Source organism: Falsigemmobacter faecalis (assembly GCF_003863335.1).
Lineage (GTDB): Bacteria > Pseudomonadota > Alphaproteobacteria > Rhodobacterales > Rhodobacteraceae > Wagnerdoeblera > Wagnerdoeblera faecalis.
The window spans coordinates 1-53541 of sequence record NZ_RRAZ01000017.1; the positions used below are offsets into that span (position 1 = coordinate 1).

Sequence of the window (53541 nt, forward strand, 5' to 3'; positions counted from 1 at the left end):
GGACGCAGGACGCAGGACGCAGGACGCAGGACGCAGGACGCAGGATTTTGCACCCTGTCCGGCACGGGTCAAACAGCAAAAAACCCTCAGGCGAACCTGAGGGTTTTTGAAAGTGGCGCGGTTGACGGGGCTCGAACCCGCGACCCCCGGCGTGACAGGCCGGTACTCTAACCAACTGAGCTACAACCGCGCTATGCGGGGATATCTACGGGGAACTGACGGGGGCGTCAATGGCCCTGCCCGCATTTTTTCGAAGTTTTTTCCGACCCCTTAGCGGAAAAGCACCAGAGCATTGGGCGACCATGCCACCCGGGTGCGCACACCGCGATCAAGCACCTGACGGCCCGGCACGTTGCGCATCGACAGCCGCACCGGCTTGGCCACGCCGTCGAGTTTCACGTCATAATAGGTCATATCGCCGTAATAGACGACTTCCTCGATCACGCCAGGCGCTTCACGGTCATTCGAGGTCTGACCTTCATACATCAGGGTCAGGGTCTCGGGGCGAAAGCCCACCGAGATCTCTCCCGTCGGCCTGCCGGGGGCCTGACGCGCGGGCACCTGCACACGGCCAAGACCTGCGACGTCGAGATCAAAGCCCGCATCATCCTGGGACAGGATTGTGGCGGGCAAAAAATTCATCGTGCCGATGAAATCCGCCACACGCCGGGTTTTCGGCAGACGGTAGAGGGTTTCGGGATCATCAAGCTGCTCGATCTGGCCCTCAAACATCACGGCGATGCGGTCTGACATCACCAGCGCCTCTTCCTGGTCGTGGGTGACCAGGATGAAGGTGATGCCAACCTGACGCTGCAGCTTGATCAACTCAACCTGCATCTGCTCGCGCATCTTTTTGTCGAGCGCCGACATCGGCTCATCGAGAAGCAGCACCCGCGGCTTCAGGATCAGCGCCCGCGCCAGCGCCACCCGCTGGCGCTGACCGCCCGAGAGCGCATGGGCGGCACGTTTGCCAAAACCCTTCAGCCCCACCATTTCCAGGGCTTCCTGAACGGCGAAGTCCTTCTCTTTGGAAGAGCGCGGATCTTTGCGCAGACCAAAGCCCACGTTCTGCTCCACGCTCAGATGCGGGAAGATGGCATAGGACTGAAAGACCATATTGGTCGGCCGCGCATTGGCCGGAACCCCGTCCATATCCTGGCCGTCGATCATCAAGACGCCCGAGTTCAGCTCTTCAAACCCGGCGATGGTGCGCAAAAGCGTGGTCTTGCCACAGCCCGAAGGCCCGAGCAGCGAGAAGAACTCTCCCTCGCCGATCCGGGCAGTGATCCCGCGCAGCGCGTGGTAATCGCCATAATGCTTTTGCAGATCCTCCATCTCGATCAGCGGCTTGCGGATCAGACCCGGAGCGGGTTTGGTCAGGATGGATTGCGTCACAGGAAGCCTCCGGTGTCCTTGCCGCCGGATTTGGCAATGCCACGGCGACGGAAATATTCAGCGATGGCCAGCAGAGTGACCGAGAGCAGCACAAGGATGGTCCCCAGTGCCATGATCTCCGGCACTTTGGCCGGGAAACGGAATTGCGAGAAGATATAGACCGGCAGCGTCGGCTCGGTCCCCGCAAGGAAGAAGGCGATGATGAATTCATCAAGGCTGATGGTGAAAGAGATCAGCAGCGAGGAGATGATCCCCGGCGCCACCAGCGGCAGGATGATCAGCCGGAAAGTGGACCACTGCGTCTCACCCAGATCGATCGCGGCCTCTTCCAGCGATTGATCGAGCGACTGAAACGAGGAATTCAGGATCGCAATCGTATAAGGCGTGCAGATCAGCACATGACCAAGGATCACCGTCCAGATGGTCAGCGGAATACCCAATCCCAGCAGCACGCCAAAAAGCGAGACCGCGACAATGATCTCAGGCAGCACCAGGGGCAGCATGACCAGCCCCATGATTGCCCCCTTGGCCGGGAACTTATAGCGCGTTGCCGCCCGCGCCGCGAAGATCCCCAGACAGGTCGCCAGCACCGCCGAAGAGCAGGAGATGATCAGCGAGTTCTTCACCGCCTTCAGCAGGGTGACATTGTTCCACATCGCCTCAAACCACTTGGTGGTGAAGCCCTGCAGCGGAAACGCGATGATGGTGCCGTCGTTAAAGGCAAACAGCGGCAGCAGGATGATCGGGGCGTAGAGAAAGACCAGATAGGCCAGCGCGTAGCCCTTGAAGAGACGGGCGGCCTTCATCCTTTCGATCCTTTCAGGAAGCGGCGGTTGAGGAAGAGGAACAGCAGCGAAACCGAGGTCACCAGCACCATGGCCGAAACCGCAATGGCCGAGCCTGCCGGATAGTTATCCAGCCGCAGATATTGCAGATAGATCATATTGGCGACCATCCGACCCTCGGGTCCGCCCACCTGCTGCGGCGTGACGTAATCGCCGATCACCGGGATAAAGACGATCAGCACGGCCGCCACCACGCCCGGCATGGCCAGCGGCAGGGTCACCCGCCAGAAGGTCATCAGACGGCTTTCGCCCAGATCCTGCCCGGCCTCCAGCAGCGAGCGGTCAATCTTCTCCAGCGCTACAAAGATCGGCAGGATCGCGAAGGGCGCATAGGCATGCGCGAGCGTGATCACCACCGCATTGGCGTTGTAAAGAATGAAGGTCAGCGGCTCCTCAATGAGGCCAAGCCCCAGCAGCCCTGAGTTCAGCACGCCATTGTAGCCAAGGATCACTTTCCACAGGAAGACCCGGATCAGATAAGAGGTCCAGAACGGAATGGTGATCAGGAAAAGCCACATGCTTTTGCGCCCAGGCTTCACGTAGAAGCTGACGAAATAGGCCACCGGAAAGGCCAGAACCACGGTCGCCACCGTCACCGCCACGGCAATCCCCAGCGAGCGCAGCATGACGGCGCGCACCACCGGGTCTGACCAGGCGCCCAGATAGGGCGTGGTCGGCGTCAGCGTGCCATCGGCATTCTGCTGCATGGAGGCGCATTCGCCGACATAGTTACACAGCGTGAATTCCCAGATGATCGACAGATAACCATCGGTCAGGAAGGAATACAGCAGCAGCAGCACCAGAGGTGCCGCCAGCAGAATAACTGCATAAATGGCAGGCGGGCTGACCAGCATCAGCCCGCTCGACGCGTCAGACCGGGCGCGCCGGCGTTTCAGACCCTGTAAGCTCATCCGTGCTCCCCGGCAAAGTCAGTCTCGGACTGGGTGGATCCATGCATCTCGCACAGGGCGCGGAGGTTTAAAAGAGCCTGCGACTCAGTGGCTCACAACCTCCAGAGTGATCGCCCGCGTGCTGAGTTCAGCAAATAAAGCCGCAACCACCCGCGGACACGACACCGCCCGCTCCATCGCGTCGCGCAGCGAAGATTCGTCGCAGCCTGCAGAGGTCACTCTCCAGACCATGCGACGCGCTGCGCCGTCGTCATAAACAATTTCTGCCTCGCCCGAGCGACCCCGCCGCAGGCCAAGAAAATCTGATGCACCCGTCTTACTGTGAAATGAAAACATCCTGGTTGTCCCGGATTTTGGCTCGATGAGCGGAAAGTCGCAAAGACGAGAGCGGAAGGTCAAGGAAACTGCCCAAATAGTGACACTTTAGCCCCGTGCCGGAGCATTCCTGCAACAGAAACACCGCAGGCTGGCGGTGGCTCCCGCCGAGGCAATAAATATTGAGGAAATTCTCGACAAACGCCCTGGCGCATCTGATCCTGAACCCCTGAGACAGGGGAGGGTCACAGATGAGCGCCGAAGCCGATCATGTCGTGCTGTGCTGGCTGGCGACGGCCGATGCCACGGGCCAGCCGAATGTCTCTCCCAAAGAGATCTTTCTGCGCACCACCCCCGATGAGGTGCTGATCGCGGACATCGCCTCGCCGCGCAGCGTGGCCAATATCCGGCAGAACCCCAAAGTCTGCGTCAGCATGATCGATATTTTCCGCCAGCGCGGCGAAAAGCTGGAAGGCACTGCCAGTCTGATCGCACCGAATGAGCCGGAGTTCGCCGCCCTGAACGCGCGGCTCGAACGTCTGACCCAGGGGCTCTTCATCATCCACCATGTGATCCGGGTGCGGGTGGGGCCGGTCTCGCCGATCCGCGCGCCTGGCTGGCATCTCTTTCCCGACAAAACCGAAGCCGACATGCGCCGCGAGGCCCTTGCGACCTACCGCGTCACCGCCCTGCCCTGAAACGACAAAAAGGCCCGCCTCCGGCGGGCCTTTCCAAATCCCCGAAGGGATAAAATCAACGCTTCGAGAACTGGAACGAACGGCGGGCTTTTGCTTTACCGTATTTCTTACGCTCAACGACGCGGCTGTCGCGGGTCAGGAAGCCAGCGGCTTTCAGAGCGCCACGCAGCGACGGTTCAAACAGTTGCAGAGCTTTCGAGATGCCGTGCTTTACAGCGCCGGCCTGACCCGAAAGACCGCCACCTTTCACGGTTGCATAGACGTCGAACTGGCCGACGACGTTTGCAACTTCGAAGGGCTGCTTCAGGATCATCTGCAGAACCGGACGGGCGAAGTAAGCCGACTGGTCTTTGCCGTTGACGATGACTTTACCCGAACCCGGTTTCACCCAGACGCGAGCGACAGCGTCTTTACGCTTGCCGGTTGCATAGGAGCGGTTCAGCGAGTCACGGACGGGCTCACGGGGAGCTTCTTCCACAACAGCAGCCGAGGTGCCGGCGACGGCGGCTTTCAGGTCGTCAAGCGATTTGATATCCGACATGATTACGCGCTCCGGGTGTTTTTCGGGTTCAGGACTTTAACGTCCAGGACTTCCGGGTTTTGTGCGACGTGCGGATGCTCAGCGCCTGCGTAAACGCGCAGGTTGGTCATCTGCTGACGGCCCAGCGTGTTGCGCGAGATCATACGCTCAACAGCTTTGGTCACGACGCGCTCGGGATGTGCGCCTTCCAGAATCTGGCGAGCGGTGCGGAACTTGATGCCGCCCGGGTGGCCGGTGTGCCAGTAGTAGCGCTTGTCGTCGCGCTTGTTACCGGTCATCTGGATCTTGTCAGCATTGATGATGATGACGTTGTCACCCATGTCCATATGGGGGGTGAACGTCGGCTTGTTCTTGCCGCGCAGAATCTGAGCGACGATCGTGGCGAGGCGGCCCAGAACAACGCCTTCGGCGTCGATCAGGATCCACTTCTTCTCGATATCCGCGGGGGTAGCGGAGAAGGTTTTCATGGTGTGACCTGTGCTTGCAACGAAAGCCAAAGCCTTCGTGTTTAAGGATGCTGTTTAATGCCCCAGCCCCCCGCCTGCGTCAAGCGCGCAAAACATAATAGTTTTGTTGTAAATCAATGACTTAACGATTGTGGTATTTTAATACCACAATCTTCATGCAGAATCCTCACCGCCGCGCCGCCTCTGCCATCAGATCCGAGGCCGCGAGTTGCTGCGCGATCCCCTCCGGCACGCCGCGGGTGATCATCCGGCGGTAAATCCGCGGCCCCTGCAGCCCCAGCCCCCGCACCACCGCCGGCACCTGCGCCGCATTGGCCCGCCGCAGCGCCGCCGTCTGGGCCTTCAAAGGCATCTCATCGCGCGCGCTCTCATGGCCCGGACAGCCCGTCAGAATATCCCCCGGCGCACGCCCGCTCGCCGCCACCATACGCCGCTGCGCTTCCTCCAGCAGACGGCATTCCGCCGCCACCGCCTGAACGCGGCTCACCGCGCCCGGGGGCGCAGCGCCCGGCCCCGCCACCTGCGCTCCGCAACCGGCCAGCAATACGATCATCGCCGGATAAACAGAATATCTCACCATGGCCGCCCCCGTCTGATCCTCGCTCCAGCCTGCCACGAAGCTGACGCGCTGTCTTTCCCCTTTGCGCATCCGGGGCTATGAAGGCCCCAGGCAAAGGAGCCCCATATGCTGAAGACGCGCATCATTCCCTGTCTCGATGTGGCCGATGGCCGGGTCGTCAAGGGCGTCAATTTCGTCGATCTTGTCGATGCCGGTGATCCGGTCGAAGCCGCCCGCGCCTATGACGCGGCCGGCGCGGATGAGCTGTGCTTTCTCGACATTCACGCCACCCATGAAAACCGCGGCACCATGTTCGATCTGGTCACCCGCACCGCCGAGCAGTGCTTTATGCCGCTGACGGTCGGGGGCGGCGTGCGCAGCCATCATGATGTGCGCAACCTGCTGCTGGCGGGGGCCGATAAGGTCAGCTTCAATTCGGCCGCCGTCGCCAATCCCGATGTCGTCTCCGAGGCCGCCGACCGCTTTGGCAGCCAGTGCATCGTGGTCGCCATCGACGCCAAAACCGTGGCCCCGGGCCGCTGGGAGATTTTCACCCACGGCGGGCGCAAAGAGACCGGCATCGATGCGGTGGAATTCGCCGTCAGGATGACCGCCAAAGGCGCGGGCGAGATCCTTCTCACCTCTATGGACCGCGACGGCACCCGCGGCGGCTATAACCTGCCGCTGACCCGCGCGATTGCCGATGCCGTCTCCATCCCGGTGATCGCCTCCGGCGGCGTCGGCACGCTGGATCACCTCGTCGAAGGCGTAACCGAAGGCCACGCCAGCGCCGTGCTTGCGGCCTCCATCTTCCACTTCGGCACCTATACCATCGCCGAAGCCAAGGCCCATATGGCCGCCGCCGGGATCAATGTGAGGCTCTGATGTCTGATCTGCTCGCAAGGCTCGAAGCCACCATCCAATCGCGCAAGGGCGCCGACCCCACCTCCAGCTGGACCGCCAAGCTCCTCGCCAAAGGCCCGGAGAAATGCGCCGAGAAATTCGGCGAAGAAGCCGTTGAGGCGATCATCGAGGCGGTGAAAAACGACCGCGCGAAACTCGCCTCCGAGGCGGCGGATGTGCTCTATCACCTCCTGGTCATGCTCGCCGCCCGCGATGTGACCCTGGCCGATGTCTATGCGGTGCTCGAAAAGCGCGAAGGCACCTCCGGCATCAGTGAAAAAGCCGCCCGCCCGGAGGCATAAGAAAAGCCCCGCCGCAGCGGGGCTTTTTGCAATCTTCAGCCCGGACGTTAAGAACGCCCCTCAGGCCCCTGACCGCTCAGCCAAAAAGATCAGACTGCGGCGGCTGCCGAGGCGGCGCGATCCCGATATGACGCCAGGCCTTTGAGGCGAGCATCCGCCCGCGCGGCGTGCGCTGGATCAGCCCCTGCTGCAGCAAAAACGGCTCAATCACTTCCTCAATCGCATCCCGGCTTTCCGAAAGCGCCGCCGCAATGGTCTCCACCCCGACCGGCCCGCCGCCATAATTCTCGGCCAGCAAAAGAATGTAACGCCGGTCCGCCCCATCAAGCCCCAGATCATCGACCCCAAGCCGCGTCAGCGCATTGTCCGCAAGCTCCCGGGTGATCGTGCCATCCCCCTCCACCAGGGCGAAATCGACCACCCGGCGCAACAGCCGCCCCGCAATCCGCGGCGTGCCCCGCGCCCGCCGCGCGATCTCCAGCGTGCCCTCCGGCTCGGCCGGCACCCCCAAAAGCCGCGCGCCGCGCCCGACAATCAGGTTCAGCTCTTCAATGGTATAAAACTGCAGCCGCGTCGGAATCCCAAAGCGGTCGCGCAAAGGCGTGGTCAAAAGCCCCAGCCGCGTGGTCGCCCCCACCAGAGTAAAGGGCTGCAGATCAATCCGCACCGTCCGCGCCGCAGGCCCCTCCCCGATCACCAGATCCAGCGCAAAATCCTCCATCGCCGGATAAAGCACTTCTTCCACCACCGGGCTCAACCGGTGGATCTCATCGATGAACAACACATCGCGCGGCTCCAGATTGGTCAGAATGGCCGCCAGATCCCCCGCCTTCGCCAGCACCGGACCAGAGGTCATCCGAAAGCCGACGCCCAGTTCCCGCGCCATGATCTGCGCCAGAGTGGTCTTGCCCAGACCGGGAGGCCCGTGAAACAGCGTGTGATCCATCGCCGCGCCGCGCATCCGGGCCGATTCGATAAACACCCGCAGGTTCGCCCGCGCTTCGGCCTGCCCGGTGAAATCCTCCAGCCGCTCCGGACGCAGCGCGCGGTCATTATCGTCAGAAAGGCGCTCGGGGCGCAGGGCGGGATCAGGCTGGGTCATAGCGGAACAATCCCTGAACGCAGCCCCTTTCGCAAGCCCTCACTTGGCTTTGGCTTTTTCAAAATACTCCGGGGTCCGGGGCAGAGCCCCGGCGCCCGCCCCTCAGCGCCGCCGCCGCCCGGCCCGCGGAACCGACGAGGTCCCGCCACCCTGCCCGCCGCGCCCCTGCTGCCCCCCTGACGCAAAGGGACCCGTCGCAGCCGGCCGCGGCGCGGGCACGGAGAGCCCGCCCGCAGGCCCGGCCATGGCTTCAAGCGCCGCCACCCGATTGGCGGTTGAGGGATGCGTGGAGAACAGCTTATCGCGCGCATGGGCATGCAGCGGGTTGATGATGAACATATGCGCCAGAGCCGGATTGCGCTCGGCCGCAGGATTGTCGATCCGCGCCGACAGCCCCTCCAGCCGCCGCAGCGCCGAGGCCAGCCACAAAGGATTGCCGCAGATCTCTGCGCCGATCCGGTCCGCCTCATATTCGCGTGACCGCGAGATCGCCATCTGCACCACCGCCGCCGCCATCGGGGCCACGATCATCATCACAATCGTCCCTACCGCGCCCAGTGGCCGGTCGCGGTTGCTGCCGCCAAAGAGAAAGGCAAAATTGGCCAGCATGGAAATCGCCCCTGCCATGGTGGCGGTGACCGACATAATCAGCGTGTCGCGGCTTTTGATATGCGCAAGCTCATGCGCCATAACCGCCGCGATCTCCTCCTGCGACATGCTGCGCAAAAGCCCCGTGGTCGCCGCCACAGCCGCATTGTCGGGATTGCGCCCCGTGGCAAAGGCATTGGGCTGGTCGGCCTCAATCACATAGACCTTCGGCGGCGGCATCCCGGCCCGGTCGGCCATCTGATGCACCATCTGCACCAGATAGGGCGAGGAGCGGCTGTCCACCTCCCGCGCGCCGGTCATCGACAGCACCGCCTTGTCCGAGTTCCACCAGGCCAGCAGATTGGTCACCGCCGCAAAGCCCAGCGCAATCACCGCGCCGCCGCCGCCGCCGATCATCGCGCCGATCCCCATGAACAGCGCCGTCATCCCTGCCATCAGGACGGCTGTCTTTGCATATCCCTGCATTTGCTGAACCCCGCTGAGATTTCAGAGAGATATGGTCAGCGCGGCGGCCCGCGACAAGCCCTCAGCGCTGCGGCTGCAACAGCTTCAGCGCCGCGCGGATCAGCCCTGAGGTCTCAAGGCCCTCCGTCTCCCCCGCCGCCTGCGCCACCGCCGCCGCCGCATCCCCCTGGGCATAGCCAAGGTTCAAAAGCGCCGACAGCGCATCGGCACTCGCCGCCGCAGAAGGCGCCACCACCGCAGCCGCCGCCGCCCGGCGCCTGGCAGAGGGTTTGGGCGCAGAGGCCGCCTCGGCCTCAATGACCTCGGCGTCGAAATCCGCCTCAGCCCCCATGGCCCCGCCCCTGGCCATCAGCATCGGGGCTTTGCTCTTCAGCTCCAGCACCACGCGCTGCGCGATCTTCGCACCAATCCCCGGGGCCGCCGTCAGCGCCTTGGTATCGCCCAGCGCAATCGCCCGCGCCGTGCCCTCCGGCCCGAGGGTGCCGAGGATCGCCAGCGCCGCCTTCGCTCCCACACCCTGCACGGTGGTCAAAAGCCGGTGCCACTCACGGTCAATCAGCGTCGGAAAACCGATCAGCTGCAGCAGATCTTCCCGCACGATCATCTCGGTATAAAGCGCCGCCGCCTGCCCCACGGGCGGCAGCTGCGCCAGCGTGCGGTCCGACACCATCACCTCATAGCCCACGCCGCGCACATCGAGGATGACATGGCCATCCCCCTTCCAGTCAATGAGACCCGAAAGCTTCCCGATCATCCCGCAGCCCTTTGCCCTTCCGCACGTTTCACCGCCGCCAGCAGGCGGTCAGAGGATTGCAGATGATGCGCATGACAGATCGCAATCGCAAGCGCATCCGCCGCATCCGGCCCCGCGATCACAGCGCCTGGAAACTGAAAACGCACCATGTGATCGACCTGCTGCTTGGCCGCATGCCCCACACCCACCACGCATTTCTTAATGGCGTTCGGGGCATATTCGCCGACCGTCAACCCGGCCTGGGCCGGAACCAGCAGCGCAATGCCGCGCGCCTGCCCGAGCTTCAGGGTCGAAACCGCGTCTTTGTTCACAAAGGTCTGCTCCACCGCCGCCGCATCGGGCTGATAAAGCCGCAGCACCTCGGTCAGCTGGCTGTGCAGCGACAAAAGCCGCGGCGCCAGATCCCCCGGCTCTGAATGGCAGACGCCATTGGCGACATGGGTCAGACGGCTGCCCGCCACATCAATCACCCCCCAGCCGAGGTTCCGCAATCCGGGGTCGATACCTAAAACACGCATGCCTGCCTGATCCTTGTTTTGGCCAGTCTGGCACGAAACATGAACATTCTCCAGCCCTTAGCCGCCCTGCCCAAAATTTCTGCAACGCAGCGAAATTCCCTGCTGTTTTCCGCGCCGCCTGCGATCTTTTCAATCACCTTAATTTTAAGGACGTGGCGTCACTCACAGCCATGCAGAAAACGCAAGCCGGTCATGTGAAATCGGGGAGTTGTTTTGCACATGCAGCATGAATATCTGGCAGTCATCGAATGAGAAGCCTGTGGATCAGGCAGTTTATGAAAAGGATGTTCAACCATGGCCGCTTTCGAAACCACCCGCCCGATGCAGGGATCCATCGGGGGCGGGCTGAGTTCTTTCTTCCGCTCCGTGACCGAGCGTCTCCTTCAGTGGAACGATCTGCGCGTGACCCGCAAAGCGCTGGCACGCCTGTCGGATCGTGAACTGGATGATATCGGTCTGTGCCGGGGCGATCTGGAAAATATCTCCGCCCACCTGCGCTGATCTTTGCGGCGGCCCTGCCGCCCGCAGCGTCTGAGAGGGACAGGCCGCGCCGGGACTCCGGTGCGGCCTTTACCTTTTCCGGGTCCTGCGCAGCCTGCGACAGGTCCGGATATGAAAAAACCGCCGGTCTCCCGGCGGTTTTTTGTCTTCTTTGGCTATGCCTCAGCCGCGCAGCAGCACCAGGGTGCTCCATTCGCCGATCTGCGTATGCTCTTTCAGGCTGAAGCCCTGGGCCACATAGGCATCCAGAATAGACTCGGACTGCACGGTCAGAAGCCCTGAAAGAATCAGGTGACCCCCGGTGGCCGCATGTTTCGCCATATCCGGTGCCAGCTGCACCAGCGGGCCTTTGAGGATATTTGCAAAGATCAGATCATAGGGCGCGCGCGCCTTCAGATCGCGGTGATCAAAGCCCGCCGCCTCAACACAGGGCACGCGGTCCGCAAGCCCATTGATCTCCGCATTGGCGATGGCGACATCAACCGCCACCTGATCGATATCCGAGGCGATGATCTGCGCTTCCGGCCAGAGCCGCGCCGCCGCCAGCGCCAGAACCCCGGTGCCCGAGCCGATATCGGCCACGTTTTTCACCTCAAGCCCTGCAGCGCCCAGACGGTCCACCGCCTTCAGGCAGCCCAGCGTGGTGCCGTGATGGCCGGTGCCAAAGGCCACCGTCGCCTCAATCTGCAGCGGGATCACGCCGCTTGCGGGCACTTTATCAATGTCATGGCTGCCAAAAAGGAAGAAGCGGCCCGCTTCGACCGGGGCCAGATCGCGGCGCACTTTGGCGACCCAGTCGATCTCCGGGATCTCCGAGACGATCATGCCCTTCGCGCCAAAGGCGGTGGCGATGATGTCGAGGACCAGCTCATTCGGGGCTTCGGTGAAATAGGCACCGACCTCCCACAACTCGGAGCCGTCCTCGATCTCAAAGACGCCGACGCCATAGGGCTCGGGCGTCAGTTTCTCCAGAGCGGCGGCGAGGGCATCGGCCGCCTCTTTGCCGTCAAGCGAGGTGATCGCGGAATAGCTGGGCATCGGTCAGATCCTGAACTGAAACATGGCCGGCCTGTCAGAAAGCCGCCCCTTTGGCTGCGGGTTTGCCCCGGGCCGCCCCGGTGGTCAAGGCCGGGGCGGCTGTTCGGGCGTCAGGCCGCAGGGGCTGCGGGCGGCGCGATCGGGCAGCTGACACCGGTGCCTTTGAGCCCGCAATAGCCATCGGGGTTCTTCGCCAGATACTGCTGGTGATAGTCTTCGGCGTAGTAGAACTCCGGCGCCATGGCGATCTCGGTGGTCACAAAGCCCTGGCCGGCCCGCATCAGGCGATGCTGATAAAGCGCGCGGCTGGCCTCAGCCGCCTCCAGTTGCCCGGGCGTGGTGACATAGAGCGCCGAGCGGTACTGGGTGCCGGTGTCATTGCCCTGGCGGAACCCCTGGGTCGGATTGTGGCTTTCCCAGAAGATCTTCAGCAGCGCCGCAAAGCTGATCTGCGCCGGGTCCCAGACCACCCGCACAGATTCGGTGTGATTGGTCAGCCCCGAGCAGACCTCTTCATAGGTCGGGTTCAGCGTCACACCGCCCTGATAGCCCGCCGCCGTCAGCCAGACGCCGGGCTGCTGCCAGAACAGCCGCTCCACCCCCCAGAAACAGCCCATGGCGAAGAAAGCCTCTTCCATGCCCCCGGGCGCTTCGGCCTTTTGATCCACACCGAACAGCAGATGCTGCGCAGAGGTGCGCAGCGGCGCAGAGCGCCCCGGCAGCGTCTCCGAAGGCGACAGCAGTTCAGCGGGTTTGCGGATGAACCAGGACATAGAAGCACTCCGTCAGGGCGGCAGGGGGCCGCCGGTTTCCCCCAATATGGGCAGTCCCCGGCCCGCTGCCAAGACGTCAGGACAGCGCGGCGCGCACGCGGCCTGCCACATCGGCCGTCCCGCCCGCGCCTTCAATCCGGCGGAATCGGTCGGGCGCGGCTGCGGCCAGATCCAGAAACGCGTCCCGCATCCGGGCCTGCATCGCAAGGCCCATATCCTCAAACCGCTGCTCGCCTCCGGCACGGGCCCGGGCGCGGGCCAGACCCTCAGCAGGGTCAATGTCGATCAGCAGCGTCAGATCCGGGTCCTGGCCGATCATCAGCGCGTGAAGCGCATCCACGGCCGCGCGCAGATCACCGCGGGTGACGCCCTGATAGACGCGGGTCGAATCAACATAGCGGTCGCAGATCACCAAAGCCCCCCGCGCCAGCGCCGGGCGGATCGTGCGCTCCAGATGATCGCGGCGCGCGGCGGTGAAAAGGAGAAGCTCTGTCTCTGGCGACCAGCGATCGGCATCGCCCTCCAGAACCAGACGGCGGATCTCTTCGGCACCGGGGCTTCCACCCGGCTCGCGGGTCAGCACGACCTCATGGCCCTCGCCCCGCAGGGTCTCGGCCAGCAGACGTGCCTGTGTGGATTTCCCTGATCCGTCAATGCCTTCAAAGCTGATGAACAGCCCCTTACCCGGTGTCAGCACGCTCAGAACACCAGTTTAGAGGCGGCCCGGCCGCCCAGCACGGAGACCGCGGTGGTCAGACGGTTCAGGAAACCGGCTTTCGGCACGTCATTCTCGACCAGCACCGGGCTGCGCAGATCGGGCATATCCGGCACCGAGACGATCAGCTCCCCGACCTGGTCCCCCGCCTTCAGCGGTGCATGAAGCGGGCCCTGCCATTCCACACGGGCGGTGACGCCCTTGCCGGGGGTGGCCGGGACCAGAACCTGAACATTCTCAGCCGCGATCAGACCCACGCTGGAGGCTTCACCCAGGAAGACCGGGGCCTCGGCCACACGGGTCTTTTCATTGGCGATGGTGCGCAGGCTGAACTGACGGAAGGCCCAGTTGGTGATCCGCTCGCTTTCCTCCGCGCGGGCCACCTCGGTATCAAGGCCCGAGATCACGAAGATCAGACGGCGGTCGCCCTGTTTGACCGAACCCACAAGGCTGTAACCCGCTTCCGCAGTATGGCCGGTTTTCAGGCCATCCGCGCCAACCCCAAGGCTGAGAAGCGGATTGCGGTTGCGCGCATTCGCCGGGGCGCGGTCTTTATAATTGAAGTGGGTCTCTGAGAAGATCGGGTAATATTCCGGGAAATCCTCAATCAGATGCTGCGCGAGGATCCCCAGATCGCTCATCGACATCCGATGCTCAGGATGCGGCCAGCCGGAGGCATTCGCCAGGGTCGTATCCCCCATGCCCAGCGCCCGCGCCCGCTCGGTCGCCAGTCTGGAGAACGCCTCTTCGCTGCCCGCCAGACCTTCGGCCACCACCACACAGGCGTCATTGCCGGAGTTCACGATGATCCCGCGGATCAGATCTTCAACCGTGGGGCGGTCCTGCTCATTGAGGAACATGGTCGAGCCGCCCATGGCGCGGGCCTTGCTGGAGACCGAGAACTCGGTGTCCATCGAGATGCGGCCATCGCGCACGGCCTCAAAGAGGATATAAAGCGTCATCAGTTTCGACATCGAGGCCGGGGGCAGCGCGCGATGCGCGTCTTTCTCCAGCAGGACCGAGCCGGTGGTCATATCATAGACCCAGGCCGCTTTGGCGCGGGTCTCAAAGCCAAAAGCGGTGCTGGCAAGAAGCGCTGCCGCGACCGCAGGCACCAGAGCGGGGATCAGGCGGAGGGGTTTCATGGCAGGCTCCTTGGGTACTTGGACCGAAACTTGAAACGTCCCGCGCTCAGCGCGAGACGAAATAGGCGTCTTTAAAGCCGGCGGCTTTCACCTTGCCGAGCAGCGCATCGCGGCCCGCGGCATCCGCCGGACCCGCCGTCACGCGCCAGAAGGTTTTGCCCTGGCTGCTTTCCTGGCGAACTTCGGCTTTCACGCCGGCTTTGCCAAGCTGCGAGACCGCACTGCGGGCATTTGCCTCAACGCTGAAGATGCCGATCTGCACAAGGTGGCGACCCTGAGCAGCAGCAGCCACCGGACGCGCGGGGGCTGCCGGGGCCGAAGCGGCCGCCGCAGCAGGACGCGCTTTCGGCGTCACAGGGGCAATTGCTGCAACGGGTGCCGCAGCGGCGGGCAGCGTTTCAGTGGCGATGGTCTCCGCCTGATCGAGGACCGGGGCTGCGGGGGCCACCTCCACCGGGGCATCTTCGCGGCGCAAAGCGGTAACGTCGAGTTTCACCGGCGCACCTGCCAGCATCTCAAGCGCGGCGGCGGCATCCGATGAGACCTGCAGCTTCGGCCCCGGCATCTCGCGTTCGCGCCGGAACAGCGCGCCGATCACGAATTTGCCATTGACCGGATTGCGGATGATCACCCGCTCAGGATCTTTCACGCCCGGATAGGCGACCCAGACCCCGCCCAGCGAGGGGCGGCCATCCCAAAGGCCCATATCGGACTTCTGAAAGACATCCGGAGCCTCGGTGTCGCGTTCAACCACACGGGTGGTGCCACCGGATGAGACCGGGGCGCCATCCGTCGAAGACGCGCCATCCAGACAGCCGCTGAGCACGACCAGAGCGCTGGCCGCAAGAATCCACGCACGCGCATTGCGCCCTGCCATCGTCTGCCCCCTCAGCCGGTTTGCCCGACCTTTCCGCGACACACCCTGAAGTGGCCGGATTGAAATTTGTCCGTAGCATAGCGATGCACCGCCGGGGTGGAAAGTGCGCAGCAAATCCCGATCGCGAAAAGCCGCGCTGTCTCGCCGGAAATTGAACGGCCCCCAATTGAAAAGACCTGGCCCCTGCCGTCCACACCTTCCCCAACCCCGGCAGAGGTCAGCGATCCGTCGATGTAATTATTGACGCTCTTTTTAGCGGCGCGGGTATTGGCCACACCGCTCCCCATCGCGAAGCGGCCCCAACCTGCGCGGCTCTCAAAGCCACCAAAGGTCTGACCACCGCTGCCTGCGACCCCAACAGTCGGACGCCCGCTGCCGGTCGCCAGAGTATCATCAAGACCAAGGCTCACCGAAGTTTGGTCGTCGTGGCGCGACGACAGCAGTTTAAGACCACTGGCCGGCCCCTGCGCATTGGCACCAAAGAACCAGGTGAAACCGATGCCGACGGCAGCGCCCCGGGGCTGCTCAATCCGGACTGGTTGATGGCAGGGTTCTGCGGCGGCCCGGGTTGCAAGGCTCACGGCGGCGGCACAAAGCGCGATACCGCAGGCTTTACGCAAAAATTCAAAGAGATCGTATAGTGCCCTGCCGGTTCTTGAAGAGAATGCAGACCCCATCGCTTCCTGGCAGAAAAAAAGCCAGGCGCGGCCTGCCGGAGGAGCAACCCGCTCCCCACGGCAGCCCCTGACGCGCCCTCAGGCAGATGTCAGGAGAGCACCCGAGTGCAGGACGGCCCTTACACCACCTGCCCCGCAGCCCAGCCCGAAGACCAGGCCCACTGGAAGTTATAGCCACCAAGCCAGCCGGTCACATCCACCACCTCGCCGATGAAATAAAGTCCCGGCTGGCCGCGCGCCTCCATGGTCTTCGCGTCCAGATCGCGGGTATCCACCCCGCCGAGCGTCACTTCCGCGGTGCGGTAGCCCTCAGTGCCCATGGGGCTGATCTCAAAACCGCCAAGCGTCTGGGCCAGCCGCTGCAGATCGGTGCCCTTCAGATCGGCGATGCGCCCCGTGGTGCCCGCCCAGGCCGCAAGCTGGCTCGCCAGCCGCGCCGGAAACAGCTTTGCCAGCGCATTGCCGGTGATCTGCCCGCCGGCGCTGCGTTTGACTTCGGCAATCTTCGCGGCCGCGTCCTGGCCGGGCATGAAATCCACCCGGATGCTCTCTCCCTCCCGCCAGTAGCTGGAGATCTGCAGGATCGACGGCCCCGAAAGCCCGCGGTGCGTAAAGAGAAGCCCCTCCCGGAAGGCGGCTTTGCCACTGCTGACCACCGCCTCAACAGAAAGCCCCGCCAGCGAGGCCATCTCTTCGCGCAAAGCATCCGAGAAGGTCAGCGGCACCAGCCCCGCCCGCGTCGCCACCATGCGCAGCCCGAACTGCCGCGCCAGATCATAGCCGATGCCCGTGGCCCCCATCTTCGGGATCGAGCGCCCGCCGGTCGCCACCACCAGGCTCTCTGCCGAGACCACGCCGCGCGAGGTCGCTATAATATAGCGCCCGTTATGCGAGACATCCGTGACCGAGACCCCGCAGGCCAGCTCCCCCCCGGCGGCACTCAGATCGCGCAGCAGCGCGTCAATCACCTGATCCGCCTTGCCGTCACAAAAGAGCTGTCCCAGCGTCTTTTCGTGGTACGCAATGCCCCAGCCCTGCATCCGCGCAATAAAGTCGTGCTGGGTGTAGCGGCTCAGCGCCGAGCGGGCAAAGCGCGGGTTATCAGAGAGATAGCGGTCGGGCGCGATCCCGAGATTGGTGAAGTTACACCGCCCGCCCCCGGAGATGCGGATCTTGCCCGCCGCTTTCGCCGCATGGTCGATCACCAGCACCGAACGGCCCCGCCGCGCCGCCTCAATCCCCGCAAAGAGGCCCGCCGCGCCCGCACCCAAAATCACCACATCGCGCTTATCCATGTCACAGGCCTTATTTTGCTGAAGGCTTCGCAGATGTCAGAAAGAATTTCCGCAAGCAACGCGAAGTTATGGGAATTTCCCTCTTGCGGCCAGTCTGAGCCTTGGCTAAACACCCCTCACACCGACGGAGCGACGGTTTAAACGCTTCACGGTTGGGGTATCGCCAAGTGGTAAGGCATCGGTTTTTGGTACCGACATTCCTAGGTTCGAATCCTAGTACCCCAGCCAACTTTCTTCTCTGCACCCGTTGCAGAGTGGAAATATGGCCTCTATAAAAGGCCTCCCGGTTGGGGTATCGCCAAGTGGTAAGGCATCGGTTTTTGGTACCGACATTCCTAGGTTCGAATCCTAGTACCCCAGCCAATTCTTTCTCAGATCCGTCCGAACCCGCCCCTCAGGCGGGTTTTTTCGTATTCCCCCCACCCTTCTCAAGCCACTGACAAGCCTTTGGAAAAATTTCACATTTCGTGATTTTTCCTCTTGCGGGGGACCGGCGTTCTCCGTAGAAACCGCCTCACAGAGCAGCTGGCCCGTTCGTCTATCGGTTAGGACGTCAGGTTTTCAACCTGAAAAGAGGGGTTCGACTCCCCTACGGGCTGCCAGTTCTGAGCGCGGATGAGATGCCGCACCATAGCTTCAGAGTGATCTGAAGACGCAAAAGTGGCCCGTTCGTCTATCGGTTAGGACGTCAGGTTTTCAACCTGAAAAGAGGGGTTCGACTCCCCTACGGGCTGCCACTTTGCTGAAAACCGCCCCTCGGGCGGTTTTTTCATAGGCTTTTCCTGATCTCTGCGACCGCATCAGCCATTGGCGCGGCGCGGCTCTGCCGTTATCAGACCCCATCCGCAAGGACCCGGTGCGAGCCCGGGTGGCTCTTCCGGCCGCTGATCCGCCGGACCCTTCCGATCCAGGCTCCCTGATGCCCGTTCTACATGCCTATCTGCGCCAGTGGCAGGCCAATCCTCTGCGCGAGATCCTTGCCGGGGCGGTGGCAACCTTTGCCCTGATCCCGGAAGTCATCGCTTTTTCCTTCACCGCAGGCATTGATCCGGCAACCGGGCTTTATGCTTCATTCATCATTTCGCTGGTCATCGCCGTCTTTGGCGGCCGCCCGGCGATGATCTCGGCGGCGGCAGGCTCGGTCGCGCTGGTCGTGGCGCCGCTGGTGAAAGAGCATGGCCTTGAGTATCTCTTTGCCGCAGGTCTGCTGGCGGGGGTGTTTCAGCTGGCCTTTGGCTTCGGGCGGCTCAGCAGTCTGATGCGCTTTGTCTCCAATCCGGTGCGGACGGGCTTTGTGAATGCGCTGGCGGTGCTGATCTTTGCCGCGCAGCTTCCCCATATCCTGAGCGCCGGACTGCTCGGCTGGGCGCTGATTGCCTTTGGTCTTGCGATCATCCTGGTGATGCCGCGGGTGACCACCACCGTGCCTGCGCCGCTGATCTGCGTGGTGGTGCTGACGATCCTTGCGGAGGTGGCGGGCCTTCCGGTGGCGCGGGTCGCGGATCTGGGGGCCCTGCCCTCGGGGCTTCCGGTCTTTGCGCTGCCGCAGGTCAGCCTCAGCTTTGATCTGCTGAAGATCATTTTCCTGCCCGCGCTGGCGATTGCCATGGTGGGCCTTTTGGAATCGCTGATGACGGCGCGGGTGGTCGATGATCTGACCAATACCGCTTCAAATCCTGACGCAGAGGCCCGTGGCCTCGGTCTGGCCAATATCGCCGCAAGCCTTTTTGGCGGGATCGCGGGTTGCGGGATGATCGGGCAGACGGTCTCGAATGTGAAATATGGCGGGCGGGGGCGGCTTTCGACCCTGGCGGCGGGCGGGCTTTTGCTGCTGCTGATGGTGGCCATGCGCGATGTGATTGCGGCGGTGCCGGTCGCGGCTCTGGTGGCGATTATGATCCTGGTCTCGGTTGATACCTTCGACTGGGGCGCGCTGCGGCGGCTGCATCTCATGCCGCGGCTCTCTGCGGTGGTGATGCTGATCACCGTTGCGGTGACCCTTGCCACCCATAACCTCTCGCTTGGCGTGCTTTGTGGCGTGCTGGCGAGCGCGGTCTTTTTCACCGCCACCCTTGCCCGCTCAGCGCAGCTGCAGCGCGAGGGCGATCTTTACCGCCTCACGGGTCCGCTTTTTTTCGCCTCAGCGCCCGATCTCTTTGCACAGATCCGCGAGAGCGATCACCAGGCCCCGGTCACGCTTGATCTGAGTGCCGCGCGGCTGTGGGATGTCACCGCCCGCGAGGCCCTGGCCGCTCTTGAAGACCGCTTTGCCCGCGAGGGTGTCACCCTGATTATTCGCGGAGAACCCCATGCGTAAAATCACCGGCCGCAAAACCCCTGCCGCGCGGCGGCTTGCCGATGCAGCCGCCCAGGGACCCGCAGCGCCACAGGGCGCGTTGACCCCCTGCCCCCACGGGGTTATGCGAAAAGTCTCTTCCCCCGATGCCAGCCGGAGCGCCAGCGTGACCCTTCATCTGTATCACAATGACCTCCCCGAAGGCCTGGATCTGGGCCCCGTCGTCGCGATCGACACCGAGACCCTGGGGCTTGATCCGCGCCGCGACCGGCTTTGCCTTGTGCAGCTGTCTTCCGGCGACGGCTCGGCGCATCTGGTGCAGATCGCCCGCGGCCAGACCACCGCCCCGCGCCTGCAGGCGCTGCTGGCGAACCCGGAGGTCACCAAGCTCTTTCACTATGGCCGCTTTGACATTGCCATGCTGAAACAGACCTTTGGCACGCTTTGCGTCAATGTCTGGTGCACCAAAATCGCCTCGCGGCTGGTGCGGACCTATACCGACCGCCACGGGCTGAAATATCTGCTGACCGAGATGGTGGGCGTTGATATCTCCAAGCAGCAGCAGACCTCGGACTGGGGCGCACCTGTGCTGACCGAAGCGCAGATGAGCTATGCGGCCTCGGATGTGCTTTACCTGCACCGGCTGAAAGCCGCCCTTGAAGAGCGGCTGCTGCGCGAAGAGCGCGGCGTGCTCGCGCAGCGTTTGTTTGACTTTCTGCCGATCCGGGCCGAGCTTGACCTGATGGGCTGGGACAATACCGCCGATATCTTCCAGCACTGATCTGCAACACCGGAGCCCGCAGTTTGCGCAAGCGCGATAAAGCCCATTCCCGACTGGTCAGCCTGCTGAAAGTGGGCCTGCCGCTGACGGCGCTTGCGCTTTTGTCGACGGTCTTTCTGCTGGCGCGCACGCTGGATCCTGAGGATGCGCTGCCCTGGGCCACGGTGGATATTGAAGAGCTGCTGCGCGACCCGCGGCTGACCGCGCCCGAATATGCCGGGGTGACCGAACAGGGCGATGAGCTGCTCTTTACCGCCGCCCGCGCCTGGCCCGGAGCCGGGACCGGCGCCCATGCGGCAGATCCCGTCCTGCGGCTGATCTCGCCCAATGGCACCGAGACCCGCGCCGTCTCGCAGACCGCCCGGATTGAGCCCACCTCGCGCGCGCTGACGCTGGAAACGGCCGTCAATCTGACGACCGCCGGTGGCTACCACATGACCACCGAAAAGCTCGATGTGAAGCTGGACCGCAGCGCCATCACCGCCCCCGGCGAGATCCATGCCGAGGCCCCCGGCACGACCTTGCAGGCGGGCTCGATGCAGATCACCCGATCGGGGGCCAATGGCGGTGAGGTTGTGGTTTTCAAAGGCGGCGTCCGGCTGCTATACCAGCCGCAACCCGCGTCTTCCCCTTCCGCCCCCCCCTCCGCACCGTGAGATGGCATTGATGTATCCCCTTCGCCGCACAGGTCTGATCCTTGCCCTTTTCCTCGGTCTGAGCGGAGCCGCCTTTGCGCAGGGCACCGCCCTGGGCTTCAGCGGGCTGAAACAGGACCCCGGCGCCCCGGTGGAGGTCACCTCAGAGACCCTGAGCATTGACCGCGATGCGGGCCGCGCCATCCTGGAGGGCGATGTTCTGGTGATCCAGGGCGACATGCGCCTGACCGCGCCGCGCGTCGAGGTGATCTACGGCACCGAGGGCCAGCAGATCAAAGAGATCCACGCCCAGGGCGGCGTCACCATCGTCACCGCAGCCGATGCGGCTGAGGCGCGGGAGGCGCGCTATGATGTGGCGACGGGCGGTCTGGTGATGTCGGGCAATGTGCTGCTGACCCAGGGGCCCAGCACGATCTCCGGAGAGCGCATGGTCGCCGATCTGCGCGCCGGAACCGGCCGGATGGAAGGTCGGGTGAAAACCCTCTTTAACACTGAACCGAAAGCGGGGAACTGATGGCCGCGACACCCGGTCAGCCGCGCCCCCAGGGTGGTCTGTCGATCCGCGGTCTGGCCAAAAGCTACCGCAAACGCCCGGTGCTGCGCGATGTGAACATCGATCTGGGCCGGGGCGAAGTTGTGGCGCTTCTGGGCCCCAATGGCTCGGGCAAGACCACCAGCTTTTACTGCGTGGCGGGGCTGATCCAGCCCGATGCGGGCGAAGTGCGGATGGATGATCACGATGTGACCGGCCTGCCGATGTATCGCCGCGCACGTCTGGGTCTGGGCTATCTGCCGCAGGAGGTCTCGATCTTTCGCGGCCTCTCGGTTGAGGACAACATCAAGGCGGTTCTCGAAATCGCCGTCCCCGACCGCCATGCGCGGCGCGAGCGGCTGGAAGAACTGCTGAGCGAATTCTCGATCACGCATCTGCGCGAAGCCCCGGCTCTGGCGCTGTCGGGCGGCGAGCGCCGCCGGGTTGAGATTGCGCGCTGCCTTGCGGCCTCTCCGCGCTATGTGCTGCTTGATGAGCCCTTTGCCGGGGTCGATCCGATTTCGGTCGGGGATATCCGCGGCCTTGTGCATGATCTGAAAGACCGTGGCATCGGCGTGCTGATCACCGATCACAACGTCCGCGAAACCCTTGAGATCGTTGACCGCGCTTATATTCTGCACGACGGAAAAGTGCTGATGAGCGGCACCGCCGAAGAGGTGGTCCAGGACGAAAACGTCCGCCGCGTCTATCTGGGCCAGGGCTTCCGCGTCAGTTAACTCATGCTGCCGCGCAGCAATTCCCCCGCCCTGAAAAGGGCGGGTTTTTAATTGATTGCCGATCACGCCAATGTGGCCCCTCCTTCATCGGAAAAGCTCCGCCGATGACGGAGAGGGCAGTTGACTTATGCCACGGCGCGTTGCCCAATCGGGGGGATGCGTATGACCCGAGCTTCTCAGTTTCATCCGGTCGTCAGCCCTGCGGCACCCCCGCAGCCAGGCCCGGAGAGAAGCCCGACCCGCGCCGTGTGTTTCCCGCACGGCCATAAAGCGCCGGCAAACCAGCCCGCATGTCGGGACGGGTGCGGCAATTCCGTAGCGAAGGAGGCATCATGCGGTATCAGATCAGCGGACGGCAGCTCGACATCGGCGACGCTCTGCAGACACACGTTAAGTCTGAGCTCAATGAGACGGTTGAGAAATACGCCCAACGCCCGACCGAAGCCGTTGTTACATTCTCACGCAAGGCCCATGAGATGGTCTGCGAAGCGACCCTCCATCTCTCAACCGGCCTGACAGCAACGGCCAGCGGCAAGGCAACTGAGATTTACCCCGCCTTTGAGGCCTGCCGCGAGCGCCTGGACAAACAGCTGCGCCGCCATAAGCGTCGCCTGCGCGACCATTATGGCCGCCGGTCACGCCCTGTTGAATTCGGTACGGGCCAGGCGTATATCCTGGCGGCTACCGAAGAGACGGAGGATTCGGAAGACGACTCGCTGCAGCCCGTCGTCATCGCTGAAATGGAAACCCGGGTTCCCGAGATTTCCGTTGGTGAAGCGGTCATGCAGCTTGAACTGTCGGCCCAGAAGCTTCTGGTGTTCCGCAACGAAGGACATGGCGGGGTGAACGTGGTCTATCGCCGTGAAGACGGCAATATTGGCTGGATTGATCCCCGCAATAGCAAATAGCGGCCAGCCGCGCGCGCCCGGACCTCTTTTCGGGCACGCGCTCTTCCTGCTTTACGGATGGACATGGACATCTCGAAAATCCTCAAACCCGAAGCCGTGCGCGTTCTGGGTTCAATGACCAGCAAAAAGCGCCTGTTTCAGGAGCTTGGTGAAGTCGCAGCCTCGGCCTATGGCCTGCCGGCTGCAGTTGCAATCGATGGCCTGCAGGAGCGCGAAAGCCTTGGCCCGACCGGTGTGGGCCACGGCATTGCGCTGCCCCATGCCCGCCTCGAAGGACTGGACCGCATTGTCGGGCTGTTCTTCCGGCTGGAAAAGCCGATGGACTTCGACAGTGTTGACCGCCAGCCGGTCGATCTGATCTTCACGCTGTTTGCGCCCAAAGACAGCGGCGTTGAGCATCTGAAGGCGCTTGCGCTGATCTCGCGCACCATGCGCGACCAGCAGGTCTGCGCCAAACTGCGGGCCAATCAGGCGCCTGCCACGATTTATGCGATCCTGACCGAAAGCCGCCCCCAGGCGGCTGCGTGATCGCACCCCGGTTTTGTCACGAGTGATCTGAGCCTTCAGGGCGCCTGTTGCGCCCTCCCCCTCCTCCTGGCCGGAGCCATCTTATGTCACCAACGCAGAAGCGCATCCGGGGCTGGTATTTCTTTGATTTTGCCAGCCAGCCCTATAACACGCTTCTGCTGACCTTCATCTTCGGGCCCTATGTGGTCTCGTTGATCGGGGATGGCTCGGCCGCCCAGGCGATCTGGGGCTATGGCGTGGGCCTTGCGGGGCTGGCCATTGCGATCCTGTCGCCGATCCTCGGCGCGATTGCGGATAAAACGGGGCGGCGGATGGGATTTATTGTCCTCTTTTCGCTGCTTTACGTGCTGGGGGCCTGGGGGCTCTGGTGGTCCTCGCCGCAGAATTTCAACATCTGGTGGGTAATGTTCTCCTTTTCGGTGGGCCTCATCGGGATGGAATTTGCCACGACCTTCACCAATGCCATGATGCCCGATCTGGCCCCGCGCGAAGAGCTTGGGCGGATCTCCGGCTCGGGCTGGGCCTTTGGCTATGTGGGGGGCGTGATTGCGCTGGCGATCATGCTGCTGTTCTTCGCCGAAGGCAGCGACGGCACCACGCTGATCGGGCTTGCGCCGCTCTTCGGGCTGGATGGCGACACGCGTGAGGGGACGCGCTTTGTCGGCCCCTTCACTGCGATCTGGTTTGCCGTCTTTATGGTGCCCTTCTTTCTCTGGGTGCGCGAGCCGCGCCGCCCGGGCATGGGCATCCTGAGCGCCACGCGCCGCGCCTTTCCCGACACCCTTGCCCATATCCGCGCCCTGCCCGCGAACCGCAGCCTGATGGCTTATCTGGTCTCCTCGACCTTTTACCGCGATGCGCTGAACGGGATGTATACCTTCGGCGGCATCTATGCGTCGGGGGTGCTGGGCTGGTCGGTGACCAATGTGGGCATTTTTGGCATTCTGGCGGCGATCACCGGGGCGATTTTCGCCTGGTGGGGCGGGCGGCTCGACAGCCGGTTCGGGCCGAAGCCCGTCATTGCTGCTTCGGTCTTTCTGATGCTTCTGGTCTGCATCGCGGTGGTCTTCATCTCACGCACGGAAGTCTTCGGCCTGCCCGTCGGACCCGAGAGTCTGTTGCCCGATATCGCCTTTTACGTCGTCGGCTGCCTGATCGGCGCGGGTGGCGGGGTGCTGCAATCAGCAAGCCGCACGATGATGGTGCGTCAGGCCCATCCCCACCGCATGACCGAGGACTTCGGCCTTTATGCGCTGACCGGCAAGGCCATGGCCTGGATGGCGCCGCTGAGCATTGCGGTCACCACGCAGCTGACCGGCAGCCAGCAGCTTGGCATTCTTCCGCTGATCGGGCTTTTTCTGATCGGGCTTGTGCTGCTAGTCTGGGTGCGTCCCGAGGGAGGTAACCATTGATGTTTCTGAGATTTGCGCTGATCGCGGCGCTGATGCTGCCGGGCGCTGCCCATGCCCAGCAAAAGGCCAACCAGTTGTTCGGGGCCAAAAGCAGCCCCAGCCCGCACCGTCCGGCTCCGATCGGGTCCTATGCCAAAGGCTGCGCGGCGGGACTGGTGGCGCTGCCGGAAACCGGCCCCTCCTGGCAGGCGATGCGGCTCTCGCGCAACCGCAACTGGGGCCATCCCGAGACGATCCGCTTTTTGCAGGAGCTCTCAGTCGCCGCGCAGCAGATCGGCTGGCGCGGGCTTTATATCGGCGATATCAGCCAGCCGCGTGGCGGGCCGATGATCTCGGGCCATGCCAGCCATCAGATCGGGCTGGATGCCGATATCTGGATGCTGCCGCCGCAGCGGCTGAACCTGTCGCGCGGGGAGCGCGAAAAGATCTCCTCGATCCCGGTGCGCAGCGCCAATCAGCGCAGCGTGACCCGGAACTGGACGGCCGGCCACCACGCGCTGTTGCGGGCCGCCGCCTCTGATGACCGGGTGGACCGGATTTTCGTGGCAGCCGCAGTGAAGATTGAGATGTGCCGCTCGGCGCGCAGCTCAGACACCCGCTGGCTGCAGAAGATCCGCCCCGTGGCGGGCCATGACACCCATTTCCACGTGCGGCTGAAATGCCCGGCGGGCTCGGGCAGTTCGTGCCAGACCCAGACGCCGACGGTGCAGGAACTCTCCAAGGGCGGCAATGGCTGCGATGAGACGCTGAACTGGTGGGTGACGGAGTACCTGAACCCGCCCAAACAGACCGGGCCGAAGCCGCCGCCGCAGCCCCGCCCGCGCGGCCCGCGCGACTATACCATGGCGGATCTGCCCGCCGCCTGCCATCAGGTGCTGACGGAATAAAGAAAAGACCGCCCCCCGGGGCGGTCTTTTCATATCGCCTCAGGCGGCGTTCAGACCGGCAATGGCCTCGCGCAGCTTCTCTTCTGCCTCGGGCGAGAGCGAGCTGCGGATAATACGGCCTTTGCTGTGCGGAAATTCCGCCATGACCTTCTCAGGCTGCGCCTTGCGCACCAGCAGAAACAGCGCCGAGCTGCCCGGCGTCAGCGTGCCCGCGATCTCGCGGATCAGATCATCATTGATGCCATAATCCGCCAGCGATCCGGCCAGCGCCCCGGTGCCCGCCCCGATGGCGCCGCCAATCGCCATGCCCGCCAGCGGATTGAGGAACAAAAGCCCGATCAGCGTGCCAAACATCGCCCCCGAGACCCCCGAGGAGGCCGCGCCCATCCCCACCAGATTGACGCTTTGCTTCAGATCCACCGCGCCCTCCGGGCTGCGGGTGGCGATCACAGCATCCTCAAGGTCGATCAGATATTCGCGCTGAAGCCGTTTCAGCCGCGCGAGCGTCTCATCCGCTTCGGTGACGGTCTCAAAACCGATGACAATAAATTCTGACATTCAAGCCTCTCACATTTCAGGGGCAGCCCCCGCAGCATCAACCGCCCGCAGGCGATCGGGTTGCCGCGGGGGGTCTTTATGTCCTCAGCCCAGCGCCTCTTCGCGGGTCAGGATCGGGGCCTGCACCTCCGGCGGGATCGGGCTGACAAAGGGGCTGCGGGCCAGCCGGCCCGCATGCTCGCGCTTTGCCTCAGCCAGAAGCGCCGGATCCGAGATCAGCTTTTCGCCCAGACGCGCCATAGCGGTGGCGGCATGGATCATGCCCTTATGCGCACCGGGCGATTTGCCCTGGGCCGTCATCTGCCAGGAATGCAGCGGCGTGCCGATGGCGGCGGTGGCGACCAGCACCTCCGTGGTCGGCACCTTCCAGGTCACATCCCCCACATCCGTAGAGCCGAGCATCTGCTCGCCGCCCGGACGGAAGGGGGCGACCCAGTCACAAAGCACCTCTGCGCCCGGGGCCTGGTTGATCACGGCAAATTCCGCCGCAATGTCGTTTTCAGACAGCGTGGCGCGGATCTGCGCGGCATAAACGCGATCGGTGTCGTCAAAGGGCACGCCGCCGATCTCATCAAGCACCGCCTGCATCGCTTTATCCAGCGTCAGGTTCTCAAGATGGTTTGAGACGGCTGAGAAGATCTTCGGCTCCACCTTCGTTTCCGTCATCAGCGCGGCGCCTTCGGCCACCTTTTTCACCCGCTCAACCAGCGAGAGCATCTCGGGCAGTTTCAGCGCCCGGATCGAATAGCGCACCGTGGCTTTCGCCTGCACCACATTGGGCGCGCGGCCACCGGCATCGAGATAGGCGTAGTGAATGCGGGCATCCTGCACCATATGCTCGCGCAGATAGTTCACCCCCACCGACATCAGCTCCACCGCATCGAGTGCCGAGCGCCCGAGATGCGGGGTCGCCGCCGCATGGGACGACCGGCCCGTGAAGGTGAAATCGATCCGCGTATTGGCCAGCGCCAGCGGATCATCGACCCGGGTGATGCCGCCCGGATGCCAGGTGACTGCCGCATCCACATCATCAAAGGCCCCGTCGCGCACCATGAAGGCCTTGGCCGCGCCGCCTTCTTCGGCGGGGCAGCCGTAATAGCGCACCCGACCCGGCGTGCCGGTGGCCGCCAGCCAGTCCTTCAGCGCGCAGGCCGCCAGCAGCGAGGCGGACCCAAGAAGGTTATGCCCGCAGCCATGGCCATTGCCGCCACCCTCCACTTCCGAGTGGTAATCCAGCCCGGCTTCCTGGCTCAGCCCCGGCAGGGCGTCATATTCGCCAAGGATCGCGATGACCGGGCCGCCCTCCCCCGCTTCGCCCATGACGGCGGTGGGAAGGCCCGCCAGCTCGCGGGTGACGCGAAAGCCCTTGGCCTCCAGCATCTCAACATGGGCATCACAGGAGCGGAATTCGCCGTAAAGCAGCTCCGGCGTGGCCCAGACGCGGTCAGCGAGACCCTTCAGGTCTTCCTGATGGCGCGCGATGTGATCGGGGATGGTGGATCGGTTCTGCATTCTGTCGCTCTCACTGTGCCGCGAACGGGCGGCCTGTAAGTCCATGGTGGCAGCGCGGCCCCCGCCCTGCAAGGCCGCGCAGCCGCAGAAGGGCCCTGGATTTCAGAACTGCCTGTCAGACTTGCTCTGTCCTGCGACGGGGGCTAGGAAAGAGCGAAAGACCGGGAGGCTGCCTTATGACCGATGATCCCCGCACGCTGGTGTCGACCGCCTGGCTCGACGCGCATCTGAAAGACCCTGACCTGCGGGTGATTGATGCCTCCTGGTATCTGCCCGCCATGGGCCGCGATGCGAAGGCCGAATATCAGGCCGGCCATATCCCCGGCGCGCGTTTCTTTGATATCGAAGAGATCTCCGAGACGCGCTCGGCGCTGCCGCATATGGCACCGCCGCCCGAGAAATTCATCTCGCGCCTGCGCGCCATGGGCATCGGTGACGGTCATCAGGTAGTGATTTATGACGGCCACGGGCTCTTTTCGGCCGCGCGGGTCTGGTGGACCTTCCGGCTGATGGGCAAGACCGATGTGGCCGTGCTCGACGGCGGCCTGCCGAAGTGGAAGGCCGAAGGCCGGGCGCTGGAAGATCTGCCCCCGGTGATGCGTGACCGCCATATGACGGTGCAGCGCCAGGCCGGTCTGGTGAAAGATGTCACCCAGGTGGCCCAGGCCTCGAAGCTGAAATCCCATGTGATCCTTGATGCCCGCGCCCCGGGCCGCTTTTCGGGCGCTGAGGCAGAGCCGCGCCCCGGCCTGCGCTCGGGTCATATTCCCGGGTCAAAGAACCTGCCCTTTGGACAGGTGCTGGAGGCCAATGGCACGATGAAAGCCCCCGAGGCGCTGCGCGGCATCTTCGCGGACCTTGGCGTCACGCCGGAGCAGCCGGTGATCACCTCCTGCGGATCGGGTGTCACGGCGGCGGTGCTGTCGCTGGCGCTCGAACGCGCGGGCCACCGCAACCATGCGCTCTATGACGGCTCCTGGGCCGAATGGGGCATGTATGACGATCTGCCGGTCGAAAAGGACTGAGACTATGCTGGAATCCCTGAAGCCTCAGGCTGAGGACAAGATCATCCGCCTGATGGCGCAATACCGCGAAGATCCGCGCGGGGGCAAAATCGACCTCGGCGTCGGCGTCTATAAAGACGCAACCGGCCTGACCCCGGTGATGCGCGCGGTGCGCGCCGCAGGGGCAGAGCTGCAGGCCGCTGAGACCACCAAGACCTATACCGCGCTGGCGGGGGATGCGGGTTTTCACGCCGTGATGCGCGATCTGATCCTTGGGGATACTGTGCCTGCGGGTCGTGTGGCCGCGGCCGCCACCCCGGGCGGCACGGGTGCCTTGCGCATCGCCTGCGATCTGATCCGCAAGGCCCGTCCGGGCGCGCGGGTGCTGATGTCGGATCCGACCTGGCCGAACCATCCGGCCATCGCCCAGGATCTGGGCCTTCAGCCCGCCAGCTACCGCTATTTCGATGAAGCCTCGGGTGAGGTGGATTTTGACGGCATGAAGGCCGATCTTTCGGCCATCAGCGCCGATGACATCGTGCTGCTGCATGGCTGCTGCCACAACCCGACCGGAGCCAACCTGACCCCGGCGCAATGGGACGAAGTGGTGGCCCTTCTGAAGGCCAAAGGTGCCACGGTTCTGGTCGATATCGCCTATCAGGGCTTTGGCGACGGGCTTGAGGCCGATGCATATGGCGTCCGCGCCCTTGCCAAAGCGCTGCCCGAACTGCTGATCGCGGCGTCGTGCTCAAAGAACTTCGGTGTCTACCGCGAGCGTGTCGGCATTCTGCTGGCCCTGGTGCCCGAAGGCACGCAAACAGCGGTGGTCCAGGCCAATCTCGCGGCGCTGAACCGGCTGAACTATTCCTTCCCGCCCGATCACGGCGCACGTCTGGTGCAGACGATTCTCTCCTCTGAAGCCCTGACCGCGGATTGGAAAGCCGAGCTGGAAGAGGTCCGCCTGTCGATGCTGGGCCTGCGCGAACAACTGGCGGCAGAGCTGCGCCGTCTGACCAATTCGGACCGCTTTGATTTTGTGGCCCGCCACCGCGGCATGTTCTCGCGCCTGGGCCTCAGCCCCGATCAGGTCGAGCGTCTGCGCCAGGACTTCGGTGTCTATATGGTCGGCGACAGCCGCATCAATATTGCCGGTCTGAACACCGACAGCGTGCCAAAGCTTGCCGCAGCCATTGCCGCTGTCCTTTGATCTGAAAGGGGGCAGCCCGCCCCCTTGCCTTCTACCTGAGAGGACCGCGCATGATCCGGCCCACCGCTTCCTTCAAAGACAACCTGAGCCTTCTGCCCGCGATCACCGGCATTGCCCGCATTGATCTGACCGATGGCGCAGGCCTGCTGAAAGCCTCGATTGAGAACCAGCCCGGCAAACAGGGCTCGCTTGCGGTCTATGCCTGGCTGCAAAACGCCTTTGGCGCACTGAGCCCTGAGGCCGCAGCCCACGGGCTTGAGGTCTTTGCCGAGCATACGGCCGATGCCAAAGCCCGCCCCGGCGCGCATCCCAATATCGACCGCCTGCTTGAGATCATTGCCACCGGCGAGACGCTGCGCATTGAGGTGGTGAAGGGCTGATCCAGGGCCAGGGCCGATCAAAGCATACATAAAGGCGCCCGCGGGGCGCCTTTATTGTCTCCGGCACGGCCTCAGCCCCGAGAGGGCGGGTGTTCAGGGACTAAGATCTTTGTCGCGCAGACTGCGGTGCAATACCCGCCCCGGCGCGCATCCGCAGAACAGGGTTAAAGCCACAATATTCGGCCTGACGGCGGGCTGAGCTAAGAGGCCCATCTCCCCGAAAAAGCAAAGGCGCCCGGGGGGCGCCTTTTTCATCTCAAAGCTCAGCCCTGCTTCAGCAGGCGCTGCTTTTGCCGTGCCCAGTCGCGCTTGGCTTCCGTCTCGCGTTTGTCGGCGTTTTTCTTGCCCTTGGCGACGCCCAGAGCGATTTTCACCATGCCGCGCTCGTTGAAATACATCTTCAGCGGCACCAGGGTCATGCCCTCGCGGCCCACCGACTGCCACAGACGCGACAACTCGCGTTTGGAGACCAGAAGCTTGCGGTGACGGCGCTCTTCGTGGCTGTCAAAGCGGTTCGCCTGCTTCAGCGCAGCGATATAGCTGTTGATGAGCCAAAGCTCGCCGTTTTCCACCGAGGCATAGCTGTCGGCGATATTCGACTGCCCGGTGCGCAGGGATTTCACCTCTGAGCCGGTGAGAATGATCCCGGCCTCCAGCTCGCTCTCGATAAAATAATCGAAGCGGGCGCGACGGTTCTCGGAGATGAGTTTGCTGTTGGGGTCGTGTTGTTTCTGCATGGCTTGTCAGAAATAGGGGATGCGGGGGGCGCTGTCCAGTGAGCCTGCCTTGCAGGAAGCGGTGAGGACTGCGATTGTGAGAAAAGACGGGTGAAGGATATCTGGTATGGCAGTGCTTGCGGATCTGAACGGGCTGGTGGCCGATGGCGTAATCACACCGGCGCAGGCGGGCGTGATGCGCGCGCGTTCACGGACGGCCATGGTGGCGCTGGTGATCCGGCTGCTGCTGTGCGGCGGTGTGCTGGCGGCGGCCGCGGGCTTTGTGGCGCTGCTGCAGGACCCGGTCAGCGTGGCGCTGGCGGGCTTTTTGTTCCTGCTGGCCGGCGCGGTGGTTCTGGGTGCCGCAGGGCCGCTCTGGCGGATGTTTGGTCATGCGGCGGCGCTGATCGGCGCGGTCATGCTGACCGGCGGCGGCTTTATTGAGGCGCTGCGCTCTTTCCCGCAGCCCGAGGCGGGGCTTTTGCCCGCAGCGGCGGGCCTGCTGATCGCGGGCCCTGCGGCGCTGCTCTACCGTGCGGGCAGCGAACGGATGACCTTTCTCGGCGGCTTTCTGCTGCTGATCGGCCTTGCGCTGCATCTGGCGGGTCTTGGCGCCATCCTGGTAGAGCAGGAGCGCGGCGGGCTGATCCCGATGCTCTTCTCGCTTTATGCCACGCTGATCCTGCTGTGGACGGGCTGGTTTCTGGACCTGCGGGTCCTTACGGCTCTGGCCATTCTGCCCTTTGCGCAGGTGCTGCACACGGGGACCGAGTATTTCCACGCGGTCTATGTCTTTTATTCCCCCGAGCCCACGCTGAGCATTCTGCAGATGGCACTGGCCGCGGGCCTCGCGCTCTGGATTGCGCGGGTGCGGCCCGAGCGCGATGCCCGTCACGCCGGGATCTTTGCCGTCATGGCCTTCATCGTGGCCAATCTCTGCTTCCTTGTGGGCTCACTGTCTGGGGATGTGGTGGGCGATACCTTCGCGCTCTGGCGGGTCTATGACCGCGGTGCGGATGGCTTCTCCTGGTCGGCGGCAGAGGCCGCGCGCCGCGCCTATGAGGCCCGGGCGCTCCATATATCCGATGAGGCTTTCGCCGTGGTCTGGGCGCTGGTGCTGGCCGCCTGTGCCATTGCCGCGGCCCGCGGGCTGCACCGCGGGCTTTTCAACACCGCGCTGACCTTTGGGGCGATCCACGCCTATACCCAGGCCTTTGAAAGCTTTGGCGATCAGCCCGAGGCCTGGATCATCGGCGGTCTGGCCGCGATCCCGCTGGCCTGGGGGATCTGGCGGCTGAACCAGCAGTTCGGCTGAGCCGCCTCAGCCGCGCAGAAGGCTGGTGATGGCAAGCGGCGCGCCGGGGGTGAGCCGCGCCTGATAGATCGCCAGCCCCTCGGTGACCCGCATGATATAGGTGCGGGTCTCCTCAAAGGGGACATGTTCGACCCAGTCGATCACATCGACATCGGCGCGGCGCGGGTCACCGAACTGGGTGATCCAGGCGCGCGGACGCCCTGGCCCGGCGTTATATCCCGCCGCCCGCAGCGCGATGGAGGGGCCAAATTCCTCTGCCAGATGCGCAAGATAGGCCGAGCCGAGTTTGGCGTTATAGGCAGGATCGCGGGTCAGCGCCGGGATATCCACCGGCAGACCGAGCTTCGTCGCCATCAGCTTTGCCGTGCCCGGCATCAGCTGCATCAGCCCCAAAGCCCCCGCAGGCGAGACCGCATCGGCGCGAAACTCACTTTCGCGCCGCGCAATGGCCAGCGCCAGCGGGCGCTCAACCGCCAGATCATTGGGCAAAAGGCCGGGATCGGGGAAATAAATCCCCGGCAGAATGATGCCCCGCGCCGCCGCCTGCTTGCCCAGAAGAACCGCGAGATGGGGATCGCCCTTCTCCAGCGCGAAAGTGCCGAGAGCGGCAAGCTCTGCCGCCTCGCGCTCTTCGGCCAGATGCAGAAGGAAGCGGCGGGCATTGGCGGGATCATTGGCATTATAAAGCAAAAGCGCCGCTTCCGTCACCGAAGAGGCAAGGAAGGGTGCGCCCTTCCAGTCGGCCAGCGGTGGCGGGCTGACCAGGGTGTCTTCCATCTGAAGCCCCAGCTTTTCCGCCGCCAGCAGGCCGTAATAGGCCGTCTGATGCCGCGCCGCCCGGGTCAGCGCCGCCTTTGCCTCTTCCGTCTGGCCCAGATCTTCATGGGCGCGTGCCTGCCAGTATTCCGCCCGCGCCACCGAGATCGGGGTCGAGACGCTTTCGCCCAGAGTGCGGAAATGCGTCAGCGCCGTCTTCGGATCTTTCATCGCCCTGAGCGCGATAAAGCCCGACAAAAACTCCAGATCCGCCTGAGCAGAGCTGCGGTTGAGGTGATGGGCCGCGGCCAGGGCATAGGCCTCGCGGGGCTTGCCCTCGCGCAAAAGACCCCGGGCCAGGACGGCGCGGCGGCGGGCCCAGGCTTCGGGGCGGCCGAGCGTCTCTGAAGACGTGCTGCGCTCGCGCAAAATCTCTATGGCGCCCTCGGTGCGGGATTTTTTCATCCGCCACTCAAAACGGGCAAAAGCAAGCCCGGGATCTGCGGCCAGCGCCGCAGGCACCGCCGAGATCAGCCCGTCCACGCCCTCGCGCTCTTCGCGCAGCGCAAGGCGGGCCTCAGCGAGCTTTTGCCAGCCCTCACTGACCAGCGGCAGCATCTGCCGCGCCTCGCCGTTGCGCCCGTCCCAGAGCAGCGCATCGAGACGCGCCTCATGATCGCGCGGCGTCAGCGCGGGGCCTGCGGCCTCAAGAACCGCCTGCTGGTCAAGCGCGCTGAGGCGCATCTCCGTCCAGGCGGCGCTCAGAAGGGCGGTGGCCTGATCCTGCTGCCCCATGGCGCGATGCGCCTTCACGGCGGCCAGAAGCCCCTCCACGCTGGCGGGGCTGCGGGGGCCAAACCAGGCCAGAACCCGCGAGGGGGTGATCGAGCGCGCAACCGCGGTCTCAGCCCTGTTGCGCAGCAGCGCAAGGCCGGGCCAGTCGGGGCGGCGCTGCAAAAACGCCTCATAATCGGTGAGCGTGCCTTCGCCCGCGCGCAGCCGCATCCATTCGATGACATCGGCGGCCACCGGCCCGGCTTCGGTCACCGCGGTCTTCGCGCCGTCCCAGTCGCGCAATGACGCCGCCGCCAGCGCTTCGGCCAGCGGATCGCGCGTCTGCGCGGCCAGTTCCGGCACCGGCAGCGGCAGCGCATCGGTGGCCAGTCCCGGCAGGGGCGTGAGAAGGAAAGCGAAGGCGGGCAGCAGGTAAGGACGGATCATGATTTATTTGCCCCGTCCCTGCCCGTCAGAGCAAGACACAAAGCCGCCAGCACCCCCTTTGCAAGCTGCCATGCGGCGGTTAGGAAGATTTCAAACCAACGGGCGAGTCACGCCCTATTCGCGAGGAGACGCGCGCCATGATCAAAGGGTCACTTCCTGCCCTGGTAACGCCGCTTAAGAACGGCAAACCGGATTATGACGCGCTCAAGAAGCTCGTCGAGTGGCATATCGCGGAAGGCTCTAACGGCCTCGTGCCCGTCGGCACCACCGGCGAAAGCCCGACGCTGAGCCATGAAGAGCATGCTGAGGTCATCGCCACCGTGGTGAAAGCCGCCGCAGGCCGCGTGCCGGTGATTGCGGGCGCAGGCTCGAACAGCACCAGCGAGGGTGTCTGGCTGATGCAAAAAGCGGCAGAGGCCGGTGCCGATGCCGCACTGGTCGTGACGCCCTATTACAACAAGCCGACCCAGGCGGGCATGATCGCGCATTTCACCGCGATGCATGATGCGGCAGAGCTGCCGATCGTGATCTATAATATCCCCGGTCGCTCGGTCGTGGATATGACCCCGGAAACCATGGGCGAGCTGGCAAAACTGCCGCGCATCATCGGGGTCAAAGACGCCACCGGCAAAATTGAGCGGGTCAGCCAGCAGCGCGCCACCTGTGGCAAAGAGTTCATCCAGCTTTCGGGCGAAGATGCGACCGCGCTTGGCTTTAATGCCCATGGCGGCATTGGCTGCATCTCGGTCACGGCCAATGTGGCACCGCGCCTCTGCGCTGAGTTCCAGGCGGCGACGCTGGCCGGGGATTACGCAAAAGCGCTGGAGTATCAGGACATCCTGATGCCGCTCCATGAGGCGATTTTCATCGAGCCGGGCCTTGTCGGCGCGAAATATGCCATGTCGCTTCTGGGCCTTTGCACCGAAGAAGTGCGCCTGCCGCTGGTGGGCCTGACCGAGGGCACCAAAGAGACAATCCGTGCAGCCATGCAGCACGCCGGGCTTCTCTGATCTCTCCCTCCTTGGGAAATCTGAACGGAAGGGCCGCTTTAGCGGCCCTTTTTCATGTGATGCATGAAGACGCTTCCCCTGCGGAAACCGCATCTCACGACAAATGTGACCTGCTTTAAAGTGGACCCTGACGCAGGCCTGCGCTAGCCTGAGGGGAAACAAGGCCTCAGGATCCGATGACTGACCCAAACGCGCTTCCCCGACCAATTCCCGCGCGTCCGCGTTCCCGTCCGGTGCTTACCGATATCTCTGCCGCCAGGTGGCTGCTTCTCGCAATCCTTGCGGCGGCGGTCTATTTCTTCCACGGCTTTCTGGTCCCGGTGCTGGCCGCAACGATCATCGCCGTGGCAAGCTGGCCGATCCGTGAGCGCTGCATCGACCGCATGGGGATGGGGCGCACCATCGGTGCCACCGTTCTGATCGTCATTCTGGTGCTCTTCCTTGTGATCCCGATCATCATGGCGCTGAGCTATGCCTTTCGGGAGCTGCGGGGCTGGATCTCCTGGGGGATCCTCGTCAACAGCGTCGGCGCACCGCCCCCGATGTGGATGAGTGATCTGCCGCAGGTCGGCGAATGGCTGGATCTGCAGTGGCGCAACCACATCGGCCGTCCTGGCGCGATTGCCGATCACGTGCATTTCCTCAGCGGTGAGAACATCGGCACCATTTACCGCGCGGCGCTGACCACCGGCTCTATCGCGGCGCATCTGCTGCTGAACCTGGTCTTTCTGCTGATCACGCTGTTCGTGTTCTACCGCGACGGCGACCGGCTGGTGGCACAGATTGACGTCGTGGGGTCGCGCATTCTGCCAGGGCGCTGGCAGCGCCTGTCACGGATTGTGCCGACGACGATCTCGGCCACGGTCACCGGGATGACGCTGATCGCCATCGGCGAGGGGGTGATTCTCGGGGTGGCCTATTGGGTCGCGGGCGTGCCTTCGCCGGTCACTTTTGCGGTCATCACCGGCTTTATGGCGCTGATCCCCGGCGGCGCGCCGCTCTCCTTCACGCTGGTCTCGGTCTATCTGGTCGCCAGCGGCTCAACGGTTGAGGGGATCGCGCTCTTTGTCTGGGGCACGGTGGAATTGTTCATCGTCGATAAGACCATCCGTCCGGTGCTGGTCGGTGGCCCGGTGCGGCTGCCGTTCCTTCCGACCTTCTTCGGCCTTGTGGGGGGGGTGAAAACCATGGGGATCGTGGGGCTTTTTGTCGGTCCGGTGCTGATGGCGATTCTGGTCGCGGTCTGGCGTGAATGGCAGCGCGAACTGCTGGAGCACCCTGTCGCCCCGCCCCGCCCGGAGGAGCCGGTCCCGATCTATCGCTCCGGAGAGGGCTGAGGCGCAGATCTCCTGAAGAGTTACGAACGCGGGGGGCCTGTCCCCTCGCGTTTTTTATTTCGCGGCATACCAGTGCTGCTTTGCGCGGCGGACTGCCGGATCGGTGGCCGCGCAATTTTCTTCTGGGAATATGGCAGATCCCCGTTACACCTTAAGGCAGCATTAACTGGTAAGGCGGAACTATGCGCTCTGAAGCTGTGACAACCTCCTACAAACGCTGGGCTCCGGTCTATGATCTGGTCTTCGGGCGCGTCTTTGCCCCCGGTCGTGCCAGGGCCACGAGTTTCGCAAATACCCATGGCGGCGAGGTGCTGGAGGTTGGGGTCGGCACCGGCCTGTCGCTGCCGCTCTATGCGTCACATCTGCGGGTGACGGGGATCGATTACTCCCAGGACATGCTGAACAAAGCCAGAGAGAAGGTCGCGGACCTCGGCCTGAAGACTGTTCAGCTGGAGCAGATGGACGCGCAGCAGATGCGCTTTGCCGATGAGAGCTTCGACATTGTCACCGCATTGCATGTTCTTTCGGTGGTGCCTGACCCGGTGAAAACCCTCTCTGAGATGGCGCGGGTCTGCCGGCGGGGCGGGCATATCCTGATCGGCAATCACTTCGCCGCCGAGAAGGGAATTTTAAAGATCGTCGAGAAAAGAATGCATGTTTTGCAGGATCATCTGGGCTGGCAGGCGGATTTCCCCATCGAGACCGTGCTCAGCAATCCGGACCTGCAACTGGTGGAACGCCGCCCCATGCCCCCTTTGGGCGCCATGACCTGGCTGGTGCTGAAACGGATCTGAGCCGACAGCCCGCAGACCGACGCGCCCCGAGGGGGCGCGTTACGACATCATACGGACCGGTCAAAGCCGATCATATGACAAATCTGATGTAGCGGAGAAATGGCGCACCCGACAGGATTCGAACCTGTGACCCCTGCCTTCGGAGGGCAGTACTCTATCCAGCTGAGCTACGGGTGCCTGAGGTTGTCTATAGCCGCAGGCACCGACGCGTGCAACCGCGATCACTCTGGAATCACGAGAAAAGATCGCGGCAAAGCTCAAGAGCTGAGACGAGGGCATCAACCTCGGCTTCGGTGTTATAAAGCCCGAAGGAGGCGCGGCAGGTGGCGCCCACGCCGAGATGCTCCATCAGCGGCATAGCGCAGTGGGTGCCCGCACGCACAGCGATCCCGCGCTTGTCGAGCACGGTGGAAATATCATGCGCATGGGCCGCACCTTCCAGCGTGAAGCTGAAAATCGCGCCCTTGGTCGCGGAATTGCCCTGCACATTCAGCCAGTTCAGCCCGCCCAGCTTTGCGCGGGCATAATCGCGGATCCGGTGCTCATGGGCGGCGACATTCTCCATGCCAAGGCCCATCAGATAATCCAGCGCCGCGCCAAAGCCGATCTGCTGCACGATGCCGGGCGTTCCGGCCTCAAATTTCATCGGCGGATCGGCCCAGGTCACCGCATCCCGGGTCACTTCGCGAATCATATCGCCGCCGCCAAGGAAGGGGCGCATCTCGGCCTGACGCTCCCGCGAGATCCAGATCGCGCCCGAGCCCGAGGGGCCGTAAAGCTTATGCCCGGTGATGGCGAAGAAATCCGCCCCCAGCGTGCTCAGATCGATCGGCATATGCACGGCGGATTGCGAGCCATCGACGAGGACCGGAACGCCCTTCTCTTTGGCACCCCGGCAGATCGCAGCGATATCCACCACAGAGCCGAGGACGTTCGACATCTGCGTCATGGCGATCAGCTTCGTCTTCGGCGTGATCGCATCGAGAACGGCCTGGGGGTCCAGATCGCCATTGGCGTCAATCTCCACCCATTTCAGCACCACCCCCTGACGCTCGCGCAGAAAATGCCAGGGCACGATATTGGCGTGATGCTCCATGACCGACAGAATGATCTCATCCCCGGCCTGAAGGCGCGGTGCGGCCCAGGCGTAGGAAACAAGATTGATCCCTTCCGTCGAGCCGGAGGTGAAGATCACCTCATCTTCATGGGGCGCGTTCAGAAAACGCGCAATGGTGCCGCGCACCGCCTCATATTTCTCGGTCGAGAGATTCGAGAGAAAATGCAGGCCACGGTGGACATTGGCATAATCCTCGGCATAGCCGCGGGTGACGGCATCTATCACCACCCGGGGCTTTTGCGCTGAGGCACCATTGTCGAGATAAACCAGCGGTTTGCCGTTCACCTCACGCGAGAGAATGGGGAAGTCGCGGCGGATCAGGTTGACGTCATACATCCGGTCGAACCTTTCAGGCGAGAAGCGGGAAGAGAATGGCGAAGAAGAAAGACATCACAAAGGCCACCACAAAGACGCCGCCAATGATGCCCAGAAAGGTCAGCGGCAGCGACTTAAAGCCGTGAAGCCCGGCCACCAGACCGGTGGCCACCCAGGCAGCGGCCAGAATCGCGGCAAGGCTGACAAAGCCTGCCAGCGGCGGCAGCACCACCATCAGCACGATCTGCGCGAATTGCACCACCACCATCAGCCCCTGCAGCCAGGTGACAATGCGCACAGCCCCGGCAAAATCGCCCTGCCCTTTCGCCAGACGGCCCAGCAGCGTCACGGCCAGCGCCAGCGCCAGCATGGCAATCAGCTGCAGGCCCAGCAGCGCGAAAGGCGCGGGCAGCATGGTCCCGCCCTCGGCAGCGCCAAGGCTGATCAGCGCCACCAGCCAGATCCCAAGTACCGACAGGACCGAGACCAGCAGCAGGCTTTCCCACAGGCTGTTGCCCGGCAGGGCGAGAGAGCCGATGCGCGCGCCATTGCGGCGCGGATCGGTCAGGGCTTCACGGGCAAGGGCAATCAGATCAGAGCTGTTCATCGTTCTTCTTTCCGGCTTCAGGCCACGACCGCATCGGCGCTTTCGGCGACCGAGATCGCATTGCACCACTGCCACGCAAATCCAAAGGCGATCAGGCCACCGAGCAGCATGGCCTGCGGGCCCTGGCCGATAAACCCGGCCACAAGTCCCTGCAAAAGCATCAAAGGCGCCGTGGCCAGAAGCGACCAGAAAAGCGCCACCCGCGAGGTGTAAAAGCTGCCCCGCCCGCCAAAAATCCGCGCGATCAGATGCGAGAGAGCCGCAATAAGATAAGCGAAAAGCGGAAAGAGAAACATAATCCCCATCATCGCCCCGCCAATCCGCGCATCCAGCGGCACCGAGGGGTCAAAATGCGCCTGACGCGCCAGGCGGGGAAGCTGTGCGATAAAGATCAGCAGCGAGGCGAAAAAGAGCATGGCAAAGGCGCGGTCCTCGCGTTGTCCCGCAGCCAGCAGGTCACGCATCACCCTTCGGGGGGCGCGCCAGCTTTTGAGAATGCGGCGGGTCATCGACATAGGGCAGCTCCATGGTTCCATCAGCCCGTCTTATAGACCGCGGCCCGGGCGATTGCACCCGGGCCGTGGCAGGATTTTAACCGTTGGTGTGACGGTTCAGCCAGGACTCAAGGCGGGTACGGATCTCTTCGCCGAGGACCTCATCGTCAATCTCGCCAATGGCTTCCGCAAGGAAGGCCAGCACGAGCAGCGCTTCGGCCTGACGCTTCGGCACACCGCGCGAGCGCAGGTAGTAAAGCGCGGTCTCATCGATCGCCCCCGAGGTCGATCCATGCGAGCATTTCACGTCATCGGCATAGATCTCAAGCTCGGGCTTTGCCAGGAACTGGCTGTCGCCATCGAGCAGAAGCGACTGGCTGATCTGATAGCCATCGGTCTTCTGCGCACCCTGCTTCACCAGGATTTTGCCCTGGAAAATGCCGACAGCGCCGTTCATCAGCACCTTTTTGAAAACCTGACGGCTCTCGCAGCGCTCGGCACCATGGATGATGAAGATGGTGTCGTCGTGTTTGACACCCTCATCGCCGACGCAGGCCCCGGCGATATGCGCAAAAGCGTCATCGCCGGTCAGATCCAGCACCGCTTCGTTGCGGGTCAGATTGCCGTTGGCGGTCATGGTGAAGGACTTGAAGGTCGATTCACTGCCCAGACGCGCGAAGATATGGGTGATCGCGCGGCGGTCGCTGTCGCGCCCCTGGGTGCGGACATGGTGGAAGGTGGCGCCATCCGCGACATCCACTTCCAGAACCGAGTTGAAGCGCGCAGCGCCCACCCCGTTTTCCAGCAGCGTCAGTTCCGAACCGGCTTCGAGCTTCACCACATGGTGCAGCACCGCATCCGAGGTCTCAGAGCTTTGCTCATAGATCAGCGAAAGCGGACGCTCTGCCTGCGCGGTGACGCGGATCAGCAGACCATCAGCCGCAAAAGCGGTGTTGAGGGCCGCAAAGGGACGCTCCACCGGCTTCTGGCCATTGGCTTCCAGCTTGCCGTAAAGCTCTGCCGCCCAGTGGCTCTCGCCCTGAGCTGCATCCGCCAGACGGACAAGCTCAACGCCCGCCAGCTCCAGGCTGTCCGAACGCGCTTCATCAAAGACGCCGTCGACGAAGTAAAGCTTCACCCGCTCCACCGCCTCGAAAGGCACCACGGCATCTGCCGCAGCCGGAGTCACTGCCGCCGGGGTGACCGCATTGAAGGCCGCCGGATCGGTGTAGCGCCAGTATTCATCGCGACGCCCCGGCAGACCCATGGCCTGCAGACGCGCCAGCGCATCGGCGCGGGCTGCGGAAACCCAGGAGCCGCCCGCCGGCTGCGAAAGCGCGGCGAGGCGAAGGGCAAGGGTCTCCTGTTTGGCTTGCAGGAGTGCCGACATCAGTTCTCCTCCGCCAGCAGGTTGGCGTAGCCGTTGTTTTCAACTTCCAGCGCCAGTTCCGGGCCACCGGTTTTGATGATGCGGCCATTTGCCATGATGTGAACGACATCCGGTTTGATGTGGTCCAGCAGGCGCTGGTAGTGGGTGATCACGAGGAAGGACCGGCCTTCCGAACGCAGCGCGTTCACGCCTTCCGCCACCAGCTTCATGGCGTCCACGTCAAGACCCGAGTCGGTCTCATCGAGCACACACATCTTCGGCTCAAGCATGGCCATCTGCAGGATCTCGTTGCGCTTTTTCTCGCCACCCGAGAAGCCGACATTGACCGGACGCTTCAGCATCTCGGCGTCGATCTTCAGGGTTTTGGCCTTTTCGCGCACGAGCTTCAGGAAGTCACCGGCGGAAATTTCGTCTTCGCCGCGCAGCTTGCGCTGTGCGTTCAGCGCGGTGCGCAGGAAGGTCATATTGCCGACGCCGGGGATTTCCACCGGATATTGGAACGCCAGGAAAAGGCCCGCAGCGGCGCGCTCTTCGGGTTCCATCTCCAGCAGCTCTTCGCCTTCCAGCGTGGCCGAGCCTTCGGTCACTTCATAGCCGTCACGGCCCGAAAGCACATAAGAAAGCGTCGACTTGCCCGAGCCGTTCGGGCCCATGATGGCATGCACTTCGCCGGCTTTGATCGAGAGGTCGACCCCTTTCAGGATCTGCTTGTCCTCTTCTTCGAGCTTGACGTGCAGGTTACGGATTTCCAGCATGGAACGGTCCTTTCGAGAAACGGATAGAAGGGGCAGCCGCAGCAAAGCGGAGCCCCTGGTGTTGTCTGGCAGCCGAACGTGGCTGCGGGATCAGAGAAGCAGTGTTGCGCCCGGCAGAACCGCGGGCTGCGGAATGCCCATCATGGCCGAGACCCATTCGGGCGCGAAAACCAGCAAAAAGCCCTCGGGCCAATATTGCACCAGATTGTGCAACAGCGCCGCCGTGAGCATCATCGACGTCAGTTGCAGCGCAAAGCTGCGCCAGCCGCTGAGGCCCGGAATGACGCGCACCAGCCCCAGTGCGGTGAGACCGATCAGCAGCCCCGCCGCAAGCTGCAGCCCGGGCGACAGATCTGCGGTCAGACGAAAGATCACCCAATGCGCCCAGAGCCAGGCCAGCGCGCCCGACAGGATCGCACTGACGACCTGCACAATCGCGAGCGTGCGTCTGCCCGAGGCCTTCTCCTGCAGACGCCCGATCACCGCGGCCGCCCCCGGCATAGAGTGATCCAGCCCGATAAAAAGCGCGGAATTCGTGTGGCCCGTCTGCGCCGCGATGCGCGCGAGCCGGGCATTGAAAGCCTTCTGCTGATTCATCGTAAACCCGCCCTGTGACGTTTGCTGAAACAAGGTCTGACTGCGGATTATGGCCGTTCGCGGGCAAAATCAGACCGCTCTGCGGAGAGTTCCAGGCAATTTGAGGGAAATTCATCATTTCACCGCGCCCTGAAGAAAAGCCCGGCATACCAGCCCGCAAGCGCGCGCGGCAGGGTCATGGGCGAAAGTTCAAACCGCGCCATCCGGCCGATCATCTCAACCGGCTGGGCCAGCCTGCGGACGGTGTGATAGTCCTTGCGGTCGCGGTAGTCGTCAAAGAGCACCGTCACCGGCTTTTGCGTGCGCAAAGCCACGGTGGCAAAACAGGCCGCCCGAAAGCGCCCGTCGATCAGCACCAGATCGGGCTGTTGGAAATCGGGCCGTTCCCAGACCGAATGCGGATAGGCGGGCCAGGCGGCGAATTTCGAGTAATCCACCGGATAGCCCCACTCGCGCACCGGACCGATATCGGCGTGATGCAGCGTCACGGGCGAAGCCCCGGGATGGACCGACAGCCAGTCCCCCAGACCCGCCGCCCAGTCCGCATCGCTTTCCACACTGAAGATCGCCTTACCCGGCATCTCAGAGGCCAGAACGGTCGAGCCGCCCGAGCCATATTCCAGATAGACCTCTGCCTTTGCCAGCGCCACGCGCAAAGCCTGCGCCGCTGCCTCAGGCAGGGTCAGTTCAGGCTTCACCGTCAGGGCGGGGCGCAGGGAGGCCAGCGGTTCAGCCAAGCCGCACCGCCGTGCCACTGGCCGAGACCATCAGCATATTGTTAATCACTTCAAAATCGAGATCGACGCCGACAACGGCATCCGCACCCAGACGCTGCGCCTCGGCCTCCATCTCAGCCAGCGCGGTTTTGCGCGCCCGGCCAAGCTCTTTTTCATAGGCCCCCGCGCGCCCGCCGACGATGTCACGGATCCCCGCGAACATGTCTTTGAAGATATTCGCGCCCAGGATCGCTTCACCGGTCACGATGCCCAGATAGTCACGTGCAGGCCGCCCCTCAACGGTGGAAGTGGTGGTCACAATCATTGCGTCTCTCTCCGTCTTCGGGGGCCAGAGCCGCCCGGGGTTGCCATTCACCGCCCCGCATGGGCGGCCGTCCTTCTGCGACCAGCCGGTTCATCCGGCGCACAATCAACACCACCAACAGAACCATCCAGCTGGTGATCCCGCCGGTGATGAAAATCGCCGTCCCTGCGCCGCGCGTCATCCCCCACTGCAGGATCAGCCAGTCTGCCAGCCAGCCCCAGACCATCAGACAGATGGCAAAGCTGACCGCAATCAGCAGAACCGAAGGTCCGGCAAGCATCTTCCCGGCGAGGATGGGATCGCTGATCTTTCGGTCAACGACCGCCTCAAGGCGGTCGTTGACCCTGTCATAAGCCCGCTCGACCGAAGTTCCGCGGGGCTTTGTCATCAGCCAACAGAGCCTTCGAGCGAAATCGCCACCAGGCTTTGGGCTTCCATGGCAAATTCCATCGGCAGCGCCTGCAGAACTTCCTTCACAAAGCCATTGACCACCAGGGCCACGGCCTCTTCCTCGCCCATCCCGCGCGAGCGGCAGTAGAAGAGCTGATCATCATCCACCTTCGAGGTGGTGGCCTCATGCTCAACGCGGCTCGAGTTGTTCTTCACTTCGATGTAAGGAACCGTATGCGCGCCGCACTGATCGCCGATCAGCAGGCTGTCACACTGGGTGTAGTTGCGGCTGTCGGTCGCTTTCGGGTGCATGGTGACCTGACCGCGATAGGTGTTCTGCGCCTTGCCCGCCGAGATCCCCTTGGAAACAATACGCGATTTGGTGCGCTTGCCGAGGTGGATCATCTTGGTGCCGGTATCGGCCTGCTGCATATTGTTCGCGATGGCGATCGAATAGAACTCGCCCTGGCTGTCATCGCCGCGCAGAATGCACGAAGGATATTTCCAGGTGATCGCCGAGCCGGTCTCGACCTGGGTCCACATCACCTTCGAGCGGTCGCCGCGGCAGTCCGCGCGCTTGGTCACGAAGTTATAGATGCCGCCCTTGCCTTCTTCATCGCCCGGGAACCAGTTCTGCACGGTCGAATATTTGATCTCGGCATCTTCCAGGATCACCAGTTCCACCACAGCCGCATGCAGCTGGTTGGTGTCGCGCTTCGGCGCGGTGCAGCCTTCCAGATAGGACACATAAGAGCCCTTTTCCGCGATGATCAGCGTGCGCTCAAACTGCCCGGTGTTTTCCGCATTGATGCGGAAATAGGTCGACAGCTCCATCGGACAGCGGGTGCCTTCCGGGATATAAACAAACGAGCCATCCGAGAAGACCGCCGAGTTCAGCGTGGCAAAGAAGTTATCCGACTGCGGAACAACCGTGCCGAGATATTTCTTCACCAGTTCCGGGTGCTCTTTGATCGCTTCCGAAATCGAGCAGAAGATCACCCCGGCTTTCAGCAGCTCATCTTTAAAAGTGGTGCCCAGCGAAACGGAATCGAAGACCGCATCCACCGCGACCTTACGGCCCTCAGCAGGCGCAGCCTCTGCGCCCTCCACACCGGCCAGGATCATCTGCTCGCGCAGCGGGATCCCCAGCTTTTCGTAAGTCGCCAAAAGCTTCGGATCGACCTCATCAAGCGATTTTGGCTTTTCCACCATGCTCTTGGGTTTGGCATAGTAATACTGGTCCTGATAATCGATCTCAGGATAGTTCAGCATTGCCCAGGACGGCTCTTCCATCTGCAGCCAGCGGCGATAGGCAGCCAGACGCCATTCCAGCATCCACTCCGGCTCGCCATTCTTCGACGAGATGAGGCGAACGATATCTTCGTTCAGACCCTTGGGGGCCATCTCCATCTCGATCTCGGTTTCCCAGCCGTATTTGTATTTGCCGGCCATTGCCTCGACGGTTTCAATCGTCTCACGGTCCACACCATCGCGGATGTCGGTCCGGGCTTCGGCCTGATCGGTCAATGCCATCTCTTAGTCCTTCTCACCGGCTGCCCGTAGCAGCCTCATTCGCTTATGCGGGCCGGTGACCGGCCCCGTCCTGATCCCGCCCCGCCCGTCAGAGGCAGGTCAGGCCTTCATCCGCGCCAGAACCTTATCGCGCGCCCGCGACCAGGTTTCGGCAAACCGCAGCAGCGGCTCTTTCTCCACCCCGATCCCCAGCGAGATCCGCATGGCCGAGGCTGCCTCAGCCTCATCAAATCCCATCGCCCGCAGCACCCGGCTGGACCGCACCTTGCCGCTGGAACAGGCCGAACCCGCCGAGACCGCAAAGCCTGCCAGATCCATCTGCATCACCTGGGTCTCGCCCTTCCAGCCCGGGGTCACCAGACACAGAGTATTGGGCAGACGGGCGGCCTTATGCCCGACAGAAATAGTCCCGCTTTCCCCGGCTGACAATGCTGAGTCTAGAATATTTCTAAATTCTTCGACCTCCTGCCAGCGGCCATCCGCAAGATCACGCTGCCCCGCCGTCGCCGCCGCCGCAAATCCGGCAATGCCGATCAGATTTTCGGTCCCGGCCCGCCGGCCCATCTCCTGACCGCCGCCGCGCAACTGCGCCGCAATCTCCAGCCCGCGCCGGATCACCAGCGCCCCGATCCCCTTCGGCCCGCCGATTTTATGCGCCGAGACAAAACCGATATCGATGCCCGACCAGTCAAAGGCGAAGGGCAGCTTGCCAAACCCCTGGGTCAGATCCGCCACCGCCAGCCCCTGCGGCAGCTTTTGCACCACCCCGGTCTCCGAATTGGCCAGCTGCAGCGCCGAGCGCGCCGGATCGCTCACCGTCACCGCGCCCTCGCGCGAGACCGCAAGATCAGCTTCACACCAGGCCGAAACCGCCTCATGCTCCACCTCCGCACAATGCAGCCCGCGCCCCGCACAGGCCAGAGCCGCCGCCTCCGTCGAGCCCGAGACAAAGACCACATCCGAAGCCTCCGCCCCAAGTGCTGTCGCAATCTCGCCCCGCGCCCGTTCCAGCAGCGCCTTGGCGGCGCGGCCTTCTGCGTGAACCGACGAGGGATTGCCCGTCAGATTCATCGCCGACAGCATGGCCCCGCGTGCCTCCGCCCGCAGCGGCGTGGTCGCATTCCAATCCAGATAGAGCCTTGCGACCATGATCTCAGCCCCTGCTTTGGCTTTTAGAAAAATACTCCGGGGTCCGGGGCAGCGCCCCGGGGCCTGACGCGCGCTGCGCCCCCGCGGCCTCAGTCCTCATCCACCACCCGAAAGAGCGCCGGAACCGCCGGACAGGGCGTCAGCTGGTTGGCAACCACATCCGACAACCGCACCTGGTGCAGATAGACATAGACATTGGCCGAAAGCCCCTGCCAGAGCCGGTTGCACAAAGATTGCGCACGACTGCCCGACATGCCGCCCGAAGCACCGGCGCCGGTATGGGTGGCATCCACCGTTTCCTCAACCGCCTCCAGGATCTCCGAGACCCGGATCGCATCGGGCGAGCGCGCCAGACGGTACCCGCCCCCCGGCCCGCGCACCGATTCCACCAGCCCCGCCCGGCGCAGCCGCACAAAGAGCTGCTCCAGATAGGGCAGCGAAATATCCTGCCGCTTTGAGATTTCAGCCAGTGAAACCCGGCCGTCGCCCGCGTAAAGCGCCAGATCAGACAGCGCCACCATTGCGTAGCGGCCCTTCGTCGAAAGTTTCATTGCCGCTCCTGCTGCGCGCCCCGGCCATTGACGCCGGACAGGCTGACGCTTAACTCATTGCTGTAGCGGCCGGAAGCTCTCCGGCCATCTGGAATCATTCTAAGCAGGCCCCCGCCTGGCGTCAACCGCAGGTCCCCCCCGAGATCGGGGGCGGCAAAGCGGCGCGCTCTGCGGGGCGTCTGCTTTGTCAGTCAGTGAGCCCGCGCATGCCCGAAGTGATTTTCCCCGGCCCCGAAGGACGCCTTGAAGGCCGTTATCACCCCCAGAAGGAACGCGACGCTCCGATTGCGATCATTCTGCATCCGCATCCGCAGTTCGGCGGGACGATGAACAACCGCGTCGTCTACAATCTGCATTACGCCTTCCATAACATGGGCTTCACGGTGCTGCGCTTCAACTTCCGGGGCGTCGGCCGCAGCCAGGGTGAATATGACCAGGGCATCGGTGAGCTGTCGGATGCGGCAGCGGCGCTCGATTACCTGCAGTCGATGAACCCCAATGCCAAACACTGCTGGGTCGCGGGCTTTTCCTTCGGGGCCTGGATTGGCATGCAGCTGCTGATGCGCCGTCCGGAAATCACCGGCTTCATCTCGGTGGCCCCGCCGGCCAATATGTATGACTTCAGCTTCCTGGCGCCCTGCCCGGCCTCGGGTCTGGTCATCAATGGCGCGGCCGACCGTGTCGCACCGCCGAAAGACACCGTGACCCTGGTCAACAAACTCCATGAGCAAAAGGGCATCACCGTGACCCATACCCAGATCGAGGGCGCGGGCCACTTCTTTGAGGATGATGAGCTGCACATGAAGCCGATGATCGGCCATGTGGATGACTACGTCCGCCGCCGCCTGACCGAGACCACGCGCTGAGATGGGCCTGCTTGAGGACCTGGCGGATACCCTGTCCGCCGATGTCTTTCAGGCCATGAAGGCCACCGGCGATGACCGCCTTTATGAGCGGGTTGCCCGCTCAATCGGCGCGCTCTCGCCCTCGATGGAGGAGGCCTTCCTCACCTCCATCCGGCTGCGCCTTGCCGAACAGCGCGGGCGACAGTTCCTGATCCAGGAGCTGACCCGCATGCAAAGTGAAAACTCCTGATCCCAAAGGCCGCACCCCAAAGGTGCGGCCTTTCGTCTGACTGACTGCCGGATAGCCCCATGACTGCCCCCGATCCCGACCCCGATCTGACCGCCCGCCTTGCGTTTCTCAGTGAGGCCGACCGGCTGAAACTGGTGGAACGCGCCTCCCGGATCACCGGCAATGCACGGCGCGAGAACTCGGCCGAGCATTCCTGGCACCTGGCGCTTTATGCCCTGGTCCTCGGCGATCTGGCAGAGCCTGGGGTCTCCACCGACCGGGTGATCCGGATGATGCTCCTGCATGATCTGGTTGAGATTGATGCAGGCGATGTGCCGATCCATTCCGCCGCCGGCCAGGCCCATGCCTCAGAGGCCACAAAAGCCGCCGAACGCGCCGGGGCAGACCGCCTCTTTGGCCTGCTGCCCGCCCATAAGGCCGCAGAACTTCGCGCCCTCTGGGAGGAGTTCGAAGCCGGAGAGACCCCCGACGCCCGCTTCGCCCGCGCCCTCGACCGCGTGCAGCCGGTGATGCTGAACCTGATCAATGACGGCGGCACCTGGAACGATTACGCCGTCACCCGCGCGCAGCTGGAGACCCGCGTGGGCGCGAAAGTCATGCGCGGTGCCCCCGCGCTCTGGGCACATCTCAGAACCGCCATCGACGCCTGGTTCAGCCGCAACCGGGCCTGAGCCGGGGCAGAAGCCATTGCACTTTCCGGGCGGCGGGCGATACTGGCCGCGACTGCCCGGAGACCCCTCATGACCCGCCTGCCCCCCGCCCTGCCGCTTGACGGCGCGATCAGCCGCTATGCCGAAACCGAGGCCCCTCCGGCGATCCGCGACGCGCTGAAAGGCGCGAAGAAAAGCGACATCCCCGATGCCGCCTTCCCCTATCGTCAGGCGATGGAAAAATCGGCCTATACCGCGCAGATGCTGCCGCTGCAGATCCAGATGGTGCGGCTGCAGAACGATCTGCGCCAGACCGGGCGACGACTGGTCGTCCTCTTTGAGGGGCGCGACGCTGCGGGCAAAGGCGGCACCATCCGCACCGTCACCGAGAACCTGAACCCGCGGCACGCGACCGTGGTGGCCCTCCCGAAACCCACCGAGCGCGAGGCCACCCAATGGTATTTCCAGCGCTACATCGACTGGCTTCCGGCGGCAGGCGAGATGGTCTTTTTCGACCGCTCCTGGTACAACCGCGCCGTCGTTGAGCATGTCTTCGGCTTCTGCACCCCCGAACAGCGTGAGCATTTCTTCCGCCAGCAGCCCGGCTTTGAAGAAACCCTCGCCGATGAAAACATCACTCTGGTGAAGATCTGGCTGAATGTCGGCCGCGCCGAACAGCTGCGCCGCATGCTCGACCGCGAGCGCGATCCCCTGAAGCAGTGGAAGCTCAGCCAGATCGATGCGGACGGGCTCTCCCGCTGGGACGATTACACCGCCGCCGTGCGCGAGATGCTGCGCCGCTCCCATATCCCGGAAGCGCCCTGGACGATCATCCGCTCTGATGACAAGCGCCGCGCCCGCATCGCCGCGCTGCAGACCGTCCTGCACCGCCTGGAATTTGAGGGCAAAGATGCGACCGCCATCGGCGCCCCCGATCCGCTGATCGTGGCGGATCCGGACCTGCGGCATGGCTAAAGCGGGCTATCACCACGGCAATCTGCGCCAGGCGCTGGTCACTGCAAGCCTTGATCTGATTGAGAAAAACGGCCCCCAGGGCTTTACGCTCTCCGAAGCTGCCAAGGCCGCAGGCGTGACCCCGGCGGCGGTCTACCGCCATTTTGAGGGGCGTGAGGACCTGCTGGCAGAGGTCGCCCGCCAGGGCTTTGAGATCTTTGGCGATCTGATGGCACACGCCTGGAACGGCGGCGCGCCCTCGGTGCTGGCAGGCTTTGAAGCCACCGGTCGGGCCTATCTCGCCTTTGCCCGCCGCTTTCCGGCGCATTACGTGGCAATGTTCGAAAGTGGCCTCAGCCTCTCGGCCTATCCCGATCTCGGCGCCACCGCCCGCAAGGCCCAGGCACCGCTGCTGGCAGCGGCAGAGGCGCTCTCGCGCCAGATCCCGCCGGAGCGCCGCCCGCCCCCGGCGATGTTCGCCGCCCATATTCAGGCCATGAGCCACGGGATTGTCGAGTTGCACACCCGCAATCCCGCCAATCCGCGCAGCCCCTTTGCGGCGGAAGACCTGTTGGAAAGCGGTATCGGCATCTATCTGCGCGGTCTGGGCCTGATCGCCCCGGATGCCTGAGGGCACCCCCGTGAAGGCCCGCCCCGGAGTGACAGCAGATCACCGCACGGCCCCGGATCTCAGCCCCGGCAAAAGACGCGCTGAGTATTAAGCCCCCCGGCCAGGAGAGCCCGATGGCCACACCGGGCATCGGGGATGCAGAACTCCCGCCCGCCTGAAAAGCCGGAACCGCCAAAACAAAAGCGCCCCGAAGGGCGCTTTGCAAAAGCCAGTCCTCACAGGCATCAAAGCCGCGCGGGCGCTTCTTCGAATTTCACCGACTCGCCACACCCGCAGCTGTCAATCACATTGGGATTGCGGAACTTAAACCCGCTCTCCAGCAGCGAGACCTCATAATCGATCTCAGTGCCGATCAGGAACATCTGCGCCATGGGCGCGATCAGCACCCGCGCCCCATCCTGCTCCACCATTTCATCCAGCGGATTCACCTCAGACACATAGTCCATGGTGTATTCCATCCCCGCACAGCCGCCCTTTTTGACGCCGATGCGCAGACCCTGGCTGCCGTCACGCGCCATCAGACGCGCAATCTGCTTTGCCGCCGAAGCGGTCAGAGTGACCGCCGCTTTGCCGGGAATTCCAAACATCACTGCCTCACATAAAGCCGAGTTCGAGCCGCGCTTCATCGGACATCATATCCATGCCCCAGGGCGGATCAAAGGTCATACCGACATCCACCTGTTTGACACCCGGGACCGCATTGACGGCATCCGCCACCCAGCCCGGCATCTCACCCGCCACCGGACAGCCCGGCGCGGTCAGGGTCATCATGATCTCAACCGCATTTTCAGCGTCGATCGTGATGGTATAGACCAGACCCAGATCATAGATGTTCACCGGGATCTCCGGATCGAAAACCGAGCGGCAGGCCTCCACCACCGAGTCGTAGATCGGGTGCTCAACAGTCGACGGCCGGATCAGCGGCTCGCCTTCCAAAAGATCGGTCGATTGAGTGCTCATGGCAGATCCGTCCCGGCAGTCGGTGAATATCCTGACCCTGATATAGGATTTTACTCAGGAACGTCCAGTGGCACGGGGCAAATGAGCCGCCACCGGGACGCGCTGTCACCTTGCGCCCGCACCTGCGGGGCCTGTATGGAAGGCCCGTTTGGATCATTCTGGAGACACCCCATGGCCGAAGGCTTCGGATTTACGCTTAAAGCCACCGATGGCGCGGCCCGTACCGGGGTCATCCACACCACCCGCGGCGAAATCCGCACCCCGGCCTTCATGCCGGTGGGCACCGCCGCGACCGTGAAGGCCATGATGCCCGAGTCCGTGCGCGCCACCGGGGCGGACATTCTGCTGGGCAATACCTACCACCTGATGCTGCGCCCTGGCGCCGAACGCGTCGACCGCCTCGGCGGTCTGCATAAATTCATGAACTGGGAGCGCCCGATCCTCACCGACAGCGGTGGCTTCCAGGTCATGAGCCTGTCGTCGCTGCGCAAACTCACCGAAGAGGGCGTGACCTTCCGCAGCCATTACGATGGCTCCAAACACGTCCTGACGCCCGAGCGCTCGATGGAGATCCAAAAGCTCCTCGGCTCCGACATCGTCATGTGCTTTGACGAATGCCCCGCCCTTCCCGCCACCGAAGCCGAGGTCGCCAAATCCATGCGCCTCTCCATGCGCTGGGCGCAGCGCTCGCGCGATGCCTTCGGTGACCGCCCCGGCCATGCGCTTTTCGGCATCATGCAGGGCGGCGTCACCCGCGACCTGCGCGAGGAATCAGCCGAAAAACTCAAATCCATCGGCTTTGACGGCTATGCCGTCGGCGGCCTCGCCGTGGGCGAAGGCCAGGAGGCGATGTTTGACGTGCTGAACTACGCCCCCGGCTTCCTGCCGGAAGACAAGCCGCGCTACCTCATGGGCGTCGGCAAACCCGATGATATCGTCGGCGCCGTTGAGCGCGGCATCGATATGATGGACTGCGTGCTGCCCTCCCGCTCAGGCCGCACGGCCCAGGGCTGGACGCGCCGTGGCCAGGTCAACCTGCGCAACGCCCGCCACCAGGACGACCCGCGCCCGCTCGATGAAAACTGCAGCTGCCCGGCCTGCCGCAATTACTCGCGCGGCTATCTGCACCACGTCATCCGCGCCCAGGAGATCATCGGCTCCATGCTGCTGACCTGGCACAATCTGCATTACTACCAGGACCTGATGCAGGGCCTGCGCGACGCCATTGAGTCACAAAACCTCAAAGCCTTCGTCGCCGCCTTCCACGCAAAACGCGCCGAAGGCGACATCGACCCGCTCTGAGCCGCCCCCCCTGGCTTTGGCTTTTTAAAAATACTCCCGGGCGGGGTCCGGGGAGGGC

Annotated in this window: 62 protein-coding genes, 6 tRNA genes and 1 other annotated feature; of the genes, 30 read left to right on the forward strand and 38 right to left on the reverse strand. The window is 63.6% G+C overall.

Going from position 1 to position 53541, the window contains the following annotated elements; all coding sequences use genetic code 11:
• Positions 1–113 precede the first annotated feature (113 nt).
• From EG244_RS12355 to EG244_RS12375, 5 genes are all read right to left on the reverse strand, one after another.
• Positions 114–190, reverse strand: a tRNA-Asp gene (locus tag EG244_RS12355).
• An 80-nt stretch (positions 191–270) separates the two neighbouring features.
• Complete coding sequence (locus tag EG244_RS12360; protein ID WP_124965409.1) at positions 271–1335, reverse strand: ABC transporter ATP-binding protein; 1065 nt, start codon at positions 1333–1335, stop codon at positions 271–273.
• 56 nt (positions 1336–1391) lie between these two features.
• Entirely contained in the window at positions 1392–2201 is an 810-nt protein-coding gene (locus EG244_RS12365) for an ABC transporter permease (protein WP_124965306.1), read from the reverse strand.
• Positions 2198–3151: an ABC transporter permease gene (locus EG244_RS12370; RefSeq protein ID WP_124965307.1), complete on the reverse strand. Its 954-nt coding sequence runs from the start codon at positions 3149–3151 to the stop codon at positions 2198–2200. Before EG244_RS12370 ends, EG244_RS12365 begins: the two co-directional genes overlap by 4 nt.
• An 84-nt stretch (positions 3152–3235) precedes the next feature.
• On the reverse strand, positions 3236–3550 hold the full coding sequence (locus EG244_RS12375) for a hypothetical protein (protein ID WP_148097631.1): 315 nt from the start codon (positions 3548–3550) through the stop codon (positions 3236–3238).
• 167 nt (positions 3551–3717) lie between these two features.
• Between EG244_RS12375 and EG244_RS12380 the strand changes: the two genes are divergently transcribed.
• Complete coding sequence (locus EG244_RS12380; RefSeq protein WP_124965309.1) at positions 3718–4164, forward strand: pyridoxamine 5'-phosphate oxidase family protein; 447 nt, start codon at positions 3718–3720, stop codon at positions 4162–4164.
• Between the two features lie 55 nt (positions 4165–4219).
• On the opposite strand, the gene rpsI is transcribed toward EG244_RS12380, so the two are convergent.
• From rpsI to EG244_RS21305, 3 genes are all read right to left on the reverse strand, one after another.
• Entirely contained in the window at positions 4220–4705 is a 486-nt protein-coding gene (gene rpsI, locus EG244_RS12385; RefSeq protein WP_124965310.1) for a 30S ribosomal protein S9, read from the reverse strand.
• Positions 4706–4707: 2 nt separating this feature from the next.
• Positions 4708–5172 (reverse strand): 50S ribosomal protein L13, encoded by a 465-nt coding sequence (gene rplM, locus EG244_RS12390; RefSeq protein WP_124965311.1) that lies wholly within the window; start codon positions 5170–5172, stop codon positions 4708–4710.
• Between the two features lie 166 nt (positions 5173–5338).
• Positions 5339–5752, reverse strand: a complete 414-nt coding sequence (locus EG244_RS21305; protein WP_124965312.1) for a hypothetical protein — start codon at positions 5750–5752, stop codon at positions 5339–5341.
• A gap of 105 nt (positions 5753–5857) precedes the next feature.
• Between EG244_RS21305 and hisF the strand changes: the two genes are divergently transcribed.
• A complete protein-coding gene (hisF, locus tag EG244_RS12400; RefSeq protein WP_124965313.1) occupies positions 5858–6616 on the forward strand; it encodes an imidazole glycerol phosphate synthase subunit HisF in 759 nt (252 codons plus the stop codon).
• Positions 6616–6936 carry a phosphoribosyl-ATP diphosphatase gene (locus EG244_RS12405; protein ID WP_124965314.1) on the forward strand — a complete coding sequence of 107 codons (321 nt, stop codon included), beginning with the start codon at positions 6616–6618 and terminating at the stop codon, positions 6934–6936. Before hisF ends, EG244_RS12405 begins: the two co-directional genes overlap by 1 nt.
• Before the next feature lie 76 nt (positions 6937–7012).
• Here the strand turns inward: EG244_RS12405 and ruvB are convergent, their stop codons facing one another.
• The 4 genes from ruvB to ruvC all read right to left on the reverse strand — a co-directional run bounded on the left by ruvB (position 7013) and on the right by ruvC (position 10384).
• Complete coding sequence (gene ruvB, locus EG244_RS12410) at positions 7013–8038, reverse strand: Holliday junction branch migration DNA helicase RuvB (RefSeq protein WP_124965315.1); 1026 nt, start codon at positions 8036–8038, stop codon at positions 7013–7015.
• A 102-nt stretch (positions 8039–8140) separates the two neighbouring features.
• Positions 8141–9112: a zinc metalloprotease HtpX gene (gene htpX, locus EG244_RS12415; RefSeq protein ID WP_124965316.1), complete on the reverse strand. Its 972-nt coding sequence runs from the start codon at positions 9110–9112 to the stop codon at positions 8141–8143.
• A gap of 61 nt (positions 9113–9173) precedes the next feature.
• Positions 9174–9866 carry a Holliday junction branch migration protein RuvA gene (gene ruvA, locus EG244_RS12420; protein WP_124965317.1) on the reverse strand — a complete coding sequence of 231 codons (693 nt, stop codon included), beginning with the start codon at positions 9864–9866 and terminating at the stop codon, positions 9174–9176.
• Positions 9863–10384 carry a crossover junction endodeoxyribonuclease RuvC gene (gene ruvC / locus EG244_RS12425; protein WP_124965318.1) on the reverse strand — a complete coding sequence of 174 codons (522 nt, stop codon included), beginning with the start codon at positions 10382–10384 and terminating at the stop codon, positions 9863–9865. The genes ruvA and ruvC overlap by 4 nt, the downstream gene beginning before the upstream one ends.
• A 294-nt stretch (positions 10385–10678) precedes the next feature.
• On the opposite strand from ruvC, the gene EG244_RS12430 reads away from it, so the two are divergent.
• Positions 10679–10885, forward strand: coding sequence for a DUF1127 domain-containing protein (locus EG244_RS12430; RefSeq protein ID WP_124965319.1), 207 nt, complete (start codon positions 10679–10681; stop codon positions 10883–10885).
• Positions 10886–11047: 162 nt separating this feature from the next.
• On the opposite strand, the gene EG244_RS12435 is transcribed toward EG244_RS12430, so the two are convergent.
• The 7 genes from EG244_RS12435 to EG244_RS12465 form a co-directional block, all read right to left on the reverse strand.
• Positions 11048–11923 carry a 50S ribosomal protein L11 methyltransferase gene (locus EG244_RS12435; protein WP_124965320.1) on the reverse strand — a complete coding sequence of 292 codons (876 nt, stop codon included), beginning with the start codon at positions 11921–11923 and terminating at the stop codon, positions 11048–11050.
• 110 nt (positions 11924–12033) lie between these two features.
• A complete protein-coding gene (gene msrA, locus EG244_RS12440; protein WP_124965321.1) occupies positions 12034–12696 on the reverse strand; it encodes a peptide-methionine (S)-S-oxide reductase MsrA in 663 nt (220 codons plus the stop codon).
• Between the two features lie 76 nt (positions 12697–12772).
• A complete protein-coding gene (gene tmk, locus EG244_RS12445) occupies positions 12773–13390 on the reverse strand; it encodes a dTMP kinase (protein ID WP_124965410.1) in 618 nt (205 codons plus the stop codon).
• Positions 13391–13395: 5 nt separating this feature from the next.
• Positions 13396–14556 carry a D-alanyl-D-alanine carboxypeptidase family protein gene (locus EG244_RS12450; protein ID WP_124965322.1) on the reverse strand — a complete coding sequence of 387 codons (1161 nt, stop codon included), beginning with the start codon at positions 14554–14556 and terminating at the stop codon, positions 13396–13398.
• A gap of 46 nt (positions 14557–14602) precedes the next feature.
• Entirely contained in the window at positions 14603–15433 is an 831-nt protein-coding gene (locus EG244_RS12455; RefSeq protein ID WP_124965323.1) for an SPOR domain-containing protein, read from the reverse strand.
• A gap of 11 nt (positions 15434–15444) precedes the next feature.
• The gene (locus tag EG244_RS12460; protein ID WP_124965324.1) at positions 15445–16014 is read right to left on the reverse strand and encodes a hypothetical protein; all 570 of its coding nucleotides are present in this window, start codon (positions 16012–16014) and stop codon (positions 15445–15447) included.
• Between the two features lie 215 nt (positions 16015–16229).
• A complete protein-coding gene (locus EG244_RS12465; protein ID WP_124965325.1) occupies positions 16230–17405 on the reverse strand; it encodes a BaiN/RdsA family NAD(P)/FAD-dependent oxidoreductase in 1176 nt (391 codons plus the stop codon).
• A gap of 153 nt (positions 17406–17558) precedes the next feature.
• On the opposite strand from EG244_RS12465, the gene EG244_RS12470 reads away from it, so the two are divergent.
• From EG244_RS12470 to mepA, 13 genes are all read left to right on the forward strand, one after another.
• Positions 17559–17633 (forward strand) — tRNA-Gln (locus EG244_RS12470).
• A gap of 60 nt (positions 17634–17693) precedes the next feature.
• A tRNA-Gln gene (locus tag EG244_RS12475) sits at positions 17694–17768 on the forward strand.
• Between the two features lie 164 nt (positions 17769–17932).
• Positions 17933–18007, forward strand: a tRNA-Glu gene (locus EG244_RS12480).
• Between the two features lie 60 nt (positions 18008–18067).
• A tRNA-Glu gene (locus EG244_RS12485) sits at positions 18068–18142 on the forward strand.
• A gap of 109 nt (positions 18143–18251) precedes the next feature.
• Positions 18252–18307, forward strand: a sequence feature (sul1 is cis-regulatory element that is thought to sense ions involved in sulfur or methionine metabolism; They are found in Alphaproteobacteria).
• A gap of 17 nt (positions 18308–18324) precedes the next feature.
• Positions 18325–19722, forward strand: a complete 1398-nt coding sequence (locus EG244_RS12490) for a SulP family inorganic anion transporter (RefSeq protein WP_124965326.1) — start codon at positions 18325–18327, stop codon at positions 19720–19722.
• Positions 19723–19867: 145 nt separating this feature from the next.
• A complete protein-coding gene (locus EG244_RS12495; protein ID WP_124965327.1) occupies positions 19868–20482 on the forward strand; it encodes a ribonuclease D in 615 nt (204 codons plus the stop codon).
• A 23-nt stretch (positions 20483–20505) separates the two neighbouring features.
• Entirely contained in the window at positions 20506–21138 is a 633-nt protein-coding gene (lptC, locus tag EG244_RS12500; protein WP_158617300.1) for an LPS export ABC transporter periplasmic protein LptC, read from the forward strand.
• 10 nt (positions 21139–21148) lie between these two features.
• Positions 21149–21652 (forward strand): LptA/OstA family protein, encoded by a 504-nt coding sequence (locus EG244_RS12505; protein ID WP_233589003.1) that lies wholly within the window; start codon positions 21149–21151, stop codon positions 21650–21652.
• The gene (gene lptB / locus EG244_RS12510; RefSeq protein WP_124965330.1) at positions 21652–22407 is read left to right on the forward strand and encodes an LPS export ABC transporter ATP-binding protein; all 756 of its coding nucleotides are present in this window, start codon (positions 21652–21654) and stop codon (positions 22405–22407) included. The genes EG244_RS12505 and lptB overlap by 1 nt, the downstream gene beginning before the upstream one ends.
• A gap of 332 nt (positions 22408–22739) precedes the next feature.
• Complete coding sequence (gene hpf / locus EG244_RS12515) at positions 22740–23315, forward strand: ribosome hibernation-promoting factor, HPF/YfiA family (protein WP_124965331.1); 576 nt, start codon at positions 22740–22742, stop codon at positions 23313–23315.
• A 63-nt stretch (positions 23316–23378) separates the two neighbouring features.
• Positions 23379–23843 (forward strand): PTS sugar transporter subunit IIA, encoded by a 465-nt coding sequence (locus EG244_RS12520; protein WP_124965332.1) that lies wholly within the window; start codon positions 23379–23381, stop codon positions 23841–23843.
• 83 nt (positions 23844–23926) lie between these two features.
• Positions 23927–25255, forward strand: coding sequence for an MFS transporter (locus EG244_RS12525; protein WP_124965333.1), 1329 nt, complete (start codon positions 23927–23929; stop codon positions 25253–25255).
• A complete protein-coding gene (gene mepA, locus EG244_RS12530; protein WP_124965334.1) occupies positions 25255–26142 on the forward strand; it encodes a penicillin-insensitive murein endopeptidase in 888 nt (295 codons plus the stop codon). The genes EG244_RS12525 and mepA overlap by 1 nt, the downstream gene beginning before the upstream one ends.
• A 39-nt stretch (positions 26143–26181) precedes the next feature.
• Here mepA and EG244_RS12535 read toward each other — a convergent pair whose 3' ends face one another.
• A complete protein-coding gene (locus EG244_RS12535; protein ID WP_124965335.1) occupies positions 26182–26700 on the reverse strand; it encodes a DUF1269 domain-containing protein in 519 nt (172 codons plus the stop codon).
• 84 nt (positions 26701–26784) lie between these two features.
• Complete coding sequence (locus tag EG244_RS12540) at positions 26785–28212, reverse strand: amidohydrolase (protein ID WP_124965336.1); 1428 nt, start codon at positions 28210–28212, stop codon at positions 26785–26787.
• 176 nt (positions 28213–28388) lie between these two features.
• Here EG244_RS12540 and sseA point away from each other — a divergent pair, with 176 nt between their 5' ends.
• From sseA to EG244_RS12555, 3 genes are read left to right on the forward strand one after another with little or no spacing between them, the layout of a single operon-like run.
• Positions 28389–29237: a 3-mercaptopyruvate sulfurtransferase gene (gene sseA / locus EG244_RS12545; RefSeq protein WP_124965337.1), complete on the forward strand. Its 849-nt coding sequence runs from the start codon at positions 28389–28391 to the stop codon at positions 29235–29237.
• Positions 29238–29241: 4 nt separating this feature from the next.
• Complete coding sequence (locus tag EG244_RS12550) at positions 29242–30423, forward strand: amino acid aminotransferase (RefSeq protein ID WP_124965338.1); 1182 nt, start codon at positions 29242–29244, stop codon at positions 30421–30423.
• Positions 30424–30473: 50 nt separating this feature from the next.
• The gene (locus tag EG244_RS12555) at positions 30474–30803 is read left to right on the forward strand and encodes a DUF2322 family protein (RefSeq protein WP_124965339.1); all 330 of its coding nucleotides are present in this window, start codon (positions 30474–30476) and stop codon (positions 30801–30803) included.
• 263 nt (positions 30804–31066) lie between these two features.
• Here EG244_RS12555 and smpB read toward each other — a convergent pair whose 3' ends face one another.
• Positions 31067–31540 carry an SsrA-binding protein SmpB gene (smpB, locus tag EG244_RS12560; protein ID WP_124965340.1) on the reverse strand — a complete coding sequence of 158 codons (474 nt, stop codon included), beginning with the start codon at positions 31538–31540 and terminating at the stop codon, positions 31067–31069.
• A gap of 106 nt (positions 31541–31646) precedes the next feature.
• Here smpB and EG244_RS12565 point away from each other — a divergent pair, with 106 nt between their 5' ends.
• Positions 31647–32834 carry a hypothetical protein gene (locus tag EG244_RS12565; protein WP_124965341.1) on the forward strand — a complete coding sequence of 396 codons (1188 nt, stop codon included), beginning with the start codon at positions 31647–31649 and terminating at the stop codon, positions 32832–32834.
• Between the two features lie 6 nt (positions 32835–32840).
• Here EG244_RS12565 and EG244_RS12570 read toward each other — a convergent pair whose 3' ends face one another.
• Positions 32841–34811, reverse strand: coding sequence for a lytic transglycosylase domain-containing protein (locus EG244_RS12570; protein ID WP_124965342.1), 1971 nt, complete (start codon positions 34809–34811; stop codon positions 32841–32843).
• Positions 34812–34948: 137 nt separating this feature from the next.
• Here EG244_RS12570 and dapA point away from each other — a divergent pair, with 137 nt between their 5' ends.
• From dapA to EG244_RS12585, 3 genes are all read left to right on the forward strand, one after another.
• Positions 34949–35821, forward strand: a complete 873-nt coding sequence (dapA, locus tag EG244_RS12575; protein WP_124965343.1) for a 4-hydroxy-tetrahydrodipicolinate synthase — start codon at positions 34949–34951, stop codon at positions 35819–35821.
• A gap of 176 nt (positions 35822–35997) precedes the next feature.
• A complete protein-coding gene (locus EG244_RS12580; RefSeq protein ID WP_124965344.1) occupies positions 35998–37158 on the forward strand; it encodes an AI-2E family transporter in 1161 nt (386 codons plus the stop codon).
• Between the two features lie 182 nt (positions 37159–37340).
• Positions 37341–37952, forward strand: coding sequence for a class I SAM-dependent methyltransferase (locus EG244_RS12585; protein WP_124965345.1), 612 nt, complete (start codon positions 37341–37343; stop codon positions 37950–37952).
• 100 nt (positions 37953–38052) lie between these two features.
• Here EG244_RS12585 and EG244_RS12590 read toward each other — a convergent pair.
• From EG244_RS12590 to iscR, 13 genes are all read right to left on the reverse strand, one after another.
• A tRNA-Arg gene (locus EG244_RS12590) sits at positions 38053–38129 on the reverse strand.
• A 55-nt stretch (positions 38130–38184) separates the two neighbouring features.
• Positions 38185–39405, reverse strand: coding sequence for a cysteine desulfurase (locus EG244_RS12595; protein WP_124965346.1), 1221 nt, complete (start codon positions 39403–39405; stop codon positions 38185–38187).
• A gap of 13 nt (positions 39406–39418) precedes the next feature.
• On the reverse strand, positions 39419–39991 hold the full coding sequence (locus EG244_RS12600; protein ID WP_124965347.1) for a YIP1 family protein: 573 nt from the start codon (positions 39989–39991) through the stop codon (positions 39419–39421).
• Positions 39992–40008: 17 nt separating this feature from the next.
• On the reverse strand, positions 40009–40506 hold the full coding sequence (locus EG244_RS12605) for a YIP1 family protein (RefSeq protein WP_124965348.1): 498 nt from the start codon (positions 40504–40506) through the stop codon (positions 40009–40011).
• Positions 40507–40582: 76 nt separating this feature from the next.
• Complete coding sequence (gene sufD, locus EG244_RS12610; RefSeq protein ID WP_124965349.1) at positions 40583–41875, reverse strand: Fe-S cluster assembly protein SufD; 1293 nt, start codon at positions 41873–41875, stop codon at positions 40583–40585.
• Positions 41875–42630, reverse strand: a complete 756-nt coding sequence (sufC, locus tag EG244_RS12615) for a Fe-S cluster assembly ATPase SufC (protein WP_124965350.1) — start codon at positions 42628–42630, stop codon at positions 41875–41877. The genes sufD and sufC overlap by 1 nt, the downstream gene beginning before the upstream one ends.
• A 90-nt stretch (positions 42631–42720) precedes the next feature.
• Entirely contained in the window at positions 42721–43227 is a 507-nt protein-coding gene (locus EG244_RS12620; RefSeq protein WP_124965351.1) for a hypothetical protein, read from the reverse strand.
• Between the two features lie 119 nt (positions 43228–43346).
• Positions 43347–43964 (reverse strand): hypothetical protein, encoded by a 618-nt coding sequence (locus EG244_RS12625; RefSeq protein ID WP_233589004.1) that lies wholly within the window; start codon positions 43962–43964, stop codon positions 43347–43349.
• A complete protein-coding gene (locus EG244_RS12630) occupies positions 43957–44268 on the reverse strand; it encodes a heavy metal-binding domain-containing protein (protein WP_124965352.1) in 312 nt (103 codons plus the stop codon). Before EG244_RS12630 ends, EG244_RS12625 begins: the two co-directional genes overlap by 8 nt.
• Positions 44240–44656, reverse strand: coding sequence for a hypothetical protein (locus EG244_RS12635; protein WP_124965353.1), 417 nt, complete (start codon positions 44654–44656; stop codon positions 44240–44242). The genes EG244_RS12630 and EG244_RS12635 overlap by 29 nt, the downstream gene beginning before the upstream one ends.
• The gene (gene sufB, locus EG244_RS12640) at positions 44656–46191 is read right to left on the reverse strand and encodes a Fe-S cluster assembly protein SufB (protein WP_124965354.1); all 1536 of its coding nucleotides are present in this window, start codon (positions 46189–46191) and stop codon (positions 44656–44658) included. The genes EG244_RS12635 and sufB overlap by 1 nt, the downstream gene beginning before the upstream one ends.
• Positions 46192–46290: 99 nt before the next feature.
• Complete coding sequence (locus tag EG244_RS12645) at positions 46291–47340, reverse strand: cysteine desulfurase family protein (RefSeq protein ID WP_124965355.1); 1050 nt, start codon at positions 47338–47340, stop codon at positions 46291–46293.
• 89 nt (positions 47341–47429) lie between these two features.
• Entirely contained in the window at positions 47430–47891 is a 462-nt protein-coding gene (iscR, locus tag EG244_RS12650; RefSeq protein ID WP_124965356.1) for a Fe-S cluster assembly transcriptional regulator IscR, read from the reverse strand.
• A 206-nt stretch (positions 47892–48097) separates the two neighbouring features.
• Between iscR and EG244_RS12655 the strand changes: the two genes are divergently transcribed.
• From EG244_RS12655 to EG244_RS12675, 5 genes are all read left to right on the forward strand, one after another.
• A complete protein-coding gene (locus EG244_RS12655; protein ID WP_124965357.1) occupies positions 48098–48757 on the forward strand; it encodes an alpha/beta hydrolase in 660 nt (219 codons plus the stop codon).
• 1 nt (position 48758) lies between these two features.
• A complete protein-coding gene (locus EG244_RS12660) occupies positions 48759–48986 on the forward strand; it encodes a hypothetical protein (RefSeq protein ID WP_124965358.1) in 228 nt (75 codons plus the stop codon).
• A 59-nt stretch (positions 48987–49045) separates the two neighbouring features.
• Positions 49046–49657, forward strand: a complete 612-nt coding sequence (locus tag EG244_RS12665; RefSeq protein ID WP_124965359.1) for an HD domain-containing protein — start codon at positions 49046–49048, stop codon at positions 49655–49657.
• Between the two features lie 69 nt (positions 49658–49726).
• The gene (gene ppk2, locus EG244_RS12670) at positions 49727–50611 is read left to right on the forward strand and encodes a polyphosphate kinase 2 (protein ID WP_124965360.1); all 885 of its coding nucleotides are present in this window, start codon (positions 49727–49729) and stop codon (positions 50609–50611) included.
• Positions 50604–51221 carry a TetR/AcrR family transcriptional regulator gene (locus EG244_RS12675; RefSeq protein WP_124965361.1) on the forward strand — a complete coding sequence of 206 codons (618 nt, stop codon included), beginning with the start codon at positions 50604–50606 and terminating at the stop codon, positions 51219–51221. Before ppk2 ends, EG244_RS12675 begins: the two co-directional genes overlap by 8 nt.
• 224 nt (positions 51222–51445) lie before the next feature.
• On the opposite strand, the gene EG244_RS12680 is transcribed toward EG244_RS12675, so the two are convergent.
• Both EG244_RS12680 and EG244_RS12685 read right to left on the reverse strand, forming a co-directional pair.
• Positions 51446–51808 carry a HesB/IscA family protein gene (locus EG244_RS12680; protein WP_124965362.1) on the reverse strand — a complete coding sequence of 121 codons (363 nt, stop codon included), beginning with the start codon at positions 51806–51808 and terminating at the stop codon, positions 51446–51448.
• Between the two features lie 7 nt (positions 51809–51815).
• Complete coding sequence (locus tag EG244_RS12685; protein ID WP_124965363.1) at positions 51816–52181, reverse strand: SUF system Fe-S cluster assembly protein; 366 nt, start codon at positions 52179–52181, stop codon at positions 51816–51818.
• Between the two features lie 171 nt (positions 52182–52352).
• On the opposite strand from EG244_RS12685, the gene tgt reads away from it, so the two are divergent.
• On the forward strand, positions 52353–53483 hold the full coding sequence (gene tgt / locus EG244_RS12690; RefSeq protein ID WP_124965364.1) for a tRNA guanosine(34) transglycosylase Tgt: 1131 nt from the start codon (positions 52353–52355) through the stop codon (positions 53481–53483).
• Positions 53484–53541: the final 58 nt, after the last annotated feature.

Bases quoted from the DNA above. Each gene is read 5' to 3' on its own strand.
- EG244_RS12360 (WP_124965409.1), bottom strand. From the start codon at position 1,335: ATGGAGGATCTGCAAAAGCATTATGGCGATTACCACGCGCTGCGCGGG.
- EG244_RS12365 (WP_124965306.1), bottom strand. From the start codon at position 2,201: ATGAAGGCCGCCCGTCTCTTCAAGGGCTACGCGCTGGCCTATCTGGTC.
- EG244_RS12370 (WP_124965307.1), bottom strand. From the start codon at position 3,151: ATGAGCTTACAGGGTCTGAAACGCCGGCGCGCCCGGTCTGACGCGTCG.
- EG244_RS12380 (WP_124965309.1), top strand. From the start codon at position 3,718: ATGAGCGCCGAAGCCGATCATGTCGTGCTGTGCTGGCTGGCGACGGCC.
- rpsI (WP_124965310.1), bottom strand. From the start codon at position 4,705: ATGTCGGATATCAAATCGCTTGACGACCTGAAAGCCGCCGTCGCCGGC.
- rplM (WP_124965311.1), bottom strand. From the start codon at position 5,172: ATGAAAACCTTCTCCGCTACCCCCGCGGATATCGAGAAGAAGTGGATC.
- EG244_RS21305 (WP_124965312.1), bottom strand. From the start codon at position 5,752: ATGGTGAGATATTCTGTTTATCCGGCGATGATCGTATTGCTGGCCGGT.
- hisF (WP_124965313.1), top strand. From the start codon at position 5,858: ATGCTGAAGACGCGCATCATTCCCTGTCTCGATGTGGCCGATGGCCGG.
- EG244_RS12405 (WP_124965314.1), top strand. From the start codon at position 6,616: ATGTCTGATCTGCTCGCAAGGCTCGAAGCCACCATCCAATCGCGCAAG.
- ruvB (WP_124965315.1), bottom strand. From the start codon at position 8,038: ATGACCCAGCCTGATCCCGCCCTGCGCCCCGAGCGCCTTTCTGACGAT.
- htpX (WP_124965316.1), bottom strand. From the start codon at position 9,112: ATGCAGGGATATGCAAAGACAGCCGTCCTGATGGCAGGGATGACGGCG.
- ruvA (WP_124965317.1), bottom strand. From the start codon at position 9,866: ATGATCGGGAAGCTTTCGGGTCTCATTGACTGGAAGGGGGATGGCCAT.
- ruvC (WP_124965318.1), bottom strand. From the start codon at position 10,384: ATGCGTGTTTTAGGTATCGACCCCGGATTGCGGAACCTCGGCTGGGGG.
- EG244_RS12430 (WP_124965319.1), top strand. From the start codon at position 10,679: ATGGCCGCTTTCGAAACCACCCGCCCGATGCAGGGATCCATCGGGGGC.
- EG244_RS12435 (WP_124965320.1), bottom strand. From the start codon at position 11,923: ATGCCCAGCTATTCCGCGATCACCTCGCTTGACGGCAAAGAGGCGGCC.
- msrA (WP_124965321.1), bottom strand. From the start codon at position 12,696: ATGTCCTGGTTCATCCGCAAACCCGCTGAACTGCTGTCGCCTTCGGAG.
- EG244_RS12450 (WP_124965322.1), bottom strand. From the start codon at position 14,556: ATGAAACCCCTCCGCCTGATCCCCGCTCTGGTGCCTGCGGTCGCGGCA.
- EG244_RS12455 (WP_124965323.1), bottom strand. From the start codon at position 15,433: ATGGCAGGGCGCAATGCGCGTGCGTGGATTCTTGCGGCCAGCGCTCTG.
- EG244_RS12465 (WP_124965325.1), bottom strand. From the start codon at position 17,405: ATGGATAAGCGCGATGTGGTGATTTTGGGTGCGGGCGCGGCGGGCCTC.
- EG244_RS12490 (WP_124965326.1), top strand. From the start codon at position 18,325: ATGCCCGTTCTACATGCCTATCTGCGCCAGTGGCAGGCCAATCCTCTG.
- EG244_RS12505 (WP_233589003.1), top strand. From the start codon at position 21,149: ATGTATCCCCTTCGCCGCACAGGTCTGATCCTTGCCCTTTTCCTCGGT.
- lptB (WP_124965330.1), top strand. From the start codon at position 21,652: ATGGCCGCGACACCCGGTCAGCCGCGCCCCCAGGGTGGTCTGTCGATC.
- hpf (WP_124965331.1), top strand. From the start codon at position 22,740: ATGCGGTATCAGATCAGCGGACGGCAGCTCGACATCGGCGACGCTCTG.
- EG244_RS12520 (WP_124965332.1), top strand. From the start codon at position 23,379: ATGGACATCTCGAAAATCCTCAAACCCGAAGCCGTGCGCGTTCTGGGT.
- EG244_RS12525 (WP_124965333.1), top strand. From the start codon at position 23,927: ATGTCACCAACGCAGAAGCGCATCCGGGGCTGGTATTTCTTTGATTTT.
- mepA (WP_124965334.1), top strand. From the start codon at position 25,255: ATGTTTCTGAGATTTGCGCTGATCGCGGCGCTGATGCTGCCGGGCGCT.
- EG244_RS12535 (WP_124965335.1), bottom strand. From the start codon at position 26,700: ATGTCAGAATTTATTGTCATCGGTTTTGAGACCGTCACCGAAGCGGAT.
- EG244_RS12540 (WP_124965336.1), bottom strand. From the start codon at position 28,212: ATGCAGAACCGATCCACCATCCCCGATCACATCGCGCGCCATCAGGAA.
- sseA (WP_124965337.1), top strand. From the start codon at position 28,389: ATGACCGATGATCCCCGCACGCTGGTGTCGACCGCCTGGCTCGACGCG.
- EG244_RS12550 (WP_124965338.1), top strand. From the start codon at position 29,242: ATGCTGGAATCCCTGAAGCCTCAGGCTGAGGACAAGATCATCCGCCTG.
- EG244_RS12555 (WP_124965339.1), top strand. From the start codon at position 30,474: ATGATCCGGCCCACCGCTTCCTTCAAAGACAACCTGAGCCTTCTGCCC.
- smpB (WP_124965340.1), bottom strand. From the start codon at position 31,540: ATGCAGAAACAACACGACCCCAACAGCAAACTCATCTCCGAGAACCGT.
- EG244_RS12565 (WP_124965341.1), top strand. From the start codon at position 31,647: ATGGCAGTGCTTGCGGATCTGAACGGGCTGGTGGCCGATGGCGTAATC.
- EG244_RS12570 (WP_124965342.1), bottom strand. From the start codon at position 34,811: ATGATCCGTCCTTACCTGCTGCCCGCCTTCGCTTTCCTTCTCACGCCC.
- dapA (WP_124965343.1), top strand. From the start codon at position 34,949: ATGATCAAAGGGTCACTTCCTGCCCTGGTAACGCCGCTTAAGAACGGC.
- EG244_RS12580 (WP_124965344.1), top strand. From the start codon at position 35,998: ATGACTGACCCAAACGCGCTTCCCCGACCAATTCCCGCGCGTCCGCGT.
- EG244_RS12585 (WP_124965345.1), top strand. From the start codon at position 37,341: ATGCGCTCTGAAGCTGTGACAACCTCCTACAAACGCTGGGCTCCGGTC.
- EG244_RS12595 (WP_124965346.1), bottom strand. From the start codon at position 39,405: ATGTATGACGTCAACCTGATCCGCCGCGACTTCCCCATTCTCTCGCGT.
- EG244_RS12600 (WP_124965347.1), bottom strand. From the start codon at position 39,991: ATGAACAGCTCTGATCTGATTGCCCTTGCCCGTGAAGCCCTGACCGAT.
- EG244_RS12605 (WP_124965348.1), bottom strand. From the start codon at position 40,506: ATGTCGATGACCCGCCGCATTCTCAAAAGCTGGCGCGCCCCCCGAAGG.
- sufD (WP_124965349.1), bottom strand. From the start codon at position 41,875: ATGTCGGCACTCCTGCAAGCCAAACAGGAGACCCTTGCCCTTCGCCTC.
- sufC (WP_124965350.1), bottom strand. From the start codon at position 42,630: ATGCTGGAAATCCGTAACCTGCACGTCAAGCTCGAAGAAGAGGACAAG.
- EG244_RS12620 (WP_124965351.1), bottom strand. From the start codon at position 43,227: ATGAATCAGCAGAAGGCTTTCAATGCCCGGCTCGCGCGCATCGCGGCG.
- EG244_RS12630 (WP_124965352.1), bottom strand. From the start codon at position 44,268: ATGATTGTGACCACCACTTCCACCGTTGAGGGGCGGCCTGCACGTGAC.
- EG244_RS12635 (WP_124965353.1), bottom strand. From the start codon at position 44,656: ATGACAAAGCCCCGCGGAACTTCGGTCGAGCGGGCTTATGACAGGGTC.
- sufB (WP_124965354.1), bottom strand. From the start codon at position 46,191: ATGGCATTGACCGATCAGGCCGAAGCCCGGACCGACATCCGCGATGGT.
- EG244_RS12645 (WP_124965355.1), bottom strand. From the start codon at position 47,340: ATGGTCGCAAGGCTCTATCTGGATTGGAATGCGACCACGCCGCTGCGG.
- iscR (WP_124965356.1), bottom strand. From the start codon at position 47,891: ATGAAACTTTCGACGAAGGGCCGCTACGCAATGGTGGCGCTGTCTGAT.
- EG244_RS12655 (WP_124965357.1), top strand. From the start codon at position 48,098: ATGCCCGAAGTGATTTTCCCCGGCCCCGAAGGACGCCTTGAAGGCCGT.
- EG244_RS12660 (WP_124965358.1), top strand. From the start codon at position 48,759: ATGGGCCTGCTTGAGGACCTGGCGGATACCCTGTCCGCCGATGTCTTT.
- EG244_RS12665 (WP_124965359.1), top strand. From the start codon at position 49,046: ATGACTGCCCCCGATCCCGACCCCGATCTGACCGCCCGCCTTGCGTTT.
- ppk2 (WP_124965360.1), top strand. From the start codon at position 49,727: ATGACCCGCCTGCCCCCCGCCCTGCCGCTTGACGGCGCGATCAGCCGC.
- EG244_RS12675 (WP_124965361.1), top strand. From the start codon at position 50,604: ATGGCTAAAGCGGGCTATCACCACGGCAATCTGCGCCAGGCGCTGGTC.
- EG244_RS12680 (WP_124965362.1), bottom strand. From the start codon at position 51,808: ATGTTTGGAATTCCCGGCAAAGCGGCGGTCACTCTGACCGCTTCGGCG.
- EG244_RS12685 (WP_124965363.1), bottom strand. From the start codon at position 52,181: ATGAGCACTCAATCGACCGATCTTTTGGAAGGCGAGCCGCTGATCCGG.
- tgt (WP_124965364.1), top strand. From the start codon at position 52,353: ATGGCCGAAGGCTTCGGATTTACGCTTAAAGCCACCGATGGCGCGGCC.